Annotated in this window: 54 protein-coding genes (2 of these 54 only partly in view); 48 read left to right on the top strand and 6 right to left on the bottom strand. The window is 46.3% G+C overall.

Annotation, left to right across the window (positions count from 1 at the left end):
- Together H1D31_RS10390 and H1D31_RS10385 are read left to right on the top strand one after the other, a co-directional pair.
- A protein-coding gene (locus H1D31_RS10390) for a sensor histidine kinase (protein WP_261258349.1) crosses the window boundary here: on the top strand, positions 1-98 show its end. It extends 1,045 nt beyond the left edge of the window; the window shows 98 of its 1,143 coding nt (coding positions 1,046-1,143); its start codon lies beyond the left edge, outside the window; its stop codon occupies positions 96-98.
- Positions 91-741: a response regulator gene (locus H1D31_RS10385; protein WP_261258346.1), complete on the top strand. Its 651-nt coding sequence runs from the start codon at positions 91-93 to the stop codon at positions 739-741. The genes H1D31_RS10390 and H1D31_RS10385 overlap by 8 nt, the downstream gene beginning before the upstream one ends.
- A gap of 83 nt (positions 742-824) precedes the next feature.
- On the opposite strand, the gene galE is transcribed toward H1D31_RS10385, so the two are convergent.
- Positions 825-1,844, bottom strand: coding sequence for a UDP-glucose 4-epimerase GalE (gene galE, locus H1D31_RS10380; protein ID WP_261258344.1), 1,020 nt, complete (start codon positions 1,842-1,844; stop codon positions 825-827).
- A 30-nt stretch (positions 1,845-1,874) separates the two neighbouring features.
- Entirely contained in the window at positions 1,875-2,174 is a 300-nt protein-coding gene (locus tag H1D31_RS10375) for a YciI family protein (protein ID WP_008607961.1), read from the bottom strand.
- A gap of 167 nt (positions 2,175-2,341) precedes the next feature.
- Here H1D31_RS10375 and H1D31_RS10370 point away from each other — a divergent pair, with 167 nt between their 5' ends.
- Positions 2,342-3,754, top strand: a complete 1,413-nt coding sequence (locus H1D31_RS10370) for a sodium-dependent transporter (RefSeq protein ID WP_261258341.1) — start codon at positions 2,342-2,344, stop codon at positions 3,752-3,754.
- A 68-nt stretch (positions 3,755-3,822) separates the two neighbouring features.
- Here H1D31_RS10370 and H1D31_RS10365 read toward each other — a convergent pair whose 3' ends face one another.
- On the bottom strand, positions 3,823-5,862 hold the full coding sequence (locus H1D31_RS10365) for a flagellar hook-length control protein FliK (protein WP_261258339.1): 2,040 nt from the start codon (positions 5,860-5,862) through the stop codon (positions 3,823-3,825).
- A gap of 233 nt (positions 5,863-6,095) precedes the next feature.
- Here H1D31_RS10365 and ccmA point away from each other — a divergent pair, with 233 nt between their 5' ends.
- The 16 genes from ccmA to H1D31_RS10285 all read left to right on the top strand — a co-directional run bounded on the left by ccmA (position 6,096) and on the right by H1D31_RS10285 (position 21,540).
- Positions 6,096-6,755 carry a cytochrome c biogenesis heme-transporting ATPase CcmA gene (gene ccmA, locus H1D31_RS10360; protein WP_261258338.1) on the top strand — a complete coding sequence of 220 codons (660 nt, stop codon included), beginning with the start codon at positions 6,096-6,098 and terminating at the stop codon, positions 6,753-6,755.
- A complete protein-coding gene (gene ccmB / locus H1D31_RS10355; protein WP_261258336.1) occupies positions 6,749-7,414 on the top strand; it encodes a heme exporter protein CcmB in 666 nt (221 codons plus the stop codon). The genes ccmA and ccmB overlap by 7 nt, the downstream gene beginning before the upstream one ends.
- A gap of 1 nt (position 7,415) precedes the next feature.
- On the top strand, positions 7,416-8,153 hold the full coding sequence (locus tag H1D31_RS10350; RefSeq protein WP_008607977.1) for a heme ABC transporter permease: 738 nt from the start codon (positions 7,416-7,418) through the stop codon (positions 8,151-8,153).
- Complete coding sequence (gene ccmD, locus H1D31_RS10345) at positions 8,150-8,443, top strand: heme exporter protein CcmD (protein WP_008607979.1); 294 nt, start codon at positions 8,150-8,152, stop codon at positions 8,441-8,443. The genes H1D31_RS10350 and ccmD overlap by 4 nt, the downstream gene beginning before the upstream one ends.
- On the top strand, positions 8,443-8,973 hold the full coding sequence (ccmE, locus tag H1D31_RS10340) for a cytochrome c maturation protein CcmE (protein ID WP_008607980.1): 531 nt from the start codon (positions 8,443-8,445) through the stop codon (positions 8,971-8,973). Before ccmD ends, ccmE begins: the two co-directional genes overlap by 1 nt.
- A 3-nt stretch (positions 8,974-8,976) precedes the next feature.
- Positions 8,977-10,938, top strand: a complete 1,962-nt coding sequence (locus H1D31_RS10335) for a heme lyase CcmF/NrfE family subunit (RefSeq protein ID WP_261258332.1) — start codon at positions 8,977-8,979, stop codon at positions 10,936-10,938.
- Positions 10,931-11,509 carry a redoxin family protein gene (locus H1D31_RS10330; protein ID WP_261258330.1) on the top strand — a complete coding sequence of 193 codons (579 nt, stop codon included), beginning with the start codon at positions 10,931-10,933 and terminating at the stop codon, positions 11,507-11,509. The genes H1D31_RS10335 and H1D31_RS10330 overlap by 8 nt, the downstream gene beginning before the upstream one ends.
- Positions 11,506-12,009 (top strand): cytochrome c-type biogenesis protein CcmH, encoded by a 504-nt coding sequence (locus H1D31_RS10325; protein WP_039925226.1) that lies wholly within the window; start codon positions 11,506-11,508, stop codon positions 12,007-12,009. The genes H1D31_RS10330 and H1D31_RS10325 overlap by 4 nt, the downstream gene beginning before the upstream one ends.
- The gene (ccmI, locus tag H1D31_RS10320; protein WP_261258328.1) at positions 12,006-13,235 is read left to right on the top strand and encodes a c-type cytochrome biogenesis protein CcmI; all 1,230 of its coding nucleotides are present in this window, start codon (positions 12,006-12,008) and stop codon (positions 13,233-13,235) included. Before H1D31_RS10325 ends, ccmI begins: the two co-directional genes overlap by 4 nt.
- Before the next feature lies 1 nt (position 13,236).
- Positions 13,237-14,040 carry a VacJ family lipoprotein gene (locus tag H1D31_RS10315; protein WP_261258326.1) on the top strand — a complete coding sequence of 268 codons (804 nt, stop codon included), beginning with the start codon at positions 13,237-13,239 and terminating at the stop codon, positions 14,038-14,040.
- Positions 14,041-14,146: 106 nt separating this feature from the next.
- Positions 14,147-15,271 carry a non-hydrolyzing UDP-N-acetylglucosamine 2-epimerase gene (gene wecB / locus H1D31_RS10310; protein ID WP_008951769.1) on the top strand — a complete coding sequence of 375 codons (1,125 nt, stop codon included), beginning with the start codon at positions 14,147-14,149 and terminating at the stop codon, positions 15,269-15,271.
- A gap of 211 nt (positions 15,272-15,482) precedes the next feature.
- Entirely contained in the window at positions 15,483-16,391 is a 909-nt protein-coding gene (cysD, locus tag H1D31_RS10305; protein ID WP_008607987.1) for a sulfate adenylyltransferase subunit CysD, read from the top strand.
- Between the two features lie 17 nt (positions 16,392-16,408).
- Complete coding sequence (gene cysN, locus H1D31_RS10300; RefSeq protein WP_065956640.1) at positions 16,409-17,812, top strand: sulfate adenylyltransferase subunit CysN; 1,404 nt, start codon at positions 16,409-16,411, stop codon at positions 17,810-17,812.
- Between the two features lie 108 nt (positions 17,813-17,920).
- Positions 17,921-18,568 carry a transposase gene (locus H1D31_RS10295; protein WP_261258322.1) on the top strand — a complete coding sequence of 216 codons (648 nt, stop codon included), beginning with the start codon at positions 17,921-17,923 and terminating at the stop codon, positions 18,566-18,568.
- A gap of 82 nt (positions 18,569-18,650) precedes the next feature.
- A complete protein-coding gene (locus tag H1D31_RS10290; protein ID WP_261258319.1) occupies positions 18,651-20,063 on the top strand; it encodes a mannose-1-phosphate guanylyltransferase/mannose-6-phosphate isomerase in 1,413 nt (470 codons plus the stop codon).
- A 46-nt stretch (positions 20,064-20,109) separates the two neighbouring features.
- The gene (locus tag H1D31_RS10285; RefSeq protein WP_261258318.1) at positions 20,110-21,540 is read left to right on the top strand and encodes a phosphomannomutase; all 1,431 of its coding nucleotides are present in this window, start codon (positions 20,110-20,112) and stop codon (positions 21,538-21,540) included.
- Positions 21,541-21,576: 36 nt separating this feature from the next.
- Here H1D31_RS10285 and wecC read toward each other — a convergent pair whose 3' ends face one another.
- Entirely contained in the window at positions 21,577-22,824 is a 1,248-nt protein-coding gene (gene wecC, locus H1D31_RS10280) for a UDP-N-acetyl-D-mannosamine dehydrogenase (RefSeq protein WP_008607995.1), read from the bottom strand.
- 178 nt (positions 22,825-23,002) lie between these two features.
- Complete coding sequence (gene rfbB, locus H1D31_RS10275) at positions 23,003-24,031, bottom strand: dTDP-glucose 4,6-dehydratase (RefSeq protein WP_261258315.1); 1,029 nt, start codon at positions 24,029-24,031, stop codon at positions 23,003-23,005.
- 48 nt (positions 24,032-24,079) lie between these two features.
- On the opposite strand from rfbB, the gene rfbC reads away from it, so the two are divergent.
- From rfbC to H1D31_RS10170, 21 genes are all read left to right on the top strand, one after another.
- On the top strand, positions 24,080-24,628 hold the full coding sequence (gene rfbC / locus H1D31_RS10270; RefSeq protein WP_261258313.1) for a dTDP-4-dehydrorhamnose 3,5-epimerase: 549 nt from the start codon (positions 24,080-24,082) through the stop codon (positions 24,626-24,628).
- Positions 24,628-25,437, top strand: a complete 810-nt coding sequence (gene rfbD, locus H1D31_RS10265) for a dTDP-4-dehydrorhamnose reductase (protein ID WP_261258311.1) — start codon at positions 24,628-24,630, stop codon at positions 25,435-25,437. Before rfbC ends, rfbD begins: the two co-directional genes overlap by 1 nt.
- 102 nt (positions 25,438-25,539) lie before the next feature.
- Positions 25,540-26,886, top strand: a complete 1,347-nt coding sequence (locus H1D31_RS10260; RefSeq protein ID WP_261258309.1) for a capsule assembly Wzi family protein — start codon at positions 25,540-25,542, stop codon at positions 26,884-26,886.
- A gap of 102 nt (positions 26,887-26,988) precedes the next feature.
- Positions 26,989-27,483 (top strand): transcription/translation regulatory transformer protein RfaH, encoded by a 495-nt coding sequence (gene rfaH, locus H1D31_RS10255; protein WP_261258306.1) that lies wholly within the window; start codon positions 26,989-26,991, stop codon positions 27,481-27,483.
- 176 nt (positions 27,484-27,659) lie between these two features.
- Positions 27,660-30,413: an SLBB domain-containing protein gene (locus tag H1D31_RS10250; RefSeq protein WP_261258303.1), complete on the top strand. Its 2,754-nt coding sequence runs from the start codon at positions 27,660-27,662 to the stop codon at positions 30,411-30,413.
- A 71-nt stretch (positions 30,414-30,484) separates the two neighbouring features.
- On the top strand, positions 30,485-31,414 hold the full coding sequence (locus H1D31_RS10245; protein WP_261258301.1) for a Wzz/FepE/Etk N-terminal domain-containing protein: 930 nt from the start codon (positions 30,485-30,487) through the stop codon (positions 31,412-31,414).
- Positions 31,415-31,432: 18 nt separating this feature from the next.
- Positions 31,433-32,731: a nucleotide sugar dehydrogenase gene (locus tag H1D31_RS10240; RefSeq protein WP_261258298.1), complete on the top strand. Its 1,299-nt coding sequence runs from the start codon at positions 31,433-31,435 to the stop codon at positions 32,729-32,731.
- 18 nt (positions 32,732-32,749) lie between these two features.
- Positions 32,750-33,700, top strand: a complete 951-nt coding sequence (locus H1D31_RS10235) for a Gfo/Idh/MocA family protein (protein ID WP_261258294.1) — start codon at positions 32,750-32,752, stop codon at positions 33,698-33,700.
- Positions 33,697-34,275 carry a UDP-2-acetamido-3-amino-2,3-dideoxy-D-glucuronate N-acetyltransferase gene (gene wbpD, locus H1D31_RS10230; RefSeq protein ID WP_261258291.1) on the top strand — a complete coding sequence of 193 codons (579 nt, stop codon included), beginning with the start codon at positions 33,697-33,699 and terminating at the stop codon, positions 34,273-34,275. Before H1D31_RS10235 ends, wbpD begins: the two co-directional genes overlap by 4 nt.
- Before the next feature lies 1 nt (position 34,276).
- Positions 34,277-35,341 carry a DegT/DnrJ/EryC1/StrS family aminotransferase gene (locus tag H1D31_RS10225; RefSeq protein WP_261258289.1) on the top strand — a complete coding sequence of 355 codons (1,065 nt, stop codon included), beginning with the start codon at positions 34,277-34,279 and terminating at the stop codon, positions 35,339-35,341.
- Complete coding sequence (locus H1D31_RS10220) at positions 35,338-36,573, top strand: lipopolysaccharide biosynthesis protein (RefSeq protein ID WP_261258287.1); 1,236 nt, start codon at positions 35,338-35,340, stop codon at positions 36,571-36,573. Before H1D31_RS10225 ends, H1D31_RS10220 begins: the two co-directional genes overlap by 4 nt.
- A complete protein-coding gene (locus H1D31_RS17355; RefSeq protein WP_409976780.1) occupies positions 36,561-37,751 on the top strand; it encodes an O-antigen ligase family protein in 1,191 nt (396 codons plus the stop codon). The genes H1D31_RS10220 and H1D31_RS17355 overlap by 13 nt, the downstream gene beginning before the upstream one ends.
- On the top strand, positions 37,744-38,370 hold the full coding sequence (gene hisH / locus H1D31_RS10210) for an imidazole glycerol phosphate synthase subunit HisH (protein ID WP_261258283.1): 627 nt from the start codon (positions 37,744-37,746) through the stop codon (positions 38,368-38,370). The genes H1D31_RS17355 and hisH overlap by 8 nt, the downstream gene beginning before the upstream one ends.
- Positions 38,363-39,124, top strand: a complete 762-nt coding sequence (locus H1D31_RS10205) for an AglZ/HisF2 family acetamidino modification protein (RefSeq protein WP_261258280.1) — start codon at positions 38,363-38,365, stop codon at positions 39,122-39,124. The genes hisH and H1D31_RS10205 overlap by 8 nt, the downstream gene beginning before the upstream one ends.
- Positions 39,125-39,133: 9 nt before the next feature.
- Positions 39,134-40,279 (top strand): N-acetyl sugar amidotransferase, encoded by a 1,146-nt coding sequence (locus H1D31_RS10200; protein ID WP_261258278.1) that lies wholly within the window; start codon positions 39,134-39,136, stop codon positions 40,277-40,279.
- Positions 40,260-41,378: a glycosyltransferase family 4 protein gene (locus H1D31_RS10195; RefSeq protein WP_261258276.1), complete on the top strand. Its 1,119-nt coding sequence runs from the start codon at positions 40,260-40,262 to the stop codon at positions 41,376-41,378. The genes H1D31_RS10200 and H1D31_RS10195 overlap by 20 nt, the downstream gene beginning before the upstream one ends.
- Positions 41,379-41,405: 27 nt before the next feature.
- Positions 41,406-43,232, top strand: a complete 1,827-nt coding sequence (locus H1D31_RS10190; RefSeq protein WP_261258274.1) for a hypothetical protein — start codon at positions 41,406-41,408, stop codon at positions 43,230-43,232.
- Positions 43,233-43,248: 16 nt separating this feature from the next.
- Positions 43,249-44,481, top strand: coding sequence for a glycosyltransferase family 4 protein (locus tag H1D31_RS10185; protein WP_261258273.1), 1,233 nt, complete (start codon positions 43,249-43,251; stop codon positions 44,479-44,481).
- Complete coding sequence (locus H1D31_RS10180) at positions 44,474-45,073, top strand: sugar transferase (RefSeq protein ID WP_261258269.1); 600 nt, start codon at positions 44,474-44,476, stop codon at positions 45,071-45,073. The genes H1D31_RS10185 and H1D31_RS10180 overlap by 8 nt, the downstream gene beginning before the upstream one ends.
- The gene (locus H1D31_RS10175; RefSeq protein ID WP_261258267.1) at positions 45,070-45,693 is read left to right on the top strand and encodes an acetyltransferase; all 624 of its coding nucleotides are present in this window, start codon (positions 45,070-45,072) and stop codon (positions 45,691-45,693) included. Before H1D31_RS10180 ends, H1D31_RS10175 begins: the two co-directional genes overlap by 4 nt.
- Before the next feature lie 9 nt (positions 45,694-45,702).
- Positions 45,703-46,884, top strand: coding sequence for a DegT/DnrJ/EryC1/StrS family aminotransferase (locus tag H1D31_RS10170; protein ID WP_261258264.1), 1,182 nt, complete (start codon positions 45,703-45,705; stop codon positions 46,882-46,884).
- A gap of 76 nt (positions 46,885-46,960) precedes the next feature.
- On the opposite strand, the gene H1D31_RS10165 is transcribed toward H1D31_RS10170, so the two are convergent.
- The gene (locus H1D31_RS10165) at positions 46,961-48,694 is read right to left on the bottom strand and encodes a hypothetical protein (protein WP_261258262.1); all 1,734 of its coding nucleotides are present in this window, start codon (positions 48,692-48,694) and stop codon (positions 46,961-46,963) included.
- A 236-nt stretch (positions 48,695-48,930) separates the two neighbouring features.
- Between H1D31_RS10165 and H1D31_RS10160 the strand changes: the two genes are divergently transcribed.
- From H1D31_RS10160 to H1D31_RS10125, 8 genes are all read left to right on the top strand, one after another.
- Positions 48,931-50,334: an MBL fold metallo-hydrolase RNA specificity domain-containing protein gene (locus tag H1D31_RS10160; RefSeq protein WP_261258261.1), complete on the top strand. Its 1,404-nt coding sequence runs from the start codon at positions 48,931-48,933 to the stop codon at positions 50,332-50,334.
- A 19-nt stretch (positions 50,335-50,353) separates the two neighbouring features.
- The gene (locus H1D31_RS10155; protein ID WP_261258259.1) at positions 50,354-51,697 is read left to right on the top strand and encodes a UDP-glucose dehydrogenase family protein; all 1,344 of its coding nucleotides are present in this window, start codon (positions 50,354-50,356) and stop codon (positions 51,695-51,697) included.
- Positions 51,698-51,707: 10 nt separating this feature from the next.
- Complete coding sequence (locus H1D31_RS10150; protein ID WP_261258258.1) at positions 51,708-52,712, top strand: NAD-dependent epimerase; 1,005 nt, start codon at positions 51,708-51,710, stop codon at positions 52,710-52,712.
- Positions 52,713-52,763: 51 nt separating this feature from the next.
- Entirely contained in the window at positions 52,764-53,672 is a 909-nt protein-coding gene (galU, locus tag H1D31_RS10145; RefSeq protein ID WP_261258256.1) for a UTP--glucose-1-phosphate uridylyltransferase GalU, read from the top strand.
- An 84-nt stretch (positions 53,673-53,756) separates the two neighbouring features.
- Positions 53,757-55,742 carry a polysaccharide biosynthesis protein gene (locus tag H1D31_RS10140; RefSeq protein ID WP_261258255.1) on the top strand — a complete coding sequence of 662 codons (1,986 nt, stop codon included), beginning with the start codon at positions 53,757-53,759 and terminating at the stop codon, positions 55,740-55,742.
- An 86-nt stretch (positions 55,743-55,828) separates the two neighbouring features.
- Positions 55,829-56,212 (top strand): hypothetical protein, encoded by a 384-nt coding sequence (locus H1D31_RS10135; RefSeq protein WP_261258253.1) that lies wholly within the window; start codon positions 55,829-55,831, stop codon positions 56,210-56,212.
- Positions 56,213-56,289: 77 nt separating this feature from the next.
- The gene (locus H1D31_RS10130; RefSeq protein WP_261258251.1) at positions 56,290-56,979 is read left to right on the top strand and encodes a YjbF family lipoprotein; all 690 of its coding nucleotides are present in this window, start codon (positions 56,290-56,292) and stop codon (positions 56,977-56,979) included.
- Between the two features lie 3 nt (positions 56,980-56,982).
- Positions 56,983-57,671: the 5' portion of a capsule biosynthesis GfcC family protein gene (locus tag H1D31_RS10125; protein WP_261258250.1), read on the top strand. 43 nt of this gene lie beyond the right edge of the window; 689 of the gene's 732 nt are visible here — the first part of the coding sequence; its start codon is at positions 56,983-56,985; the stop codon falls past the right edge of the window.

The raw sequence follows: 57,671 nt of genomic DNA, 5'->3' as shown, positions 1-57,671 counted from the left end.
GCGTTGCCGAATGTGGCGGCAAGCTGCATCTTGCCGCTGATGCCGGAAGTCTGGCGTTACAAATCTGGTTACCTCAGGCAGGAGTGGCCGATGTTTAAAGTGTTATTAGTCGACGATCAGAAGCTAATCCGTGATGGCATTCGCAGCTTGCTGGCGATATCCGGTAAGGTCGAAGTGGTCGGCGAAGCCTGTGATGGCAGTGAAGTCGTAGCACTGTGGCAAAGCTGCCAACCCCAAGTTATCCTGATGGATCTGTCGATGCCGAAAATGGATGGCATCGCCGCCATTAAAGCCTTGAAAGCAGCCGGCAGCGATACGCCGGTGCTGGTATTGACCACCTTTGACGACCATGAGTTGGTACTGCAAAGCCTGCAAGCCGGCGCCCGTGGCTTTCTATTAAAGGATGTGTCGCTGGATACGCTAATCAAAGCCATCGAGAGCCTGGCGGCCGGGGGTAGCTGTTTTCAACCTACTATTACTGAGCGCTTATTGCAGCAATTACCCGGCAGTGCCGATACTCAGTACCGCAAGCCGGCGTTGCCAGAGCCGCTAACAGATAAAGAGTTGGAGATTTTGCGGCTAATGGCGGCTGGCTACAGTAATAAAGAAATTGCCAGCGCCCTGTTTAAATCTGAAGGCACAGTAAAAAACCAGTGCTCGACCATCTTAAGTAAGCTCGGGGTGCGGGATCGCACCCGAGCGGTATTACTGGCTTTGGAGCTGGGCCTTATCACCCCCTAAACTTATCCACAGCACTCCGGTACCGGTCTGGCCAGCTTATTCACACGGCTCCATTTTCTTTGGTAAGAGCAGGGTCGGACCTGCTAGTTGCGATAGCCGTTGGGGTTGTGTTTCTGCCAGCGCCAGGTATCGCGCACCATATCGTCCAGTGTCTTCTCTGTTTTCCAACCCAGTAAAGTCAGGGCTTTAGTTGGCTCAGCATAACAGACCGCAATATCACCGGGGCGACGCGGCGCAATCTGATACGGCACCGCCACCTGATTCACTTCGCTAAAGGCTTTAACCATATCCAGCACGCTGTAGCCAACGCCCGTACCCAGGTTAATCGCCTCAACACCTTTACTCTGTTCCAGATATTGCAGCGCCTTTAAATGACCATTGGCTAAATCCACGACATGAATATAATCGCGCACGCCGGTACCATCTTTGGTCGGATAATCGTTACCAAACACACTGAGTTGTTGGTGTTTGCCGACCGCGACCTGGGAAATAAACGGCATTAGATTATTCGGAATGCCATTAGGATCTTCGCCGATCTGGCCACTTTCATCGGCGCCGACCGGGTTAAAGTAGCGCAGCAGGACAATAGACCAGTCTGGTTCGGCCTTTACCAGGTCTTCCAGGATCAGCTCAATCATCAGCTTACTCTGGCCATAAGGGTTAGTGGCCGAGCGGGGCGAGGTTTCTTTGATCGGCACTTCCTTGGCATCACCATAAACGGTGGCCGAAGAGCTGAATACCAGCTTTTTGACATTAAAATGCCGCATCACCCGGCACAAGGTAACAGTACCCGAGACGTTATTGTCGTAATAATGCAGGGGCAGTTCGGTCGATTCACCTACCGCCTTTAAACCCGCGAAATGAACCACCGCGCTGATTTTATACTGGCTGAATACTGCCGTTAGCGCCGCCTGATCGCGAATATCACCGGTGATACTTAACAGCGTGCGCCCGGCAAGTTGTTCTACCCGCTTTAGCGACTCTGCCGAGCTGTTACTAAAATTATCAAAGCTAATCACGTTATAGCCGGCGCGCAGCAAACACAGTGCTGTGTGGCTACCGATGTAACCAGCACCGCCGGTCAGCAAAATATAAGAGCTCATAGGCAATCCTTTGGCTAAAAAACGAAACAGTTAAGGCAAGACTTTTTTATAGGGTTTAACAGTCGCCTTAACATAAACGCCTGCTGCCCAATACGGGTCAGCCGCGGCCCAGGCTTCTGCTTCTGCTAACGATGGGAATTCAGCCACCACCAGTGAGCCGGTAAAGCCGGCTGCGCCCGGATTGTCCGAATCAATGGCGGGCAGCGGGCCTGCCATTAGCAGCCGCCCCTCAGTTTTTAATTGCTCCAGGCGGGCTAAATGCGCCGGCCGGGCTTGTAACCGTTTTTCCAGACTATTGGCCGCATCTTCGGCATAAATCATATAGAACATGTTAAAACTCGCTACGCTAGAAATTCTGGCTGCACCTTAGCAGATTTGTGCTTTAAAACCAATTCAGGCCGGCAGGTCGGGCTAGGATTTCCCGCCACAGGCTGTTAGCATGAAGGCGCTTTTTCTAACAATAACTAAAAAAATCCATTCAGGGAGTCCACCCACGCATGAAACGTGAACAATTCAGTTCCAGCCTTGGCTTTATTCTGGCCGCGGCCGGCTCCGCAGTTGGTATCGGTAATCTGGTCGCCTTTCCGGTAATGGCCAGTAAAAATGGCGGCGCCGCCTTCCTTATCATGTACGCGATTTTCGTGTTCTTTATTTGTTTACCGGTGATGCTGGCCGAGATGAGCTTGGGGCGTCACACGCGGCAAAACCCACTTGGCGCTTACACCCAAATTGGCCAAAACCGGGCCTGGCGTACTGTGGGTTGGTTATCGGTGATTACGCCCTTTATGATTGGGGTGTTCTATCTGGTGATCACCGTCTGGATCGCCGGTTACCTCGGTAAGGCGCTGCTTGGTCAGCTTGATCAACTTGCTGACCCTGATGGCTTCGGCGCCTTTATCAATAGTAATGAGCTGTTCGTGTATATGGCCATCGTCGTGGGCTTAACCTTTCTGATCCTGCAAGGCGGTGTGAAAAAGGGCATTGAAAAAGCCACCACCATCTTGATGCCAACATTGTTTATTATGCTGATTTTGTTGGTTATTTACGTGCTAACTAAAGAAAATGCCATGCTGGGCGTTAAGTTTTTCCTGATCCCGGACTTCACCAAGCTCACCGGACAGGTATTAAATGGCGCGCTGGCGCAGGCATTCTTTTCCTTGTCGCTGGCAATGGGGATTCTGATCACCTATGGCTCTTATATCCAAAAACATGACAATATCGTCTCAGCCGGTAAAACGGTAGCCGGCTTATCCTTGCTGGTTGCGGCCTGCTCAGGTTTGCTGATCTTGCCTGCGGTGTTCTCGTTTAATCCGGACATTCAAATAGCCGAACTGTCAGAATCCAGCATTGGTATGATTTTTATGTTCCTGCCAAAAATCTTCCTGGCATTGCAGGCTGACATAGGCTATTTCGGTGCCTCCTTTATTGCTGCTTTTTTCTTCTTGCTGGTGTTTTTTGCCGCCATGACCTCGCTGGTGTCGATTATCGAGGTGCCGGTGGCCAGCGTGATGGATGGTAAGGGATTAAGCCGGCGCAAAGCGCTGTACTCATTGGGTGGTGCCATGGTGCTGCTGGCGGTAGTCTGTGCTTTGTCGTTTGGCCGTATTGATTGGCTGAGCAATATTCTAAGCTATGGCGGCAACAACAAGTCTTTCTTTGATTTGGTTTACGATATGTTTTACGAAACCATTCTGCCATTAAATGGCTTCCTGCTGTGTTTGTTTGTGGTTTATCGCTGGAAAGCACACAATCTGGATAAAGAAATCGCCGACGGAAATCCCGGTTTTGCCGGCACAGTGCTGCAGAAATACGTTAATTTCTCGTTGGGTACTTTTATCCCACTGATCCTGTTAATTATTTTTGTGAATACCGTATCGACCATTTATTTTGGTAAAAACTTACTGTTCTAACTGGTCAGACCGGTACCGGAGTGCTGTGGATAAACTGGTCGGAGTGGTACCGGAGTGCTGTGGATAAATCAGGCCTGAGTGGCGATCAGGCTGGTACGGCGGCTGCCAAGGGTGTCGGGAATTTTCCCAAGCTGGCAAGCCGCCTGACTAAGATTAAGCCCCTGCGCCTGACAACGCTCAGTCAGCAGCGGTAAAAATTTTTCTGCTTGTTGTAGTGCGGCGGGCTGGTCAGTATAAAACTGTAACTGCAGATCCTGCGCCGCCAGCTTAGCCACTACCAGTAATTGGCCATAGTGCCCCAAATCAAACTTCATCGTCAGTTGCCAGTGTTTTTGTTTGCCAGCGCCGTTCTTCTCTTTCGCTTCCCGTTGTTCCAGTAAGATCTCGCTGATCCGGCTTTCCTGCTGTTGCTGCAATGCCAGTGGAATAAACCACTGTTGTTGCAGCTGTGGCAGATCGGCATTTTGTAACTGCGATAACTGCAGCAAGCTACTGTGACTGCCCAGTGCCCGCAGCAGCTGACTGGCTTGCTGACTATCCAGCTGACTGATCTGCTGCGCCATAGTCTGAGTGGCACTATTGCTGCGGGATGCTTGCGCTGACGGTTGTCGCAACAAATGCCCCAGCAATAGCTGAATGGCAATAGCCAGGGTGCCGGCGCCGGTACTGGTGTTGGGCTGCAATTGCAGCGGTTGAAATTGCAGCACCGCCTGTAACTGCTGCTGCACTTCCGCGACAGTTAAAACGCGTTGCCCATCCGGTTGTGCTTGCCTGATCTGTTGTAGCAGGGCAACGACAGCCGGTGGCATCTCCGGCAGTGCTGCCAGCCGCGCCGGGCTGCTGCTAAGTAAAGGTAACAGTTGCCGCCAACCCTGCTCGGCAACGCTGGTGCTGTTATTCAGATTTACCGCTGCCGGACGCTCCGTGGCAGAGGTTTGCCATGGCAAAGGCTTTAGCAAATCTTTCTGACTTAACTGCAGTTGCTGCTCGGCAGCAATCGGCAGAATACTCAGGCTGCCGGCCGGGCTTTTGCTCGCGGCAGTATTATTGGTTAACTGGTTTAACAGTTGCAGTGTGACAGTCTGCGGCGTAGTCGTGATGCCTGCTGGTAATTTAAAGGGCTCGCCGGCCAGTTGTGGCGGTGCTTCACCACGACTAAGTTGCTGTTGCAACAACGCCAGCTGTTTTGGGTCCTGTAACAGGCGCAGCTGTGCGCTGCTAAGCGGTACCTCTGTTGCGACACCTGCCAGCACTTTAACCTGCAGCTGCACCCCTCCATCGGCCAGCGGTTGCATTTGCAGCAGTAACGGAACCCCGCTGGGGATAGCCGGCAGTTGTTGCAGTGGCAGACGCACAGGGCCTTGCGCAGTTTGGATCAATAATTCCGGCCCTTGCTTGGCGTTTAACTGTAAGCGGGCGAAATAATCGGCGCCAGCCTGCAGTTTGGCGCTGCTTAACTCAACTTTTACGCCACTTAGTTGTTGCAGGGCCTGATCCAGGTTCAGGGGTTTCATCGTGCTCTCCTGACTCGTCGCTGCCGACCATTGTTTCATTAGCGGCAGTTTCTCTGCAACTAAGCTTTGTAGCAAGGCCGGCTCTTTTAGCACACTGAGTGGTAAAGTTAAGCTTTTAGCGGGTTGTTCGGGTTGAATGCTTAGCTCCCCGCTGGCATTCAGGTTCAGCTGCAACGGAATTTTTGCCGCCAGCAGCGTACTGAGGGCGGATGTCATAACCGGGCTACCGGCCAGGTTGGGTGTTTCGCCGCGGTTAAGTTGTTGGGTAAGCAGGGCCAGCGCCTTGGGATCTTGTAACGCAGCAACTTGCGCCGGGGTAAGTGGCACCGTCACGCTGGCTGTTGGCAGGCTCAGATTTAGCTGTAGCGATGTTCCCTGGCTTAAGCTGACACTAACTGTCAGGGGCTGAGCCAGCGGCAGAGCTGGTAAATGATGTAGTGGCAAGCGCAGTTCACGCCCGCCAACTTGCAGGCGTAGCACGGGGTCAGCATCTTGCAGCAATTGCGCCGGGTAGGGCGTATTCAGTGACAGTTGGGTTTTTTGTTGCGGTAACGCTGACAGCACACCACCAGATAAAGGCAATAGAGGATCCATTAACGGATAACCCGATATCGCTGGATGTAGCAACAGTCTGAAAGCTCAAGTCGGTGCGAGGCTCTGCACAACAGTGCGCTGGTTAAGCTGGTCAGACCGGTACCGGAGTGCTGTGGATAAGTTGCGTGGAAGATGCTGATCTGGATCATGGCTAAGTACCGGTTCTGATTCGTTTTCGCCGCCTGTTATGCTACTATGCGCGCAATTTTTTGCAGAGTCGATAGTTAAGGCCAGTGGATCTTACTCAGTCAACTTTAAATCACACCCCAGCCGCGCTGCTCAGCGCCAGCGGGCTTAGCTGCGTCAAGCAGGACAGGGTGCTATTCGAGCAATTATCGCTCAGTGTCAGCGCCGGGCAGTTATTACAAATCAAAGGCAAAAATGGCGCCGGCAAAAGTAGCTTATTACGTATTCTGGCCGGCTTGGCGAGGCCGGAAGAAGGCGAGCTGTATTATCAGGGGCGCCCGCTATCTGACGTTAGTGCCGATTACGCGGCTAACCTGTGCTTTATTGGTCATCAAAGTGGTATTCACGAGCAACTAACTGCACTGGAAAATTTACGCTTCTGGCGTGCGGCAACTGATCTGAAGCCGGCCGATGATCTGGCGTTGCTGGCGAGTTTAGGGCTGGCAGGCTTAGAGGATATTCCGTGCCGGATGTTATCGGCCGGACAGCAGCGCCGGGTATCACTTGCCCGGCTTTGGGCCAGCCGGGCAGAGCTGTGGATCCTGGATGAGCCTTTCACCGCGCTGGATCAAACGGCTATCGGCACCTTGCAACAGCACTTTATCGCCCATTTAGAGCAGGGCGGCGCCATTATTCTGACCACCCATCAGCCGCTTAGCCTGCAGTATGCCGGGCTCTTTGCCCTGGAGATCCACTACCGATGGTAAGCTACGGTGTCTTTTTACAACGCGAACTGCGGCTGCTGGCCCGGCAAAAGTCCGACTGGCTCAATCCGGTACTGTTTTTTATCATAGTGCTGACCCTGTTCCCAATTGGCGTTGGCCCGGAGCCCAATATGCTGCGTATAATGGCACCGGGTATTGTCTGGATCGCGGCACTGCTTAGCGTGTTACTCGCTGCCGAGCGGCTGTTTAAGGATGACTACCGTAACGGGGTGATAGAGCAACTGGTGGCTGCCCGGCACGCGCTGTTGCCTTTTGTGCTGGCGAAAATCAGCGCTAACTGGTTAAGCACCGGTTTGCCGCTGGTATTGTTATCACCGCTGGTGGCACTGTTGTTTAATCTGGAGCTGCCGGCATTGCAAGCGATGGCGTTAACTCTGCTGCTTGGCACCCCGGTGCTGAGTTTATTGAGCGTGTTAGGCGCGGCTATTACGGTTTCCGCCGATAAGGGTGGGATTTTACTGGCACTGCTGATTCTGCCGCTGTATATTCCGCTGCTAATTTTTGCCAGTGCGGCGATCGAAGCTGCCAGCATGGGATTAGCATATCAGGGACAGTTGGCAATTTTACTGGCAATCGTATTGTTTGCGCTGGCACTGGTGCCGATGGCAGTGTGCAGTGCGCTTAAGATAAATGTGAGCTGATATGTTTAAGTGGTTACATCCGCTGGCCAAGCCAGAAACCCTTTATCATTTTTGCGGTAAACTTTCGCCCTGGTTAATGGCTGCCGCACTCTTTACGCTGCTGCTTGGTAATATCTGGGGCCTTGGCTTTACGCCAACCGATTACCAGCAAGGTGACAGCTACCGTATTATCCATATCCATGTGCCGTCGGCCATTATGTCGATGGGTGCCTATATGGCCATGGCGATCGCTGCTTTTACTGCTCTGGTTTGGCAAATTAAAACCGCACAATGGGCGGTGCTGGCAATTGCACCTATCGGCGCGGTATACACCGCCATTGCTCTGCTGACCGGTATGGCCTGGGGTGAGCCGATGTGGGGCGCCTGGTGGGTATGGGATGCACGCTTAACATCACAGCTCATCCTGTTATTTTTATATTTTGGAGTAATGGCATTACATGGTGCCTTCTCTGACCGGCAAACCGGGGCTAAGGTAGCCAGTTTACTGGCTGTAATTGGTACCATTAATCTGCCCATTATTCACTTTTCAGTTGAATGGTGGAATACGTTGCATCAGGGTGCAACCATTACCAAATTTGCCAAGCCGTCGATTGATCCCAGTATGTTATGGCCATTATTAATGAGTTTACTGGCCTTTAAGCTAGTGATGTTATGGTTAACCTGTGTAAGGTTGCGTACTGCCATTCTGGAAAACGAGCAGCACAGGCCCTGGGTAAAACAACTGGTGGGTAAAGTATGATGCACAGTCTTGTTGAATTCGCACTGGTTTTTAGTGCCGCTGCAGAGATCCCGCAGAAACTTTTTGGTCTTTTTCCGTTCTATTTCGCCAGCTTTAGCGATTTTCTACAAATGGCGAGCAATGGTGTCAGTTATGCCTTTTATGTTTGGCTGGCCTATGCCTTAACCTATCTTTTGCTAATTGGGTTAATCATCTGGAGTTATTTTAATCATCGGCAATTTAAACAGCAGCTCGAAGCAAAATTGGCACGCGAGCAACGTGTTAAGCAGTATCAGGAGCAACAGACCTAATGCAATCAAGACGTCAGAAACGCCTGTTTTCCATCATCCTGGTGATTGGCCTGATGGCCGGTGCCGTTGGCGCCATGCTATATGCGCTGAGTCAGAATATTAATTTGTTCTATACCCCGGGCCAGTTGGTTAGTGGCACAGGCCCAAATAAAGTGAAGCCCGAGGTAGGGCAAAGGTTGCGTCTGGGTGGCATGGTAGTGCCGGGCACGGTACAGCGTGATGAAACCAGTTTGCGGGTACGTTTTGATTTAACCGATGATAGCGGTGAAATCGCGACCATTGAGTATGACGGTATTCTGCCGGATCTGTTTCGCGAAGGGCAGGGCATAGTCGCACAGGGCATCTTAAAAGCCCCAACGCTACTGGTCGCCTCAGAAGTATTAGCTAAGCATGACGAAGAATATATGCCGCCGGAAGTGGCCGAAGCGGTAAAAGGCATCCGCCATGTGCCACCTAGCCAGTGGCAGCAGAATCCACCGCAAAACCCGCAGCAAAATAATAGTAGCAGTACTGGCAACTACGGAGGCTAGGCGATGATCCCTGAATTTGGTCAGCTTACGCTGACATTCGCCTTTGCGCTGTCGGTACTGCTGGGTGTTATTCCACTGATTGGCAGCTATACCGCCAATGAGCGTGCGCTGCTGGTGGCAAAGCCGCTTTCAGTTGGCATGTTTGTATTTACGCTGTTGGCCTTTCTGGCGTTAAGCTGGGCCTTCTACCACGATGATTTTACCGTTATTAATGTCGCTTCCAACTCCAGCTCAATTTTGCCCTGGTATTTTAAGCTAACGGCAACCTGGGGTTCGCACGAAGGCTCGATGCTGCTATGGGTGATGATCCTGGCCGCCTGGACCGCTTTGGTGGCGCAGTATTCCAAAGGTCTGCCATTGCTGATGCAAGGACGGATCCTCGGCATTATGGGACTGATCAACATTGGTTTTATCGCCTTCTCGTTGTTTATGTCCAACCCCTTTGAGCGCAGCCTGCCGTTTTATCCGGTTGAGGGCAGCGATCTTAACCCCTTGCTGCAAGACTACGGCATGATTATTCATCCGCCGTTGCTGTATATGGGCTATGTTGGATTTGCGGTGTCCTTTGCTTTTGCCATTGCGGCGCTGCTCGGTGGCAAGTTCGACAGCACCTGGGCACGCTGGGCAAGGCCCTGGACCCTGGCAGCCTGGTTATTTTTAACCCTAGGCATCATGCTGGGGAGCTGGTGGGCTTATAAAGAGCTGGGCTGGGGCGGTTGGTGGTTCTGGGATCCGGTTGAAAATGCCTCCTTTATGCCCTGGCTCGTCGGTACCGCCCTCATTCACAGTCTGGCGGTAACCGAAAAGCGCGGCACCTTTAAATCCTGGACCGTACTTTTAGCACTGGGTGCCTTCTCGCTAAGTTTAATGGGTGCCTTTTTAGTCCGCTCCGGTGTTTTGGTGTCGGTACATTCCTTTGCTGCCGATCCGGAGCGTGGCGTGTTTTTACTGATTTTCCTGCTACTGGTGATTGGCGGCTCGCTGCTGCTATACGCCAGCCGTATGCATTCAGTGCGCAGCCAGGCCCGTTATGAGCTGTTCTCGCGCGAAGTCATGCTGTGGGGAAATAACGTCTTTCTGCTCACCGCTACCCTGGTGGTGTTGCTGGGTACCCTGTTTCCGCTGGTACATAAAGAGCTGGGCCTGGGCTCAATTTCGATTGGTGAGCCGTTCTTTAACCAGATGTTTTACTACCTGAATATTCCTTTTGCACTGTTACTGGGTATAGGCCCCTGGGTGCGCTGGAAGCAACAAAAAGCGGCGCCGCTGTTAAAGCCGTTGTCACTGGTGGCTATTTTTGCGCTGATACTGGCGCTGGGTACTATGGCCGCCACCCAAAGCATCGCCGCTAATCTGGCGTTACTTGGTTTGTTGCTCGGTGCCTGGGTTGGTGTATCAGCGTTGTTTGAAATTTATCAGCGTTTACAACAGTTTGGCTCAGTGACTGCTGGTGTCGCCAGATTACAGGCATCGCATTACGGCATGACAGTCGCGCATATTGGTTTTGCGGTAATGATCGTCGGTATCGCCATGACGCTGACTTACAGCGAAGAGCGCGATGTGCGGATGGCGATTGGCGATCGGGTAGTGCTGGCCGGCTATGAATTTGAATTACAGGATGTGTATAAGCTAAATGGCCCTAACTACGGTGGCGAAGCGGCCGAGCTGGATGTCCGCACTGTTGATGGTCGCTATGTTACCCACTTACATGCCGAGAAGCGCGAGTACAACATTCAGCGCATGGTGATGACCGAAGCGGCTATTCATGCCCGCTTGAGCCGCGATCTTTATGTGTCGCTGGGCGAAGCGCTACCGGGTAATGCCTGGGCGATTCGGGTCTACGTAAAACCCTTCGTGCGCTGGATCTGGCTTGGCGGCCTGTTAATGGCTATCGGCGCCCTGATTTCGTTACTGGATAAACGCTACCGCCGTACCGGCACCCAAGCGGGAGCCCAGCATGCGTAAAGTCCTGTTTTATATTCCGTTACTGGCGTTTCTGGGCTTGTCCCTATTTTTACTAAGTGGCTTGTTTTCTGATCCGCGCGAACGCGACTCTGCCATTATTGGCAAGCCGCTGCCGCAATTTGCCCTACCGGACTTGATGAGCCCGGAGCAAATCTGGACGCCAGAGAACCTGAAAGGCGAGGCTTACCTGCTGAATGTTTGGGGGATCTGGTGCCCAACCTGTAATGCTGAGCTCGGTTATATGAGCCAGCTGCGCAACGAGCAGGGAGTGCGGATTATCGGCTTGTACTATGTATTGCCGGAAGATCCGATGTTCGGTGAGGTGTTCGACTTAACCAAACTGCAAGCCGATGTGCAAAGCCGCCTGCAGGCCTTTGGTGATCCCTATCAGTTTAATATTCTGGATCGTCAGCGTCGCTTGTCGATGGATTTGGGCGTCAGTGGTGCACCTGAGCATTTTATTGTTGATGCCGACGGCATAGTGCGGGCGCATCATATCGGCGATATCAACCCGCAGGTGTGGCGCAGTAAGCTGGCACCAATTTATCAGCAATGGGCGGCCAAACCATGATAAGACTCGTAATGGTGTTATGCCTGCTGGCCGCAGCACAGCTGCACGCCAGCACCAGTCAGGAGCTGTTGCAGTTTGAGTCTGAGCAGCAACGGCGTCTGTATGCGCAGTTAACGGCCGAGCTACGTTGCCCGCAATGTCAGAATCAGAATATCGCCGACTCCAATGCCGTGGTCGCGGTCGATATGCGCGAAAAAACCCATGAACTGGTGTTACAGGGCTATAGCCGGCAGCAGGTACTGGATTTTATGATCGACCGCTATGGCAACTTTGTGCATTATCAGCCGCCGGTCAATTCGATCACCATTTGGTTGTGGCTATTACCTGTACTGGTGCTGGTTAGCTTGTTGCTGTTTCAACTGCGCCGCCGTGCGCTACAACGCAATATGCAGGGCGCTGAACAGCCCTGCGAGGAGACAGCGCCAGCAAGCCAGCAACAGGCCGCGCTGGATCAGCAACTGGACCAAATTATTGAACGCTACCGGAGTACCAAACCATGATGTGGCAGCTATTCGCCGGCGCACTCGCCATGTTGGCGTTAAGTGCCATTTTTATTTGCTGGCCCCGCCGTGCCAGCGCTCAGAATAATCAGACTCCGGCGCAGTTATTCGAAGAACGCCTGCAATTATTGGCCTTGGCCCGGGATGCCGGTGAGCTGGCAGAGCAGGATTTCAGCACCGCTGCGGCCGAGTTAAAACAGCAGTTTTTGGAGCAGGAACAGCAGGCGATACGCTATCAGCAGCCGCGGCATAAGGCCATGTTTCATCTGACGCTGGTGCTGTTAACGGCTGTAATTGTCGGGCTGACCTATAGTCAGAATGGCCACTACCGCCAGCTTGGCGACTGGGAATATGCACAGCAAAATTTACCGGCCTTTGGTCAGCGCGCGTTGCTGGGGGAGGGCGAACCTATGGGTGAGCGTGATATGCAGTTATTCTCGCTGGCGCTGCGCACCAAGCTGGCAAAAGAGGGGGATGATGCCATTGCCTGGATGCTGCTGGGTCGGGTGTGGATGACACTTGGCATGCTGGAGGAAGCGGTAGAGTCGTTTGAGCGCTCGTTAAAGCTGATGCCGGAGCGTACGCCGGTGTTGATTAGTTACAGTCAGGCCCTGATTATGCTGGGTGGCGATTTGAATCTGGCCAAAGCCGGCCAGAGTGTCGCCAAGGTATTAATGCGCGAGCCGGAAAACATCGATGCTATTTCGCTGATGGCGTTAATCGCCTATGAGCGCGGTGACAACGAACAAGCGACCGCCGCCTGGCAGTTATTGGCAGACAGGTTAGAGCAGGATGATCCGCGGTTAGTGGTGGTGCAGGAACGTTTGAACGAATTAAAAGCTGCAGCGTCTGAGACATTGGTCAACAGCTCTGCTACACAGACCGCTGGCCGTTCCGTTAGCTTGACGTTACAAGTCAGTAATGAGCTTGCCGCCGCGCATCCGGACGCCGTACTGTTGGTCTTTGTCAGAGCCGCAGGCGGACCGGCCGTGCCTTTGGCCGTGAAGCGTTTACCGATGCAGGCGGGAGTGCTGAATGTTACCCTGACGGTCGACGATGCAATGCAGCCGGGTTGGGATCTGAATCAGGCTGAACTTATTGAAGTGGTAGCGCGTATGGCAGTGTCAGGTACAGTGGAGCGCACTGCTCAGGATGTTGAAGTGGTATCAGCGCCGCTGGAATTTACAGCAACTGATCTTCGTTTAGCCTTAACTCTGGAAGAGTAATATGTTATCTCCGATAAAAAGTGTCGCGCTGTTGTTAACGGCGGTATTGCTAACTGGCTGTGCCAGCTCAAAACAAGCAGAGCAGCAAGCCGCGACAGCGGGAACAGCCGCGCAACAAGCGCCGAGGACTGTCGTGTATGACGATCCGCGTGATCCCTGGGAGCGGGTGAACCGGCCATTATTTGACTTTAACCTCGATGTGCTGGACGAGTATCTTCTGCGCCCGGCAACGGTAGGCTATATGACGATAGTGCCCAAGCCTGCGCGCAAAGGCCTAAAGAATGTGGTCGACAATCTCGGTGAGCCGGCGAGTTTTCTAAACAGTGTGTTACAAGCCAAGCCGGAAAAAGCCGCCGTAAGCGCAGGCCGTTTTCTGGTAAACAGCACTGTGGGCATCGTCGGCTTATTTGATGTTGCCAGAAAGATGGGTCTGGAACCGGCCGATGAAGACTTTAACCAGACTCTGGCCGTCTGGGGTGTTGGTGATGGCCCTTATTTAATGGTGCCGGCGCGCGGGCCAACGACAATCCGCGGTACCGCGGGCGGTATTGTTGATAACCTGTATTTCCCGCTGGGCTTGTTAAATACCCCGCTAACCCTGACCCGCGCGGCGATTATGGCGCTGGATGCCCGCGAAGAGCTGATGCAGGTGGAAGACATGCTGAACAACTCGCTTGATCCGTATTCGTTTGTGAAAGAAGCCTACTTCCAGCGCCAACGCTTTAAGATCTACGACGGCAACCCACCGCCACCGGAAGAAACCCTGGATGACGACACCCTCGATTTCCTCGACGAAATCGAATAACTTATCCACAGCACTCCGGTACCGGTCTGACCAGTTTATCCACAGCACTCCGGTACCGATCTGACCAGATGACAGATTCAACCAGGTTAAGAAACAGAGGGACACAATGATTAAAGTACTAAGCGTATTCGGTACCCGGCCAGAAGCCATCAAGATGGCGCCGCTGGTTAATCAGTTAAAGCAGGATGCTGCCTTTGATAGCCGGGTCTGCGTCACCGGCCAGCACCGGGAAATGTTGGATCAGGTATTAAAACTCTTTGAGATTAAGCCTGAATACGATCTCGCTATCATGAAGCCTGGTCAGGACCTGTATGATGTTACGACCAGTATTCTGTTAAATATCAAACCGGTACTGCGTGAGTTCCAGCCGGATATCGTCTTGGTACACGGTGATACCAGTACGACCTTTGCCGCTGCGCTGGCCTGTTATTATGAAAAGATTGCCGTGGGCCACGTTGAGGCAGGCTTGCGTACCGGCAATATCTATAGTCCCTGGCCGGAAGAGGCAAACCGCAAATTGACTGGTGCCTTAACCCGGCTGCATTTTGCGCCAACCCAAACATCTGCAGATAACTTGCTGGCCGAGCGGGTTGCACCTGAGCATATCGTGATCACCGGGAATACCGTTATCGATGCTTTGCTGCAAGTGGTGGCAAAGATTGAAGGCAATGCGGAATTAAATCAGCAATTCGCTGCGCAGTTTCCCTTTGTCCAGCCTGAGCGGCGGATGATTCTGGTTACGGGCCATCGGCGCGAAAGTTTCGGTGGTGGCTTTGAGCAGATCTGTGCTGCCCTGGCTGACATCGCGAAAAGCTTCCCGGACTGCGACATCGTGTACCCGGTGCATTTGAATCCTAATGTAAAGGAGCCGGTCTATCGGCTGCTGAGCGGCGTGTCAAATGTGCATCTGATCCCACCACAGGATTATCTGCCATTCGTTTACCTGATGAACCGCAGCTATCTGGTATTAACCGACTCGGGTGGTATTCAGGAAGAGGCACCGTCTTTAGGTAAGCCAGTGCTGGTAATGCGCGATACCACAGAGCGGCCGGAAGCTGTTGCCGCCGGTACGGTTAAACTGGTTGGTACCGACAAGGCAAAAATTGTCAGCGAAGTGACGAGGTTACTCACCGATAGCAGCTACTACGAGAGTATGAGCTTTGCCCATAACCCCTATGGTGATGGCAACGCCTGCAGCCGCATTTTAGCCAGCCTGAAAACGCTCCGCTAACCCGCCTTCATACCTACAGCACTCCCTTTTGGGAAAACTGTTATCCACAGCACTCCGGTACCGGTAAGACCTCAGAGGTCAGGCCGGTACCGGAGTGCTGTGGATAAGTTACAGACATCTGGATGGAAATAAGTTATTCCAAAACACGATAATTGCCGCGCTAGCGTTCTGGTAAGCTGCCGCCATTACTTATCCTGATGTTGGAGTTGTTATGGCCACACCTAGCTTGAGCCATCTAAAAGCCCTCGAGAACGAGTCTATTCAAATTTTCCGTGAAGTGGTTGCCGAGTTCGAGAATCCGGTGATGCTGTATTCGGTAGGGAAAGACTCCTCTGTACTACTGCATTTGGCGCGCAAAGCCTTTTACCCCGGTAAAATTCCGTTCCCGCTGTTGCATGTCGATACCACCTGGAAATTCAAAGAGATGATTGCCTTTCGTGACCAGATGGCGAAACAACATGGTTTTGAGCTGCTGGTGCACATCAATCCGGATGGCCTGGCACTGAATGTCGGACCTTTTAGCCATGGCAGTGCCAAACATACCGATATTATGAAAACCCAGAGCCTGAAACAGGCTCTGGATAAGTATAAGTTCGATGCAGCCTTTGGCGGCGCTCGGCGTGATGAAGAAAAATCCCGTGCTAAAGAGCGGGTGTACTCATTCCGTGATCGCAACCATCGCTGGGACCCGAAAAATCAGCGCCCGGAGCTGTGGAACATCTACAATGGCCGGGTCGATAAAGGCGAAAGTATCCGCGTGTTTCCGCTCTCCAACTGGACCGAGCTGGATATTTGGCAATACATCTATCTGGAAAATATCGAAATTCCTAAGTTGTATTTTGCCAAGGAGCGGCCGGTAGTAGAGCGCGACGGCACCTTGATTATGGTGGATGACGAGCGCATGCCGCTTAAGGATGGCGAAGTGCCGCAGCTTAAACAAGTGCGTTTCAGAACCCTGGGCTGTTATCCGCTGACGGGGGCAGTAGAGTCTGCTGCTGCAACGCTGCCGGAGATTATCCAGGAAATGCTACTGACCAAAACCTCTGAACGGCAGGGGCGGGTGATCGATCACGATAGCAGTGGCTCGATGGAAAAGAAAAAAATTGAAGGTTACTTTTAAGGTCAGAGGTTATCGTTATGAGTCATGCATCACCATTAATTGAACAAGATATTCTGGCCTACCTAAAACAACACGAAAACAAGCAGTTACTGCGGTTTATTACCTGTGGCAGTGTTGATGATGGTAAAAGTACCCTGATCGGCCGGCTGTTACACGACAGCAAAATGATCTTTGAAGATCAGCTGGCGGCTATTACCGAAGACAGTAAAAAAGTCGGCACTCAGGGCAATAAGGTTGACCTGGCACTTTTGGTCGACGGTCTGCAATCTGAGCGCGAGCAGGGCATTACCATCGATGTGGCGTACCGCTATTTCTCGACCGATAAGCGCAAATTTATTATTGCTGATACGCCGGGCCACGAGCAGTATACCCGTAATATGGCTACTGGTGCCTCGACCTGTGATCTGGCGATCATCCTGATTGATGCGCGTAAAGGCGTACAAACCCAAACCCGGCGACATAGCTTTATTTGCTCATTGCTGGGCATCAAGCATGTGATCGTAGCCATTAACAAAATGGATCTGGTGGACTATTCGCAAAGTCGCTACAAGGAAATTCAGGATGATTATTTGCAACTGGCTGGGGCGTTAGATATTCCGGATATCCGCTTTGTGCCGATCTCGGCGCTGGAAGGCGATAATGTGGTGAACACCAGTGAAAAGCTAAGCTGGTTCCGTGGTTCAACCTTGATGCAGTATCTGGAAAACATCGACATCAGTCCGGTCGCCAATGAGGATTTCCGCTTCCCGGTGCAACTGGTAAGCCGGCCAAACTCCGAGTTTCGTGGCTTTCAGGGTACCATTACCTCAGGCAGTATCGCAGTAGGTGACGCGGTGCGGGTGCTGCCATCAGGTACAGTCTCTACCGTCAAAGAGATCGTTACTTTCGATGGTAACCTGGTTTCAGCCCACTCTGGCCAGGCTGTCACGCTGACCCTGAATGATGAAGTGGATATTAGCCGCGGCAATATGTTGGTGAAAAAGGATGCGTTGCCGCATGTGTCATCACGCCTGCGCGCCAAACTGATTTGGATGCATGAAAATGCGATGAAGCCAGAGCGGCAATACTACATTAAATTCGCTTGCAAGACCACATCCGGTGAAGTTGAGAAGTTGCATTATCGTATTGATGTTAACACCCTGGCTGAGAAAACGGCAGAAGTCTTGGCAATGAATGAAATTGGCCTGGTCGATCTGAAGCTGGCCGAGCCAATGCCATTTGATGCGTACAGCAAAAACAAACAAACCGGCGCCTTTATTATCATCGACAGGCTGAGCAACCTGACAGTAGGCGCGGGGATGATTGAAGCCGCGCTGGTGAATCAGCAGCCAACTCAAGCTCCTATCGAGGGATTGTCTGCCTTTGAATATGAGTTAATCCAGTTACTGCGTAAACACTTCCCTCAACTACAAAACCAGTAGTTATCCACAGCACTCCGGTACCGGTCAGACCTCTGACCGGTATTGTCCGGGTTTGCCGGTCGCCAACTTATCTTCTATTTTAAAAAATATTTAATAGGAGGTTAATTTATGGCCAGGAAACCGCGATTTTTTGTCAGTGGTATGCCGTACCATCTGGTTAACCGTGGGCATAACCGCATGCCCTGTTTTGGTGGTGAAGCAGACAAAGGAACCTTTTTCAGCATGTTGTGCGACAAGCTCGAGGCATTCTCAATAAAGCTACATGCCTTTGTGCTAATGTCCAATCATTATCATCTGCTCGTGACACCGGATGACGGCGCAGAACTGCCTCATTTTATGCAATGTTTGGGGCGTAAATACGCCGGTTATTTTAATACAAACCGGCAACGTACCGGGACAGTCTGGGATAGTAAGTACTTCGCCAGCAGCATAGAAAGCGACTATTATCTGTTGGCCTGTTATCGTTATATTGAGCTTAACCCGGTGCGGGCAGGTCTGTCGGCTACGCCGGCTGGCTATCATTGGTCGAGTTTCCACACCAATGCCTGTGGGATGAAATCTGCTATTATTCAGCCACATAAAACTTATCTTGCGCTGGGAGACTGTCAGTTCAGCCGCCTTAAAGCCTATCGGGAATTATTCAATACTGAGATGAGTGCAGAGGAGTTAAAACAGATACGTCTGGCATTGACTAAAAATTGGGTTAACCGGCAGCAGCCAGAAGTGGTCAGACCGGTACCGGAGTGCTGTGGATAAGTTGCGGAGCGAGCGGCAAAAGTTGCTTATTTTGGCTGATGATTTAAAGTAGCGGGTAACATTCTATTTTCAGGGATCGAGTATGTTACTACCCGTTATTATGGCCGGTGGCAGCGGCAGCCGTTTGTGGCCCCTGTCACGCGAGCTGATGCCAAAGCAATTTCTTAAACTTTGTGGCGACGCCACCATGCTACAAGCAACACTTGCCAGGTTATCTGGTATGGCAGCTGAGCTACCCTTGGTGATTTGTAACGAAGAGCACCGTTTTATTGCCGCCGAGCAGTTAAGACAGTTATCACAGCTTAACCACAATATCATTCTTGAACCAGCTGGTCGGAATACCGCGCCGGCTATCGCTTTAGCTGCACTTTCCGCCAGACGCAATGGTGATGACCCCTTACTACTGGTGCTAGCTGCCGATCACGTCATTCAGGATGTGCAGGCGTTTCAAGCGTCAGTGCAGCGTGCTACGAAGCTGGCGGAAGCGGATCAACTGGTCACTTTTGGGATAGTCGCCACAGCGCCAGAAACCGGTTACGGCTATATTCGTCGCGGAGCTGTGTCGGCAGTATCTGATGCGGCATTCAGCGTTGCCGAGTTTGTTGAAAAACCAAACCGGGCTGTTGCCGAGCAATACCTGGCCAGCGGCGAGTACTACTGGAATAGCGGTATGTTCCTGTTTAAAGCCAGTGTTTTTCTTGCTGAATTAGCGAAATTCCGCCCTGATATTATGACTGCCTGTGAACAGGCAATGACGCAAACCGAACCTGATTTGGACTTTATCCGGGTAAACAAGCAGGCATTCGCTGCTTGTCCGTCAGAATCAATTGATTATGCGGTAATGGAAAAAACCGACCAGGCGGTAGTGGTGCCAATGGATGCCGGTTGGAGTGATGTCGGTTCCTGGTCATCCCTCTGGGAAATTAGTCATAAAGATCAGGCCGGGAATGTGCAGCTTGGCGATGTGCTTCAGCATGGTTCCAGCGATAATTATATCTTTGCAGAAACAGGCGTTGTTGCGACCGTTGGTTTGCATAATACCGTTGTGATTCAAACTAAGGATGCGGTGCTGGTTGCGGCTAAAGATCAGGTGCAGGACGTCAAGCATATCGTGCAGCAACTCAAGCAGGCAGGGCGTAGCGAACATTATATTCACCGTGAGGTATACCGGCCCTGGGGTAAGTACGACAGTATCGACAATGGCAATCGCTATCAGGTGAAACGGATCACGGTAAAACCAGGTGAAAAACTGTCGATCCAAATGCATCATCACCGGGCTGAGCATTGGATAGTGGTGCATGGCACTGCGAAGGTCACTATTGATCAGCAGCAGCAACTGTTAACAGAGAATCAGTCGGTTTATATCCCGATTGGCGCCGTTCACTCGCTGGAGAATCCGGGCAAAATCCCATTAGAACTGATCGAAGTGCAATCCGGTGCCTACCTTGGCGAAGATGATATTGTGCGTTTTTCTGACCTTTATGGCCGCGTTTAACTGGTCAGACCGGTACCGGAGTGCTGTGGATAAGTTGAGGTGAATAATGGCCGTTAGCCTGCAACAGATAATAAGCGAGAGTGGCATTGCCTTTGGCACCAGTGGTGCCCGGGGTCTGGTTAGCCAATTTACACCCCAGGTGTGTGCAGCCTTTACGCAGAGTTTTCTGCAGGAAATGCAGCGGCACTACCCGTTTTCTGCATTAGCAATAGCCATTGATAACAGACCCAGCAGCCTGGCAATGGCGCAAAGCTGCGCCGGTATGGCGGCCGCTATGGGCTTAAAGGTAAAGTACTACGGTATTTTGCCAACGCCAGCTTTGGCATTACAAGCTATGGCTGATCAGGTACCTGCAATTATGATTACCGGTAGCCATATTCCGTTTGACCGCAATGGCCTGAAGTTCTACCGGCCCGATGGCGAAATCAGCAAAGCAGATGAATTGGCGATTAGTCAGAATACCACTGAGTTACTTGCCTCGGATATTGCAGAGCTTAGCATCATCGCCAGCGAAGCGGCAGAGCGATATCTGCAGCGCTATCTTACTATCTGCCCTGCACAATGTTTGAGCGGCATGCACATTGGTGTTTACGAACATTCCAGTGCCGGTCGCGATCTGTATCATCACTTGTTAAGCGCATTAGGTGCAAGGGTAACCCGGCTGGAGCGAACCGAGCACTTTGTGCCGATTGATACCGAAGCAGTATCTGATGCTGACCAAGCCAAAGCCCGGCAATGGGCAGAGCAGTATCAGCTGGATGCTATTTTCTCCACCGATGGGGATGGTGACAGGCCCCTGATTGCTGATGAAAAGGGACACTGGCTGCGCGGCGATACGGTTGGCTTGCTAACGGCAAAGGCACTTGGCATCGAGGCACTGTCAGTGCCGGTGAATGCCAACAGCGCAATAGATTTGTGTGGTAGCTTTTCCAAGGTGCTGCGCACCCGGATTGGCTCTCCCTACGTTATCGCGGGGATGGAAACGTTGTTACCGGATTTTCAGCGGGTTGCAGGTTTTGAAGCAAATGGAGGCTTCTTACTGGCGAGTGCGCTAAATATCAACAGTAACCCACTTACTGCACTACCAACGCGCGATGCCTTGTTACCCTTTATTGCGATCCTGTTGCTCGCGAATAAGCAGCCAATCTCAGAGCTGGTGGCGGCCTTACCGCAGCGTTTTACCGCCAGCGAGCGGGTGCAGAATTTCAGCGCGGAGAACAGCCGTACTTTACTGGCAGCTGCTGCGGCTGAACCCCTGGCGTGTCTGCAACAGCTGGGTATTACAGATAAAACTGTGCAAAACGTTGATCTCACCGACGGTGTAAGAATAACGCTGAGTGATACCAGTATCATTCATCTCAGAGCATCAGGTAATGCGCCGGAACTACGAATCTACACTGAGGCCGGCTTTGCATTGCAGGCAAACGAACTCGCCCAAAACTTATCCACACGTCTCCGGTACCGGTCAGACATCTGACCTCAGACCGGTACCGGAGTGCTGTGGATAAGTGCGTTAGCCGAAGATGCCGCGGGTATCAATAACCACCTTAGCGGCTACGTCATTGACATGCAGGGCTTTGAATTGACGGTGATCTACTAATACTACTAACACATTGGCGCGTTCCAGCGCTTTGGGTAGGGTGGTCAGTTTATCATTGTGTTGGCTTAACCGTTTTGGCAGCGCCTTAATATTCGGCTCTACCAGCAACACTTCACCGACATTGTCGTTGATCAGATGCTCGGCGATATCTAAAGCCGGGCTTTCACGTAGATCGTCGATATCTGCTTTAAAAGCTAAACCCAAACAGGCAATAACCGGCCGTTTGAACTGATCCGCGGCTTCTTTCACCTTGTTGATCACATAATGTGGCTTACCGTCGTTGATCTCCCGCGCTGTGCGAATCATCCGGGCCAGCGCTGGCGCCGAGTCAACAATAAACCACGGATCTACCGCGATACAGTGGCCACCGACACCGGGGCCCGGGCTTAAAATATTAACCCGGGGATGGCGGTTAGCCAGTTTGATCAGTTCCCATACGTTGATTTTCAGCTCGTCACAAATCAGCGATAGCTCATTGGCAAAAGCGATATTTACATCACGGAAAGCGTTCTCTGTTAATTTTGCCATCTCAGCTGTACGGGCGTTGGTACGTAAACATTCGCCGCGCACAAATAACTGATACAGCGCAGTAGCCTGATCGGCACAGCGCTCGGTGATGCCGCCGATAATACGGTCATTACTTACCAGTTCCTGCAATACGCGACCAGGTAATACCCGCTCCGGGCAGTGTGCGATAAACACATCGGCATTATCAGACGGATCCAGTGGTACCCTCAGATCCGGACGCAGTTCAGTCAGCCACTTAGCGATTTGCTCAGTAGTGCCCACCGGTGAAGTAGACTCCAGTACGATTAAGTTGCCTTTCTCGATTACCGGCGCGATATTTTCCAGCGCGGCACGGATATAACTCAGGTCGGGCGCCTTATCCTCTTTAAAGGGGGTGGGCACGGCAATCATAAAGGCCTGTGCCGGCTCCGGAGTTAACGAAGCTCGCAATTTGCCCGTAGTCACGGCCGCCTGTACCAACATGTCCAGATCCGGCTCGATAATATGAATTTTGCCCTGATTAATGGTATTAACCGCATGCTCCGATACGTCAACCCCGACAACTTCAACGCCACGTGAGGCAATAACAGCCGCTGTGGGTAAACCGATATAACCCAGGCCAATAACAGAAACTTTTGAATATGAAGACAGCATTATGCATTCCTTATAACGCTATAGAAGTGATGCCGTCATCATAAAGCCGCGAATATGAATATACAATTTATCGCCCAAAAAATAACTTATCCACAGCACTCCGGTACCGGTCTGAGGTCTGAGCTCCGGCCGGTACCGGAGTGCTGTGGATAGAGTGCTGTGGATAAACGGGGTTGACTTAACGAATCGTAGTAAGGCTCTCGTACACTGCGGTTATCGTCCTTGCTAAGCCTTCTTCAAAGCGCACTTGCGGAACCCAGCTAATTTCTGTCTTTATCTTATTGTTATTTAATGCGTATCGTCGATCATGCCCAGGACGGTCAGCTACATGAGTTATTAAGCTCTCCAGCTGGTCAGACCGGTACCGGAGTGCTGTGGGTAAGTTTAGAGTGGGGATTAAGTTGCATATCGCATGTGCAACTGCAAGATTCGTCAGCGGCTGATCTCCGGCAATGTTGTAAAACTCGCCGGGCTTACCACGCTGAAAAACTTGTAATAGTGCATGCACGTGATCGTCAACATACAACCAATCTCTGATTTGCAGGCCATCTCCATATATCGGTAACGGCTCCAGTTTCAGCGCACGTTGAACGAGTAACGGGATCAGTTTTTCGGGGTATTGATGGGGTCCGTAATTGTTGGTGCAATGCGTTATGATCGCAGGCAGACCATAGGTTCTTGCCCAGGCTTGCACCAGATGATCACTTGCAGCTTTACTGGCTGAGTAAGGGCTGCTGGGATGATAAGGTGCACCTTCTGCTGCAGCGGGAGCAGAAATTGGCAGATCGCCGTATACCTCATCAGTAGAAACATGAACAAATTTAAAGGCCTTTTTACAGCTAGCCGTTAGCCCGGCAAAGTAATTGCGGCAACTCTCAAGCAAATTGAAAGTACCAACAATATTACTTTGAATAAAAGGGGATGCACTCTGAATAGACCGGTCTACATGACTCTCTGCAGCAAGATGAAATACGCCCACCGGGCGATATGTAGCGAACAATTTGGTAATAGCGTCGAGATCATTAATATCTAGCTGATAAAATCGATAGCGGCTATTCTTGCTCGCGACGGCCAGCGCTTCTGGGGCGGCAGCGTATGTCAATTTGTCGATATTGACGATCTGATAATCCGTGCTATTTAGCAAATGCCTGATTAAAGCAGAGCCAATAAAGCCCGAACCACCGGTAACAAATAACACTTCCGACATTGAATACCACCAAAATACGTTATAATCGGCAAAAAAGTGAAGCAAACTATGACCATAACAGAAACATCACTCGCCGGTTGTCTGCTGCTTGAACAGCAACACTTTCAAGATAGCCGTGGTTTTTTTACTGAACTCTATGTTCAGCAACGCTACCAGCGAGCGGGAATCACTCTGCCATTAGTTCAGGATAACCTATCGCAGTCAAAGCGCGGTGTGATTAGAGGCATGCATTTTCAGCGCAACAAGCCTCAAGGTAAACTGATATCTGTGCTTAAAGGTGAAATTTACGATGTGATGGTGGATATCAGACCCAACTCCAATACCTTTGGCCAGTGGCAAGGTATCTATTTGAGTGCTGAACAACCCCGGCAGCTCTGGCTTCCACCTGGCTTTGCGCATGGTTTTCAGGCATTAGCTGATGACACCCTGGTATTTTACAAAACCAGTAGCTATTACGATGCGAACGACGAGGGTGCTGTTAACGTATTCGATACGGATCTGGCCATTACCTGGCCTTTGCAAGCTGCAATCCTCTCGGCCAAAGATCAACAAGCGCCAAGTTTCGCTTCAATTTGCCGCACCTTAGCTGAACACTAATGCGTATTTTAATCACCGGTGCCGCCGGTCAGCTCGGACAGCATATCAGCGCGGCACTGCTGGCACGCGGAATGCAGTTTATCGCGTGCGATCGGCAACAGTTAGACATCAGTAATAGCAAACAGTTAATTCAAAAACTAACAGAGCTTAAACCTGACATCATCATCAATTGTGCTGCATATAATCTGGTTGACCTTGCTGAAAGTAACCAACATGCCTGTACTGCGATCAATGAAATCGCCGCAAAGCATTTGGCAGACTATTGTCAGGCTCAACGGAGCCTGTTAATTCATTTTTCAACCGACTATGTGTTTGATGGTCAAAAAAATACCCCTTATACAGAACAAGATAGCCCGAATCCGATAAACTACTACGGCGCCAGTAAAAGAGCAGGGGAACTTGCTATCCAGCAAAGTCAGTGCCCGCACTACATCCTGCGAACCAGCTGGCTTTATAGCAGTGTTGGCCGAAACTTCTATACCACTATGCAGCGGTTAAGCCAGCAAACTGCGCCGGTTAAGGTTGTCGCCGACCAAACAGGTACACCAACACACGCCAAAGATCTCGCCGCAATAGTGGTAAGGCTTATTTTGCAGCAGGAATTGCCGCACGGGATTTATCACTATGCCGGTTCACAGGTGATGAGCTGGTACCAGTTTGCGCAGCGTATCTTTCAGGAACAAGGAAGCAACACACCGCTCCTTGCTATCAGTAGCGCCGAATATCCGAGCATTGCACAGCGCCCGCGCTACAGTGCCCTCAACAGCCAGCACTTATCCACAGCACTCCGGTACCGGTCTGACCTCTGACCGGTACCGGAGTGCTGTGGATAAGTTGGGGTTGTGTCGGGGGGAGGGCTTTGGTAGCATTGCCGCGTAAAATCTACTTGTACAGGACGTCAGAGTATTACTATGCGGTTTGTTTATACAGTTGTTCTGGCCTCTGCCACACTCGCATTTTCCCCACTGTTGCAAGCTGCACCCTGGGTAAAAACAGAAGATCAATTTCTGCAACAAAGCATTCAGTTGCTCGCTAATGCTGGCCTGATTAAAACACCGGTTAATACCTGGCCTTTAATGTGGCAGCCCATTCTGCAAGATCTGGCGCAAATTGACACCCAAGGCCTTACCGATGCGCAACTGCACGCCTATTTGCGCATAAAGTCAGCTGCGGGTTTTGCACAACAGGATCGGATTAACAGCCTTACGCTCTCTGGCAGCAATGAAGCCCTCGGGCCACGTGGTGCCGGTAATCAGTACCAGCAAGAGGCCATGCTAAGCCTTGGCGCCGAACTAAAAGACAATAACTGGACGGCTGCGGTATACAAGCAATTCCGGCGCGACGCATACGACGCCAACAGCTTTTCTGACAACGATACCCATTGGGACGGTAGCTACGGTGCTTACACCGCAGGCAACTGGGTTATGCTGGCAGCCATTCATCAGCAATGGTGGGGGCCGGCAATTCATAGCAGCTTTAATTTTAACAACCAGCAACGGCCGGCAAAAAGCTTACAAATAAGCCGTCTTAATCCGAATTTACCACTGCACCAAAGCCTTAGCGCACTTGGCGCCGTGCAGTTTAATCTGCAATATGGTGAATTTGCCGGCACAGCGCCAACCCGCCATGCCACCTATCTGGCCAGCCGGATTGGCTTAAAGCCATTCACAGCGCTAGAAGTGGGCTTAAGTGGTCGCAAATTACAGCCAAAGCCTGAGCAGCAGGCAATTAGCGAACCTTTTTACCAGCAATTACCGCAGCAGGATATCACTACCCTTGGCCTGGACCTGCGCTATCACCTGAACAACCAAACCGCGTTATACGCCGAGTACTCCAGCCAGCGCAGTGGTGAAACGGCTAGCGGTTGGCTTGTCGGTGGCCAATACCATTTAGGTAATGAGTTTGTGTTGTTGCGCTTTTTTAGCGAGTACCAACATATTGCAACCGACTACAACCAATGGTTGTTTATTCAGCCGGGCCAGATTCAGGCTGCGATTAAAAATGAATGGGTAGCAGGGGTGCAAATTACTACTCCCTCGGGTGAAAGCGGTTATCTCAAATTTAGTAAAACCAGCTCACAGCTAAACCCGTCTCAACCCGAGTTGTTAGTTGATCCTGCCGCTATTCACGCCGGATACCAGCGACCTTTGTTAAGCGGTTTAGTCAGTATCGACTACCAGCTGCAGCGCGCCAAACAATATGTTGATACCACCGAACTTAACCATGCGGTCGGCGTACGCTGGGAATGGCGTTGGTAATGGCGATAAAAGCAGCAGCTGTGCACTTTAGCCGATGAAAGAATTGACGCCCGATACTGTTCAGCCTTACCATCCGTGCCAGCAATAAGGACGCAGTAATCTATGGACAGTTGGTATCTCATTTATAGCAAATCGCGGCAAGAACAGCGAGCGCAACAACACCTTGCCAACCAAGGCTTTGAAAGCTTTGCCCCCCAGATCACTGTAAAAAAAATCCGTGCCGGCAAAACCGTACAGCTAACTGAGCCGCTGTTCCCGCGTTATATTTTTTTAAAATGCCCACAAACTCTTAACTTATCTACCATTCGAAGCACCCGCGGCGTCGCCGGGCTAGTCCGTTTTGGTGATACGCTGGCAACTGTACCCAGCTCCCTGATTCATTGCCTGTTAAAGAATCAACTGGTATTACAGCAGCAACTGCCAGCGCAGCCGTTTCAACCCGGCGATAAGTTAGAAATTCTAAATGGGCCCTTTGCCAGTTTAAACGCGGTATTTCAGCAAGCTGACGGCGAACAGCGCAGTATTATTTTGCTGAATTTTTTAGGCCAGCAACTGCAACTTAGTTTGGAAAATAAAGACTTAAGCAAGCCTGGCTGATACCAGCTGCCAACGCGGCTAAATCAGGTATTAAAACAGTAAAAACGGCAGGGCAGATAAGTTATACTCCCGCTGTTAAAAAGTATGACATTCAGTTCTGGGGCGCCTAACTCAGGGGCGGTAGCGTGCCTGAAGGCTGGAAAATGCATAATCAACTACAAAACGGAAGCAAGTTAATGAGGTTGTCTAAAAGTTTTTTTCGCAAACTGGTTGTGAGCACCGCAGCGCTGTTGATGGCTGCCAGTGTCATGGCACAGCAACCCAGCGCAGCGCAAATCGAACAGTTCAAACGTTTACCCAAGGCCCAGCAAGAGGCCCTGGCTAAACAGTACGGTTTTGATTTATCCATGATTTCCGGCACATCCAGTGCCAACCGCCTGCAAAGTCAGGATGTGGAAAAGTTGATGCCGCAGGCCGATCGCGACTCAATGCTGTTAATGCAGGCAATGGCCGACCTGGAAGACAAACGCAAAACCCGCGAACCGGATGAAAAAGAACAATTAAAGCGTTTTGGTGAAAACCTGTTCGACGCCAACATCAGCACCTTTGCCCCGGTAGCTAATGCGCCGGTCCCGGATAATTATCGTCTAGGACCAGACGACACCCTGTTATTACAAGTTTATGGTAAACAAAGCAGCGACTACGAGCTGGTAGTTAACCGCGAGGGTAGCGTCAATTTACCTGATCTTGGCCCGGTTAATGTGGCAGGTTTAACTTTTAGCCAGGCCAGCAGCCTTATTCGCAACCGTATCGCCGAAGCCAATATCGGTTTACAGGCAGCAGTCACCATGGGGCAGCTGCGTACTATCAACGTATTTATCGCCGGTGAAGCCCGTAATCCGGGTATGTACGCGGTATCGGCGCTGACTTCTGTTACTCAGGCGTTGTTTGTATCTGGCGGTGTGTCTGAAATTGGCAGCTTGCGCGATATCCGGGTAACCCGCAGTGGCCAAACTGTTGCCCGCTTCGATTTATACGACCTGCTATTAAAAGGCAATAACGCCAACGATATTACCCTGCAGCATGGTGATGTGGTGTTTGTCGCGCCAGCCGGCGCTGTAGTCGCCATCGAAGGTGAAGTGCGTCGCCCGGCCTATTATGAATTGGCCACGGGTGAAACCCTTGGCCAGTTGTTAACTATGGCCGGCGGTTTACAGGCTTCTGCTCACGTTAATGCCGTCTCATTACAACGCTCTGGCCCCAATGGCCGTGAGCTGGTTAACCTAAACCTGACTGAGCCCTCAGCACAAAGTTTTGCTTTACGCTCTGGTGATAAATTAGTTGTACCGGTGCTCTCACAGCGCGTACGTGACCAGGTTACTATCGCCGGTGCCGTATCGCGCCCGGGCACCTATGCTTGGCGCAGTGGTATGCAACTGCATCACCTGTTGGGTAATGTTTGGTCAGATTTACTGCATAGCACTGATACAGACTACGCTCTGATTGTGCGCCGCATCAATAACCGCGGCGATGTCGAAGTATTGCAAATTAACCTGTTGGATGCAGTAGACAGCAGCCAGCCTGGCGGTTTTACCCCGGTTAACTTACAGCCACAAGATATCGTTTTAGTATTCCATCAGGTAAACCTGGCTTACGAGCGCGAACAGTTAAATACTTTTATTCGCAAAGCTGTGCATAACAAGCTAAGCCACTTTACTGAAAATGCCTTACTCTCTGGCGATATTACCGGTAACTTCTTTAAACAAATTGAGAGTAACTCCGCACTAATCGCCAGTACCCAGTTTAAGTTTGACGACAAAGAGTTGTCAGAGCAGGCGCTAATTGAAAGCTTTGTTGGCACTATGCTGCAGCAGTTATATGTTAACCCTGAATATCTGGCGTTATCCAAGCATTTTACCCGCCGCGAGCTGCTATTCCCGCTGTTGCAAACCTTACGTAAGCAAAGCACCGATCAACGTATCATCCCTATCGTATCGGTAAGTGGCGACGTAAAAGTGCCAGGCGAATACCCATTGGCACAGGGTGGTAATGTGGCGATGTTGCTGCAGGCCGCCGGTGGCTTAAATGCCTCTGCCTATTTACCACGGGCTGAACTTAGCCGCTTTCTGGCACAGCAAATTGAGCGTAACGGTGTTGAACAGCAAAATATTAATATCGACTTAGGTGCAATCCTAAGTGGTCAGCAGCAGGATCTGCAACTTACCAGCCGTGACCGCATTAATGTGTTCTCAACGCCAGACTGGTCGCAGGTACGCTTGGTTAATATTAAAGGTGAAGTACGCTTCCCTGGTACCTATCAGGTATTAAAGGGCGAAAAGCTATCCGATGTAATTAAACGTGCCGGTGGCTTTACCCGTGATGCTTATCCATACGGCGCAGTTTTTACCCGCGAGGCAATTAAACTGCGTGAAGCCGAGCAGGCCGAAAAACTGTTATCACAGTTAAAGTCGGATGTGACCAGCCGTATTCTAACCTCTGGTCAGCCAATGACTGCACCGGCACCATTACAAATGCTGGAAGAGCTGCAAACCTTAGAGCCGGTAGGCCGCATGGTAATTGATTTGGAGCAGATTATGCTGGGGCGTGCCGACTTTGATATCGAAGTAGAGCACCAGGACAGCCTCACTATCCCTCGTACCCAAACCTCGGTAACGGTAATGGGCGAAGTACAACATCCCGGCTCACATCGTCACCGCGCAGGTTTAAGTGTACGTGACTACCTGGCATTAGCCGGCGGTGCCCGTAAGCGCGCCGACGAAAAACGGGTTTTTGTGATCCGTGCCGACGGCTCAGTAATGATCCCAACCCAAAACCGCTGGTTTAGTGCAGCTAATGACGAGTTACGCCCGGGCGATACCGTTATTATGCCGCTGGATACCGAATATAAAGATGGCCTGAGTATGTGGGCGCAAGTCACCCAAATTTTCTATCAAACAGCCGTTGCTTTGGCAGCGCTGAATTCATTCTAAAAAACCAGGCTTAACAATGGCATTCGGTATGCTACGCGAACCGAATGCCTAAAATGCTAACAAGGAACCTTATGTCTGACCAAGTTCAACAACCCGTGCCGCAGGTTGCAGACGACGAAATCGATTTACGCGAGCTCTTTAGTGCGCTTTGGCAAGGTAAGTGGATAATTATCGTAACAACCTTCCTATTTAGCGTAGCTTCGGTGTTTTATGCCTTAAGCTTACCCGATATCTATAAAAGCGAAGTGACACTGGCCCCGGTATCAGAAGATTCAGGCCTTAAAATCCCCGGCCAATTGGGTGGTTTAGCTGCTCTCGCTGGAGTAAACCTGGGTGGTATGGGCGGAGGCGATAAAACCGGCTTGGCATTAGAAATTCTAAAATCGCGGGATTTTATTGGCCGTTTTATCGAGCAAAACGACTTATATCTCCCCATTATGGCTGCTGAAGGCTGGAATCGTGCAGACAACAAGCTGCTGTGGGACCGCAAGGTTTTTGATGAGCAAACCCAGCTTTGGGTCCGCAAAGTTAAATCTCCGTTTCAACCCAAACCCAGTACACTGGAAACCGTTGAAGAGTTTAAAAAACTATTTTCAGTAAGTCAGGATAAAACGTCAGGTATGGTAAAGCTAAGTGTAGAACACTTCTCGCCATACTTAGCAAAAAGTTGGGCCGATAGCTTAGTTAAAGCAATTAATGAAGAAATGCGTACCCGTGAACTTACCGAGGCAGAGAGAAGCATTGCTTACCTTAATCAACAGATTGCCCAGACAAATTTGGCAGACGTTCGCACCATGTTGTTCTCTTTAATTGAGGAACAAACTAAAACTCTTATGCTTGCTAATGTGCGCGACGAATATGTATTTAAAACGGTTGATCCTGCAGTAGTCGCTGAGAAGAAAGTAAAGCCTGCAAGAGCGATAATAGTTTTCCTTATATCGCTGATGGGCGTGACGCTTTCTTCACTGGTCGTTTTAATAAGATACTTTAAACGTAAATAATTAATTCAGGAAAATATAATGTTTAGCTTAAAAGATACAAATATCGCCATTATCGGACTTGGGTATGTAGGTTTACCCTTGGCCGTTGAGTTTGGTAAGAAAATTCCTACCGTCGGTTTCGATATAAATAATAAGCGTGTTATTGAGCTTAAACAGCATAATGACGTTACTCTTGAATGTAGCACTGAGGAACTTAAAAAATCTGAATTTCTAAGTTTCACTACTGATTTGGAACACATTAAAAATTGTAATGTTTTTATAGTAACAGTACCTACACCTGTCGATAAGGTAAATCGTCCTGATCTCACACCGCTCAGAAAAGCGAGTGAAACTGTAGGGAAAGCACTGAAAAAGGGGGATATAGTTATTTTTGAGTCAACAGTTTACCCCGGTGCGACAGAGGAAGTTTGCGTACCAGTGCTAGAGCACTTTTCTGGTTTAACCTTCAATGTAGATTTCTACGCAGGTTATAGCCCTGAACGAATTAATCCTGGCGACAAAGTAAATACTCTCACAAAAATTAAGAAGATAACAAGTGGTAGCACACCAGAGATTGCTGACGTAGTCGATGCACTTTATGCGTCTATTATTACGGCAGGAACACACAAAGCAACTTCAATAAAAGTTGCAGAGGCAGCGAAGGTCATTGAAAATACGCAACGTGATTTAAATATTGCCTTAGTGAATGAGCTTTCCGTCATCTTCGAAAGAATCGGTATTGATACGCTCGATGTTCTGGAGGCTGCAGGTAGTAAGTGGAATTTCCTTCCGTTTCGTCCCGGATTAGTTGGTGGTCACTGCATTGGTGTAGATCCGTATTACCTTACGCACAAAGCTGAGGAAGTTGGTTACCACCCTCAAGTTATTCTAGCTGGTCGGAGAATCAACGACAACATGTCGCGATATGTGGCAGGCAACACAATAAAACTGATGTTACAAAATGGAATAGACGTAGCAAGAGCAACTGTTTGTATATTGGGAATTACCTTTAAAGAAAATTGCCCTGATATTAGAAATAGTAAAGTTGCTGATATGATCAATGAATTCAAAGATTGGGGTACTAATGTATTGGTTGTTGACCCTTGGGCTAGCGATGTTGAAGTGAAGCATGAATATGATTTAGAGCTTACCAATTTAGATAGTATTAGCGAAGTAGATTCAATCGTTGTTGCGGTAGGGCATGACGAATTCAGAGCTCTTACGCCTAGAAAGTTAAAAAGTTTTGTTCGAGGAGAACGCCCCGTATTTACTGATGTAAAAAGTATCTTTAACAGGAATGATGTTTCAGCTGAAGGTTTTACAGTTTTCCGTCTATAACTTATCTTGGTCGAATATATGAAAAAGAACTTTGCTCTTATCGGTGCTGCAGGCTACATTGCACCTCGTCATCTGAAAGCGATAAAAGAAACGGGTAACAATCTTACTGTTGCAATGGATGTAAATGATTCAGTTGGTATCATGGATAGCCACTTCCCTGATGCTGAGTTTTTTACGGAGTTTGAACAGTTTGAAGCGTATGTTGAGGATCAAAAACTACAAGGCAACAAGCTTGACTATGTTGCTATTTGTTCTCCAAACTATCTACATGCGCCTCACATGAAATATGCCTTGAAGAATGGTATAGACGTCATTTGCGAAAAACCTCTAGTTTTAAACACTAAAGATTTGGACATGTTAAAGCAATATGAATCGCAATTTGGTGCTAAGGTTAATTCTATTCTGCAACTCCGCTTACACCCTTCAATTATTGCACTTCGTGAAAAAGTTCAGAACTCGCCAAAAGATAAAATATTTGATGTAGATCTAACTTACATGACCTCTCGCGGTAAGTGGTACTTAAAATCTTGGAAAGGAGTAGATGAAAAGTCTGGAGGAGTAGCAACAAACATCGGCGTACATTTTTACGACATGTTGCATTTTATTTTCGGTCGTGTAGTGAAGAATGAAGTGCATTACCGCGACGAGAAAACATCAGCTGGTTATCTGGAGTATGAAAAGGCAAGAGTACGTTGGTTTTTATCTATAGATGCAGCTAATTTGCCAGAAAATGCCGTTCAAGGTGAAAAGTTAACCTATCGTAGTATTCGCATAGGCGAAGAAGAGCTGGAGTTTTCAGGTGGATTTACTGATCTACACACCCAAAGTTACCAAAGAATACTTGCTGGACAAGGTTATGGCGTTGAGGAAAACCGTGCTGCAATTGAAACTGTAGAGGTCATCCGTACCACACCAATAACAATAAATCCTCAAGCTTCTCACCCATTGCTAGCGAAGGTATTAAAATGACTTATAGCAAGCACGATACTGCAATTGTAGATGATGGAGCTGAAATCGGTGAAGGCTCTCGTGTTTGGCACTTTGTTCATGTCTGCGGTGGTGCCAAGATAGGTAAAGGCGTATCACTTGGCCAAAATGTTTTTGTCGGTAATAAGGTCACCATTGGCGATAGATGTAAAATTCAAAATAACGTGTCAATTTATGACAATGTGCACCTAGAAGAAGGTGTATTTTGCGGCCCAAGTATGGTTTTTACCAATGTGTATAATCCGCGGTCGTTGATTGAACGAAAAGATCAATATTTGGACACTATCGTAAAACGTGGAGCAACTCTGGGTGCTAACTGCACTATTGTTTGTGGTGTAACAATAGGTGAATTTGCTTTTGTTGGCGCTGGCGCTGTTATCAACAAAGACGTGCCTGCTTATGCGCTGATGGTTGGCGTTCCTGCAAAGCAGATTGGTTGGATGAGTGAGTTTGGTGAGCGTTTAGACATACCTCTAACAGGTCAAGCTGAAACAATATGTGAACATACTGAAAACCGCTATATATTAAACGGCGATATTTTGAGCAAGGTAAGTTGAAATGCACTTTATTGATTTAGAAGCGCAGTACAAACATTTAAAACAAAAAATTGATAAACGTATTCAAGCTGTTCTGGATCATGGTAACTATATAATGGGCCCTGAGGTTGAAGAGCTGGAGCAAAAACTAGCAGAGTATGTTGGTGTAAAGCATTGTATAAGCTGTGCAAATGGCACCGATGCTCTACAATTAGCAATGATGGTCCTAGATATTAAACCAGGTGATGCAGTCTTTTGCCCTACATTTACATTTTTTGCAACTGCAGAAGTGGTTGCTTATGCCGGTGCTACACCTGTCTTTGTAGATTCTGATGAGAGAACATTTAATATATGTCCGAAAGATCTCGAGAAAAGGATCGAGAAAGTAATATCAGAAGGTAAGCTCGTTCCAAAAGCTATTATTGCAGTTGATCTCTTCGGATTACCAGCTAACTATCCTGAATTAGAAAAGTTAGCAAACAAGTACAATATGAAATTGATTGAAGACGCCGCACAAGGATTTGGTGGCGAAATTAATGGCCAGCGAGCTGGTAGTTTTGGTGATATTGCAACAACCAGTTTTTTCCCCGCTAAGCCACTAGGTTGTTACGGTGATGGTGGTGCAATATTCACTAATAACGACGAATATGCAGCACTTTTTCGTTCTTATCGTGTACATGGAAAAGGCAAAGATAAATATGACAATGTAAGGATTGGCATAAATAGTCGTTTGGATACTATTCAAGCAGCAATTTTACTTGAAAAATTAGCAGAGTTTCCTACTGAGCTTATCGCTCGAAATAAAGCTGCTGCAAGTTACAATCAATCATTGAATGGTAAATACATTACGCCGTTTGTGCCAGAAGGTTACCTGAGTTCATGGGCGCAGTACACGGTTATCAGTGAAAATCGTGAAGAAGAAATGGCTCGATATAAAGCTGAGGGTGTACCTACCATGATTTATTATGGAACTTGCATGCATCAGCAAACGGCATTTAATCACCTATCTTACACAGATATAGATTTACCTGTAGCGTCAAGATTAGCTAAGCAAGTGTTTAGTTTGCCTATGCATGGTTATCTATGACATTGTTCTACCGAAATATTTTCACTGTCCTCACCGGTACAGGGATTGCACAACTGATCCCTGTACTTGGTAGCTTGATTATTGTTAGGATCTTTTCACCTGATATATTTGGTGAATATGCTCTATGGTTTTCATTAACTATTATTTTAACTGTCATTATCTCGGGTAGGTTTGAAACCTGCATCGCTGTAAAGTCACCTGGTGAAGAACGAAATAAGGCAGTATATTACACACTGATCACTATTTTAATTGGCACTACATTTTTTATATTTTTAGCGATACCGATTTATCTAGTATTTTCAGAATACATTAAGTTAAAGCAGCCAATTGTTCTTTTGCTCACACCAATTAGTGCTGCATTGACGGCTTCAATTCAATTAATTATTTCTTATTATGCCTCTGAAGGACTATTTAAAAGGCTATCAATAGTCAGAATAATACAGTCTGCTGCGATTTTAATTTTGCAAGTTGTCGCTGGTTTATTATTTGACAATAATGTTTATGCACTGGTGTTGACTCATACATTTGCTTTATTTTTAACTATTTTATTTATTTTTAGTCTTTTGAAATTAAGATTTAACTTTAATAATTTTAAACCACATTGTGTTATTGAATTTTGGAAGAATAACAAAAAGTATCTTCTGTACTCATTACCGGCAGACACTATTAATAGTGTTTCTGCTGAATTGCCTATCATTATGGTTGTTGCTAAGTTTGGTTCAGAAGCAGGTGGCATTTTAGCATTGACACTAAGAGTTCTTGGAGCTCCAATTGGATTAATTGCAAAAGCTGTTCTCGATGTATTTAAGAAATTTGCATCAGATGAATTTAGAGAAAAAGGAAACTGTTCGGCCATATTTACTAAAACATTTAAAATTTTAGCTTTATTGTCTCTGGTGTTTTTTACATTTTCATACTTTCTGATTGAAGATTTATTTTTAATTGCTTTTGGAAGTGAATGGTCAACAGCTGGTGAGGCCGCAAAAATTTTACTTCTTCTTTTCTCCTTAAGATTTATAGCTAGCCCACTGAGTTATGTAGTGTATATTACTGAAAATCAAGAGGTTGATCTTTATTGGCAATTTTTACTGTTGATAACAACAGTTTCCTCATTTCATTTTCTGTCAAGTCTCAATGGAGCACTTTATGTCTATAATATAGGATATTCAATGCTTTATGTTTTGTATTTAGTACTTTGTTATCGAATGACCAAAAAACAATGTACTTATTAAATTACAAGAAATTAAGCATAATATTTTCCATATTGGCTGTATTATTGCCAGCACATCCATCATTACAGGAAATATTTGCTATATACGGAATTCCATCCGTTATCGTTTCCGCAGGTTTTTTTTCATTGTCATTTTTAATATTCGGATTTTTTAAAGTCAATAAAACATTTCTCTTAGTTACGATAGTTTACATGATATTCTCTATTTTTATAATATTGGGTTTATTGAGGTCACCAGAATTTGGTAGTGCCTCTTGGGTTCAAGTTTTTGTATCTATTTTTGTAGTAACACCAATGGTAATGATTTGTGCTTTTATAGCATCGAATAATGAAAAATTAGCATGCAAGATTATTTTTACTCTATCTGGTGTAGTCCTTGTGCATGTTTTATATAAAATTTATAGTGTGGAAAGTTTTTCTGGTTTTATATCACTTAATAGTGATATTGAGAATCCCAATTACCAAGCCACTTCATTTTATTTAGGTTTATTTTCAATTAGCTTAATCAGTGCTATGGCATCGTTAAGACGTGCTAAGTTATTTTTAGTTACAATAATCTTTCTTATTTCATGCATATCAATGAGTCTTGTAGGCGCAAGGTCTGTTTTCGTTGCCCTGACTGTTGTTTTTTTGTTCTCGTTTTTTATGTTGGATAGAACTCGGTTATTCATAATCACTTGTGTTTCGATTTTAACATTCTTTACATTGACTTTTATATATCCTGACTTAGTTGAAAATATATTAATAATCCAAAGATTCGCTGCGCTAAGTGGCGATGACTCGTCTTCTAGAGTGTTTCTATTCACTTCAGCTATTGAGCTATGGTTACTAAATGCCAAAACATTTTTATTTGGTAGTGGAATAAGCTCCTTCCCTTTATTTATCGGTGCAAACGAACCTGGTTGGTATCCACACAATTTCATTTTAGAAATTCTTGCTGAGATTGGATTGTTTGGAATGATTCCGATTTTCATGATACTCATATTAATTTTTTGGAATTTCAAATCAGTTTTCCGGAATTATTCAGAACCTAAAATAATCATTTTTAGCTATGCATTGTATGCATTAATCAGTTACCAATTTATGGGTGGCGTTAATTCATTGTGGATTCCAATGTTTTTCTTTCTTTTAGCGATATTTTCATCAATTAGAATCAGGCGGAAGGATTGCAGTGATTAGTATAATAGATTACGGGATGGGAAATTGTGGTTCTATACAAAATATGCTTCGCTATCTTGGCGTCGAGTGTAGATTAATTAAAAATCCTGGTGAGTTGGACTTGGTTGACGCAATTATTTTGCCTGGTGTGGGTTCATTTGATAATGGTATGAGAAAGTTATCACCATTTAAAAATATACTCACAGAATTAGTTAATGAAAGAAAAGTACCTTTTCTGGGAATTTGTCTCGGAATGCAGCTTATTTTTGAAAAAAGTGAAGAAGGTGTACTACCTGGCTTAGGATGGTTAAAAGGCGATGTTGTAAAATTCGACTTTTCAGGTCAGGATCTACATAATAATTTAAAAGTACCACATATGGGCTGGAATCTTGTAAATCCTATTGCTGATGATAAAGCTCAGTTGTTCTTCCCTGGCGAAGCTCGTTACTATTTTGTACATTCTTATCACGTTAGATGTGAGAATGAGTCTGATCGATTTGCTAGCTCAACATACGGCTACGATTTCACATGTGCGGTACGAAAAAATAATATTTGGGGGGCGCAGTTCCATCCTGAAAAAAGTCATAAGTTTGGTTTTCACTTTTTTAAAAGTTTTTTGCAGGAATTGAACAATGCTTAGGACAAGAGTTATACCTGTACTTCTACTTATGGATGGGGGCTTAGTAAAAGGTCAAGAATTTAAAAAACACCGTTACGTTGGTGACCCAATAAACGCTGTAAGAATATTTAATGAGAAACAAGTTGATGAATTAATGTTTCTTGATATTTCTGCCACCATTGAAAACAGAGAGCCTGATTTCGATCTTTTAACCGATATTGCTAGTGAGACCTTCATGCCTTTTGGCTACGGGGGGGGCATAAAAAATATTGCTACAATTGAGAGACTTTTTTCCCTTGGTGTTGAGAAAGTTGTAATTAATACGGAAGCATTTTACACCCCAAATCTTATTTCCGAGGCAGCAATTGTAGCAGGATCGCAAAGCGTAGTGGTTTCTATCGATGTACGAAAGACGCTATTTGGTGGTTATGAGGTTTATGTAAAAAATGGTACAGTTCGCACCCGAATTGATCCTGTAACTTACGCGAAGAAAATGCAAGAGTTAGGAGCGGGTGAAATTGTTCTGTGCTCAATAGATAGAGAAGGCACTGGCAGAGGATATGATTTGGAACTTATCAATCGCGTAACTGATTCTGTTAATATACCTGTTGTCTGCTTAGGCGGTGCAGGAAGTGTTCACGATCTCGCCGAAGCTAAACGTTCTAGTAATGTATCTGGCTTGGCGGCTGGCAATTTATTTGTTTTTCATGGAAGACATAAAGCCGTTCTTATTACCTATCCAGATTACATAGAGCTTGAAAAAATATTAAATTAGGAAATATATATGTTTCAGAAAGATTATCGCGTTTGCTCCAGGTGTGTTATGGATACTTCAGATCCTTTAATAGAATTTGATAGCAATGGAGTATGTAATCACTGTCACAAATTTGATGATGTTACCTCAAAAAATTGGCATCCCAACGAATTTGGTAAACAGGAATTAGCAAAGATTGTCGAACAAATAAAAAAGGATGGCAAAAACAACGAGTACGATTGCATTATTGGTTTATCGGGTGGTGTAGATAGTTCATATCTTGCCTTGGTAATTAAAGATTTTGGTTTGCGTCCGTTAGTCGTTCATGTTGATGCAGGTTGGAACAGTGAACTTGCTGTGCATAATATTGAAAGAGTAGTTAAACACTGCGGATATGATCTTCACACGCACGTAATGGATTGGCGAGAGATCAAAGATCTACAGTTAGCTTATCTTAAAGCCGGTGTTGCCAACCAGGATGTAATTCAGGATCATGCTTTCTTTTCGTCTCTTTATCACTATGCAGTCAAGAACAAAATTAAATATGTCATAAGTGGTGGGAATATAGCCACAGAGTCGGTTTTTCCTGATGCTTGGCATCATTCTGCTATGGATGCGAAGAACTTAAAAGCAATACATAAAAAATTTGGCCAAAAAGAATTGGTTCATTATAAAACAATAAGTTTTTTTGAATATTATTTCTACTATCCTTTCATAAAAGGGCTGACTGTGATCAGGCCACTTAACTTTATGAAATATAATAAGGCTGAGGCTCTTCAAACTTTAATGAATGAAGTTGGTTACAAAGATTACGGTCGTAAACATGGTGAATCCAGATTTACAAAGTTTTTTCAAAACTTCTATTTACCAGAGAAATTTAACATTGATAAACGTAGACCCCATTTATCAAGTCAGATTCTATCTGGGGAATTAACCAGAGAACAGGCATTGGAGTTATTAAATAAAACGTTATATGAAGAAGCTGAATTAAGGGAAGATAAGTTATATATAGCGAAAAAGCTTGGTATAACGCTCGAGCAATTGGATCAGTTGATAACAAGTCCTGGACATAGTTATGCTGATTATCCAAATTGGGATAAGTATTATAACCTGATGCGTAATATCAAGGTTCTCCTCAAGAAGGTTCTTGGACGAAATGTCAGTTCTTATTCATAAAGTTTGTCATTTGACATCAGCACACCCACGTGATGATGTCCGAATATTTCACAAGCAATGTCGTTCACTACTTAAAGCAGGTTATAACGTAAGTTTAATTGTTGCTGACGGTAAAGGGGACAGCCTTAACGACGGTGTTTCGGTTATTGACGCTGGAGCATCTTCTTCCAGATTTGGTCGAATTGTCGGAGCACCAAAAAAGGTTTACAAAAAAGCAGTTGAAATAGATGCAGACATTTACCATCTTCATGATCCAGAACTTATCCCTATTGGATTAAAACTAAGAAAGCTTGGCAAAGTTGTTTTATTCGATGCTCATGAAGATTTTCCGAAACAAATCTTAACAAAAACTTATATTAATAAGTTTGTTAGAGTACTTCTTTCAAAAATTGTCAGTTTATACGAGCGATGGGCATGTTCAAAGCTTAACGGTGTTGTTGCCGCCACTCCCTTTATTCGTGATAAATTTTTGTCATACGGTATTAAAAGTGTTGATATTAATAATTTTCCGCTTCTAGAGGAATTTCATTTTATTGAACACCGTGCAAGTGTTGATACATTTTCTGTTTGTTATGTTGGAGGGATTGCGCGGGTAAGGGGAGCTTTAGAAATTGTCAGAGCAATGTCATTAACTAGAAACTCGGTCAACCTTTTATTAGCAGGTGAATTCTATGAAACAGATCTTGAACAAGACGTAAAACAAGAAAAAGGTTGGTTAAAAACAGAATATCTTGGTTGGCTAAGTAGAAAAGACATTTTGCATGTATTTAATGGGTCATTAGCTGGATTAGTAACTTTGCATCCAACCCAAAGTTATCGAGACGCACTACCAGTGAAGATGTTTGAGTACATGGCTGCAGGTTTACCAGTCATTTGTTCTAACTTTCCGCTATGGAAGGAGATAATCGAAGGTAGTAAATGCGGACTTTGCGTTGATCCATTAATACCAGATGAGATTGCAAAAGCAATTGATTACCTTGCAATGCATCCTGAAGAAGTTGATAAAATGTCTAAGAACGGTCAGCAAGCAATAAAGAATAAATTTAATTGGACTATAGAAGAATCAAAGTTACTGAAACTCTATGAATCGTTTGAGTAAGAAATTAAATTAGGATGATAACTAAGTATGTGTGGAATTTTTGGTATTGTATCGCCGCAAAAAATTGCGAGTTCTGATTTAAAGTTACTCGCTGAGCATGCAAGACAAAGAGGGCGAGATTCAAGCGGATTAGTGCTAGCTAGAAATGAATCAGAGTATCGCATTTTTCGTGCTGATTACGATGTTAGAAAATTGCTAGGCAAAACTCAGCTATCTAATTGTACTCTTGCTCTGGGTCATAGCCGTTTAATTACAAATGGATTAGCAGATAATCAACCAGTTGTTCGCGGTGATGTTTTTGTAATTCACAACGGGATTATCGTGAATCACGAAGATCTTTGGGAAGAATTACAATTAGTCCGCAAGCAGGAAATTGATACTGAAATCATTGCTGCTATTACTGAAAAGCATTTGTTGGATACGGGCTGTTTAACAGGTGTTTCTGAAAAAGTACTATCTGTCTGTAAAGGTGTTGTTGCAACTGCTGTAGGTGTGCCATCAATTGGCAAGATGGTTGTTTTTTCAAACAACGGTAGTTTATATACAGGTCGGAAGGGTGGCAATTTCTACTTTTCTTCTGAAAAATATCCACTAGTTCAATTACAGTGCACTAAGATCACGCAAATTCTAAATGAGGAAGTTGTTGTTGATATCCCCAAAATTAAAACGATGAATGTTACGGATTTCAAAGACAGAAAAACTAACTTAATTCCTAAGTTTACTAGAATACAGGCTGAGATTGATCTTCTGCAATATCCAAAACCAGTTTTAAAGCGTTGCACCCGTTGTATCCTGCCTGAAACAATGCCTTATATCCATTTCGATGAACATGGGGTGTGTAACTACTGTCATCATTATAAGCCGAGAAACGTTCCTAGACCTAAAGAGGAACTTTTTGAACTGGTTAAGCCTTATCGCAGATCTAATGAATTAGACTGTATTGTTCCTTTCTCTGGCGGTCGTGATAGTTGTTATGGTCTACATTTGATCGTTAAAGAATTAGGTATGAAACCGGTCACCTATACTTATGATTGGGGAATGGTAACTGATTTAGGTCGTCGTAATATTAGTAGAATGTGTGCTGAATTGGGCGTTGAGAATATCATCATTGCCGATGATATTGCCAAGAAGCGAGAAAATATTCGGAAGAATCTGGTTGCTTGGTTAAAGGCTCCTAATTTGGGGATGATTAGTATCTTAACAGCTGGTGATAAACATTTCTTTCGCTACGTCGAAGAGGTAAAGAAGCAAACGAGAATTAACCTGAATTTGTGGGGCGTTAATCCGCTTGAGGTCACTCATTTTAAAGCTGGTTTCTTAGGTGTACCGCCAGATTTTGAAGAGAAACGCGTTTATTCGCACGGTTGGCAAAAGCAGCTAGAGTATCAAAAACTACGTTTCAAGGCGATGCTGAAAAGTCCCGGCTACTTTAATACCTCTCTTTGGGATACTCTTTCTGGGGAGTACTATAGAAGCTTTACTGAAAAGAAGGATTACTACCATATCTTTGATTACTGGCGTTGGGATGAGAAGCTTATCGATGATACATTAATTAACGAATATGACTGGGAAACGGCAATAGATACGAACACTACATGGCGAATCGGCGATGGGACAGCAGCATTTTATAATTATATTTATTATCTTGTAGCTGGCTTTACTGAACATGATACGTTTAGAAGTAATCAAATCAGAGAAGGGCAAATGAATAGAGATGAGGCATTAAGGCTTGTTGAGGACGAAAATCAACCTCGTTATGAGAACATCAAATGGTATCTTGATGCAGTGGGTCTTGATTTCTCTGAAGTGATTAATGTCGTTAATAAAATTCCAAGATTGTACTCGCAGTCTTAAGGGGGCAACAATCTGAATGAAAAAGACGGTCTGGTACATTTCGAAGTATTTTGCACCAAAAACTGAAACCGCGCCCGGTGGGCGCGGTTGGTTTTTGATGAAAGGCTTAGTAGATTTAGGATTTAATCCAATTGTTATTACTTCTGATTCAAATGCATTGATAGACCCTGTCTATCTTGAAAGTAAAGTCAAGCAGGAAGAAATAGAAGGTGTAAGGTTAGTCTGGTTAAAAACTATTAAATATAAAATCGCTAAGTCACCTCAACGTATTCTTAGCTGGTTTCATTTCGAGTGGCGACTTTTCTGTTTGGACAAAAATACTCTTGATAAACCTGATGCTATAGTAGTTTCTAGTCTTTCATTGTTAACTGTTTTGAATGGGCTTGTTCTAAAACGAAAGTTTAGATGTCGCCTTATATTTGAAGTGAGAGATATTTGGCCTTTAACAATAACGGAAGAGGGAGGATTCAGCAAATATAACCCCTTTGTTATGTTTTTATCTCTTGTTGAGAAACTCGGATATAAAAAAAGTGATGCAATAGTCGGAACTATGCCAAATTTAAAGTCTCACATTGAGCAGGTATGTAGCACAAAGTCTCCAGTTTATTGCATACCTATGGGAGTTTCGGAGGATCAAATTACTGATGTTCACTCCCTTGATGAAAGCTATATTAAGAAGTACCTATCTTCTTCTAAGATGAAAGTTGTTCATGCAGGAACTGTAGGTATAACTAATGCTTTGGAAGTTTTCTTTCTTTCTGCAGAATCACTGGTTGATAATTCAGATATTGAATTTATCTTGGTCGGCGATGGTCCACTAAAAGCTGAGTATCAAAAGCGTTTTGGGCATTTGGGGAATTTAATATTTGCACCCAAAGTAAATAAGCATCAAGTTCAGTCGCTTCTTTCATATTGCGATATTGTTTATTTTTCTGTATTTCAATCAAAAGTCTGGGAGTATGGTCAGTCACTTAATAAAGTTGTAGATTATCTGCTCTCAGGTAAAACTGTAGTTGCATCTTATTATGGTTATCCATCAATGATTAATGAAGCAAATTGCGGTTTTTTTGTTCCTGCTGGTGACGTGGATTCGTTAACTAACAAACTTGTCGAGCTATCAAAGCTGAATAAAAATGAAAGAGACATGCTTGGTGCTAACGGTAGGGAATGGCTTTTAGAGAACCGAAACTATAAAAAACTTTCTCAAGATTTTGCGTTAATCCTATTCCCAGAGATTAATTATGACTAAAAGGTTTTTTGATATATTTATCTCGCTCACAGCACTGTTAGTGTTATCACCTATAATTGTGATAACTGCTATTTTTGTTTCTTTCAAGTTAGGACGTCCTTTTTTATTTTGTCAAGTGCGTCCTGGCTACAAGGCAAGGCCCTTTAAAATGCTTAAATTTAGGAGCATGTTAGATGCTAAAGATACATCAGGTAATCCCTTACCAGATGAGGCTCGTCTAACAGGTTTTGGTAAGTTTCTACGTTCAACCAGTTTAGATGAACTGCCTGGGCTAATTAACGTGCTAAAAGGTGATATGAGCCTGGTGGGGCCAAGGCCTTTATTAATGGAGTATTTGCCATTATATTCTGCCGAGCAGGCCAGACGACATGAAGTGCGCCCCGGTATCACCGGTTGGGCACAGGTAAATGGCCGTAATGCCATTAGCTGGGAAGATAAATTTAAGCTAGATGTTTGGTATGTAGATAACCGCAGTATTTGGCTGGATATCAAAATATTGTTCCTCACTGTAAAGAAGGTGTTCGTTCGTGAGGGTATTTCGGCTGCGGGTGAAGCCACCATGTCAAAATTTACCGGCAGTAGAAATAGATGAAAACCTTGGCAATAGTTGGCGCCAGTGGCCACGGCAAGGTGGTTGCCGATGCTGCATTGAGTACTGGTTTGTGGGATAGCGTTGTTTTCTATGATGATGCCTGGCCAGCCAAAACTAAAAACGGCAGTTCTGCTGTAGTAGGTAACACGCAAAGCCTGTTTGATTTGCAGCAGAAGCCAGAGGTTATTGTTGCTATTGGTAATAATAAAATCCGGCTGGCAAAACAGCGGGAGCTGGTAAATGCCGGTTTTACGCTTGCTACAGTCGCGCACTTAACGGCCGTAGTGTCGCGTTCAGCCATTATTCAAGCGGGTACCGTTGTTATGGCTGGTGCAGTTATTAATGCTGATGCTGTTATTGGTGCTGCCTGCATTGTTAACTCAAATGCGGTGGTAGAGCATGACTGTATTTTGGCTGATGCTGTACATATTAGCCCCGGTGCTGGTTTAGCGGGGGGCGTGGTGGTTGGTGAAAGCAGTTGGGTAGGAATAGGCGCAACTGTTATTCAATTAAAGCATATTGGTAAGAATGTAATGGTTGGTGCAGGCGCTGCGGTAGTTAACGATCTACCTGATAATGTAACTGCGGTAGGCGTACCAGCAAAAATTATTAAGTCGTGATGGAGCGATATGTTAAACACTAAATTTTCTCCTTGGCCTAGTTTTACCGAAGAAGAGGCCAATGCTGTTCGTGATGTGGTGTTGTCGAATAAGGTTAATTACTGGACGGGCCAAGAATGTCGTGAGTTTGAAAAAGAATTTGCTGCTTGGGCTGGTACTAAATATGCGGTGGCGTTGAGTAACGGTACGCTAGCTTTAGATGTAGCACTTAAAGCTGTCGGTGTTTGTGTTGGTCACGATGTAATTGTTACCCCCCGCACTTTTTTAGCGTCCGCTTCAACAGTCGTTACTGCTGGTGCTAACCCGGTGTTTGCTGACGTTGATCTTAATAGCCAGAATATTACTTCAGAAAGTATTGAGAAAGTATTAACGCCAAATACCAAAGCGGTAATAGTAGTGCATTTAGCCGGTATGCCCGCTGATATGGACCCCATTATGGCGTTGGCTGAAAAGCATGGTTTTGCCGTTATTGAAGACTGTGCCCAGGCTCATGGTGCTAAATATAAAGGGCGTTCTGTTGGCTCTATTGGCCATATCGGAGCCTGGAGCTTCTGTCAGGATAAAATTATGACTACCGGCGGTGAAGGCGGTATGGTAACCACAAATGATAAAACGCTGTGGTCGCGTATGTGGTCGTACAAAGATCATGGTAAGAGTTTTGAAGCGGTGTACGAACGTGAGCATCCGCCAGGCTTTCGCTGGGTGCATGAAAGCTTTGGTACTAACTGGCGCATGTTAGAGGTACAAGCCGTTATCGGTCGTATTCAATTGCGCAGAATGGCCGATTGGACAAAGGCGCGCCAAGCTAATGCTGCTAAACTTGATGTGATAGCGTCTAAATACCCTATTCTTCGTTTGATTAATGTACCTTCAGATTGTGAGCATGCCGAATATAAACATTATTTCTTTGTTAACCCAGAAAAATTAGCTTATGGCTGGAGTCGGGATCGCATAATTGATGAAATTGTTGCTCGTGGAGTGCCTTGCTACCAGGGTAGTTGTTCAGAGGTTTACTTAGAAAAAGCATTTGATAATACACCATGGCGCCCCGAAGTTCGGTTGCCTAATGCTGTTAAATTGGGTGAAACGAGCATAATGATGTTAGTACACCCCACTCTGACTGAAAAAGAAATCGAAAAAAGTTGTACAGTTTTAGATGAAATTCTAAGTTTAGCTACTAAATCACTATGAAATTGTAATAGGGCGCTTTAAAGCGCCCTATTTTTATGAGAAAAAAATATCATTCAAGGTATTTTCAGTTGAAAATCTATTGAGTCTGCAACAGGGTTGCGATAATTGAGAACGCTTCCCGAAATTCTGATGCATGAGAGGTAGTGTAATTAACGCGGAGGCATTCTTGGACGTTTTCCTGAGTGGGCCAAAGATAAAAAGGTAATTTGCATTCATATATAAGTTGTCTTACCCTATCAGATGCTAGGGTTACATCGGCGTTTGTGCTTACTTTTTCAAGCGCAAGTATTGCTTCTGCGTCTATTGCAAGATAAGACTTGTTAGCTATAGATGAATTACCTAAATAGCTTGGTGTGTTCAAACTAACATTGTCTTCAGAAGTCCAGCCAGTTTTTCCTAGGCCCCACCAGTAATGCCAAGATCCTTTAAATATTGAAAATTCGTTTTTCAATAGTGGCGTTAAAAGTTCCTCTGCAAAAAGGTAATCATTATAAGCTTTAGCTTGTGACAAAAGGCCAATAACTATTGCCGATGTAAAATTATAAGGCGCATTTACACCGTCAGCCCAGAAATCGCTGCCTTTTTTTATAAAAACAGTATTTATTGTTGTGTTATTAAAAAAAATCTCTTTAAAATTCTCTATAGTAAGCTCGGTTTCAATAAGTTTTTCTATTAATCTCGAGCTGGGATCTGTATCAGATAGTCTCAGTTTGGAGATGAGATCTATAAATAAATGATTATGAATTAGGAAGTATGCGCTTTCTCCGCTTAGGCTGTATCGTTTAGATGCCATGAATTCAATGCTGGACATCTTTTCTTCTAGGTATTTTATCTCTGCTTCCACCAAGTCCTTTGTTTTAAGATATGTTTCTTTTTGCTCAAAGCTCTGAAAGTACTCTTCGCTTGTTATGGTTATTAGGCTAGGTAGATAGTCTTTCTGTTCCCAAATTATTCTGCCGTCGTTGTTTGTAATTGCTATGTTTCTTATCTGGACATTATTTATTTTCTTTAGCTCGTTATTTAAAAGAGAAAGTATAGAATTTCTTGAGTTCTTATCTAAGCATGAATACTCTGCTTTGCCATCAGTGACTTTCAGACCAAAAGGGACGAAGCAATTAATAGGTATTTCGTATTCGGTAATATTTTTACCATCAAACTCACTTAAATTATAGGAGTTCGTTTTTTCGTTTTTTAATATAGAGAAAACTTTACCTTGGCTGATTTTAGATTCTGTTATTCTCTCACTGCCTGATTGATCTGTGGTTATAAAGAAGTAATCGATATTGTCTTGTGAAATAATTGCGCATTTATTGACTGAGCAGATATACTCCTTTGAGTTGTGATTGTAGCTGTAGAAATATGAGTCAAACTCTTGGAGTTGTATCTTATCTTTAATTATAGATAATTTATCTTTATCTTTATCGTAACTAAAAAGTGTGACGCCTCGTCTTAACTCTATTGGTAAGTGATAGTCGCCAAGGTAGAAGATGAAATTGATTCGGTTGCTTGTTGAGTTATATGTTAGTAAGCGTTGGTTATTTCCGCTATCGAATCCTATGGCGCTTTCTATTTTGCAATTTGGGAGTAAATAGTAGGTCTCTTCATTTGTTTTCTTTGCAAGGCAAAAATCAGCATGGTAATCCGCTCCTAGAGGGATTATGGCATATGATGAGCTTTCTATAACTTTTTTATCAAAATACTTGTTTTTATTTAAATTTTGTAGTGGCTTATCTACGTTCAAATCTTTTTCTTTGCATGCGGATATTAATGCCAAGGCTGTAATTAAAAGCAGTCTATATAAAATAAACATATTGAAACCTTTTGTCTTTTTGGGGCTTCTCGGAAATGGATTTTAGCAATTGTGATGCCGTCTGTTTCTGAGTAACAGATTTTGGAGCACTGGACTAAATATAGCACAACAGTTTGTGCTGTTCTCGTAAAAGAAATTTAAAAGCAAACGCTGGTAGACTCTGATCTTGAGTGTATGTTAAAAATTGAAATAGATTAGATTGAGTGGATTCGGTATTTTTAGAGGTGTTAAAGTACATGGACTGTTTTTATACCACTCCTTGGATTTCCCACCACGGTGCCGTTGACGGTGTCACCGGCTCTTGTCATGAATATCAGTTAGCCCCTGGTTATGCAGTACTAATTGATTGTGGCCTGTTTCAGGGGGACGAGCAGGGCAGTGGTAGCAAAGCCAACCTTGCTATCAATTTCCCGCTTAACCATATTCAGGCACTTATCGTTACTCATGTCCATATTGATCACGTAGGACGAATTCCTTATTTGCTGGCGGCTGGTTTTACCGGCCCTATTTTTTGCTCTGAAGCCTCAGCTCATCTGTTACCTTTAGTGTTGGAAGATGCACTTAAAGTTGGGGTAACGCGCGACGAGCAGCTGATTAACGGCTTTTTGCGTGCCATGGCCCGCCAGATTGTGCCCTGTAAGTTTAACGCCTGGCTTGAATTACCTGCCTTTAACGGTATCAACGCGCACTTCCGGCTACAAAAGGCCGGCCATATTCTTGGTTCGGCCTATGTTGAAATTAAACATTTGCTCAACAAAAGACCCTTTATCACGGTGTTTTCCGGTGACTTAGGCGCGCCTTACTCTCCGTTGTTACCTGCCCCTAAACCACCTTACGCTGCCGACGTTGTTGTTATTGAAAGCACTTATGGCGATAAACTGCATGAGAACCGGCGCAGTCGTATTAAGCGCCTAGAGCAGGTGTTGCTGCATTCATTACAGGACAACGGCACTGTGTTATTCCCGGCTTTTAGCATTGGCCGCACTCAGGAACTGCTCTACGAGCTTGAAACCTTAATCCATCGCCTGCGCAATAAAAAAATCCATCAGCATTTGCGCTGGCAAGAGTTAACAGTCATTGTAGATTCACCTTTAGCGGCTAAATTTAATGTTGCTTATCAGCAGTTGGCTGCCTGTTGGGATAACGAAGCTAAAAAGCGTTTACTGCAGGGGCGGCACCCGCTTAGCTTTGCGCAGTTACATACGATCGATAGCCATGCGCAGCACCTTGCCGCGGTAAATTTGCTGGCCAGCACCCGAAAACCAGCCATTGTTATCGCTGCTAGCGGTATGTGTGAGGGTGGCAGGGTAGTGAATTATTTAAAAGCGATGCTGGGCGATCCTGTGCATCAGGTGGTTTTTGTCGGTTATCAGGCGCGAGGTACACTTGGGGCGGCGATCCAGCAATATGGTCCGCAACAAGGTTATGTTACTATTGATGGCCAGCGTATTGATATTAAGGCAGAAGTGTTAACATTAAGCGGCTATTCTGCCCATGCTGATCAGCAGGGTTTGGTTAATTTTATAAAAGGCATGCGGCGAAGGCCAAAACAAGTGCGAATTGTACACGGCGATCTGCCAGCAAAGCAGGCATTACAGGCCGCGTTAGTTAAATATGCTAACCAGGTTGTCGTTGCCTGATGTTGAGTAAAGGGATGATATGAAAGTCACAGTTTTTGGTATTGGTTATGTCGGTCTGGTGCAGGCCGCGGTATTAGCTGAGGTTGGCCATCAGGTTCTCTGTGTCGACGTAAATGCCGAGCGGGTAGAAAACCTGAAAAAAGGTATTATCCCGATTTATGAACCTGGCTTAACACCGCTGGTAGAAAAGCACTTTGCCAGCGGTTATCTCAATTTTACTACCGACGCTCAGGCTGGTGTGTTGCATGGCGACGTGCAATTTATCGCTGTGGGCACGCCACCCGATGAAGATGGGTCTGCCGATTTACAGTATGTGTTGGCGGTGGCGAAAACTATCGCTACTTATATGCAGTCACCTAAGGTGGTTATCGATAAATCTACGGTACCTGTTGGTACCGCAGATAAAGTCAAGGCCGCTATTGCCTCGGTATTGGCAGAGCGTGGCCAACAACTTGATTTCGATGTGGTGTCAAACCCCGAGTTTTTAAAAGAGGGCGCCGCAGTTAATGACTGTATGCGACCCGATCGCATTATTGTTGGTACCTACGATGAGCGCCCTAAAGATCTGATGCGGGAGCTGTATGAGCCGTTTAACCGTAATCATGACAAAATGATTTTTATGGATGTGCGCTCTGCTGAGCTCACTAAGTATGCAGCTAACTGTATGCTTGCTACTAAAATTTCATTTATGAATGAAATGGCCAATTTAGCTGAGCTTCTGGGTGCCGATATCGAAGCAGTGCGCAAAGGTATTGGCTCTGATCCCCGTATTGGTTACCACTTTATATATCCAGGCTGTGGTTATGGTGGCTCTTGCTTCCCTAAAGATGTGCAGGCTTTGATTCGTTCGTCAGAGCAAATGGGCTATAGCCCTAAAGTGTTGCAAGCTGTCGAGGCGGTCAACAATAAGCAAAAATATAAACTGCCCGAGCTGATTAAACAGCATTTTGGTACTGCGCTGGCAGGCAAAACCATTGCGCTTTGGGGCTTAAGCTTTAAACCCAACACCGATGATATGCGTGAAGCCAGTAGCCGGGTTTTAATGGAGCAGTTATGGGCTGCAGGGGTAAAAGTGCAAGCCTATGATCCTGAAGCGATGGAGGAAACTCAACGTATTTATGGTGTGCGCGATGACTTAACCCTGGTGGGGACCAAAGAAGCGGCCTTAAAAGGTGCTGATGCCTTGGTTATTTGTACCGAGTGGCAACAGTTCCGCGCGCCTGATTTTGATTTAATCAAATCGCAGTTACGTCAGGCTGTGATTTTTGATGGCCGTAACTTGTACGATCCGCGCCGCTTAGCCCAGCGAGGCTTTATCTATTATGCCATTGGCCGCGGTGAAACCGTGCGCAAATCAAGCTGATGGAGCGAGTATGAAATTTCTGGTTACCGGCGCCGCAGGCTTTATTGGTTTTTATGTGTGTCAGCGTTTGATACAGCAAGGGCACCAGGTGGTGGGCCTGGATAATCTTAATGCCTATTACCCGGTACAGTTAAAACGTGATCGTTTGGCACAGTTGCTAGGGCAACCCGGTTTTAGGTTTGAACAGCTCGATTTAGCGGATCGAGCCGGTATTGCCAATCTTTTTGCCAAAGAAGGCTTTCAGCGGGTTATTCACCTTGGCGCTCAGGCGGGGGTACGGTACTCACTGCAAAATCCGATGGCCTATGCCGATAGTAACCTTAGCGGTACTCTTACCATTCTGGAGGGCTGCCGCCAGCACCGGGTTGAGCACCTGGTTTATGCTTCATCCAGCTCCGTCTACGGCATGAATAGCAAAATGCCGTTTAGTACGCACGATAGAGTGGACCATCCGGTATCACTCTATGCGGCTACAAAAAAAGCTAACGAATTAATGGCCCATTCATATAGCCATTTGTATGGTATTCCCACTACGGGGTTAAGGTTCTTTACTGTTTACGGGCCTTGGGGGCGGCCAGATATGGCACCGTTTTTATTTACTAAGGCCATTTTAGCCGGAGAGCCTATCAAAGTATTTAACCATGGCGAGATGTTGCGTGACTTTACCTATATTGATGATATCGTTGAAGGTATAGTACGTATCCAGCAGCAGCCACCCAAGCCAGCGCCGGGCTGGGACGGTAGCGACGCCAGTAGCAGCTTTGCGCCGTATAAAATTTTTAATATTGGCAATAATCAGCCGGTAAAACTGATGACCTTTATCGAAGCCATTGAGCAGGCTACCGGTAAAACGGCAATTAAAGAGTATTTGCCGATGCAGGCTGGTGATGTGCCGGCGACTTTTGCCGATATTGATGATTTACAGGCCGCGGTAGGTTTTAAACCATCTACACCTATTACACTGGGTATGCGGCGTTTTGTAGACTGGTATCGCAGCTATTACAATGTTGAGTAGCTAGCAAGACGGTGAGCACACTACTAAAAAATAAAATGGATAATGGAATAAATGCAAACAAATATTGTGCGTAAAGCGGTGATCCCTGTTGCGGGCCTCGGTACCCGAATGTTACCGGCTACTAAAGCTATTCCTAAAGAGATGCTACCGGTAGTTGACAAGCCGCTTATTCAGTATGTGGTGCAGGAGTGTATCGCTGCCGGTATTAAAGAGATTGTCTTAGTTACGCACTCATCGAAAAACAGTATTGAAAACCACTTTGATAAAAGTTTTGAGCTGGAATCGATGCTGGAAAAACGGGTTAAACGCCAGCTGTTAGATGAAGTGCAAAATATCTGCCCGAAAGACGTAACTATTATGCATGTTAGGCAGGGGGAAGCTAAAGGATTAGGCCATGCAGTGCTTTGCGCACTACCTTTAGTCGGTGATGCGCCCTTTGCTGTGTTGTTGCCTGACGTTATTGTTGATAGCTACGACTGTGATTTGATGCATGATAACCTGGCAGAGATGGTTAAGCTTTTTATGCAAACCCAAGTTAGTCAGGTAATGGTAGAGCCAGTGCCGCGGCAGAATGTTAGCAGTTATGGTATAGCTGATGTTGCTGGTGTTGAATTATCGGCTGGTGAGTCCGTAAAAATAACAGAAATTGTCGAGAAGCCTAGTGTAGAGCAAGCGCCGTCAAACCTGGCGGTGGTCGGGCGTTATGTTTTTAGTAAGGATATCTGGCCTTGCCTTAAGCGTACACCAATAGGTGCCGGTGACGAAATTCAATTAACAGATGCTATCGCCATGTTACTTGAGCAGCAGCCAGTTAACGCTTATCAAATTAAAGGCCGCAGCCATGATTGCGGTAATAAGCTTGGCTATATGCAAGCCTTTGTTGAGTTTGGCTTGCGGGATAAAAACCTTGGGCCGGGTTTTCAAGCCTGGTTACAGCAGTTGTTGCGTGACTATCGTTAATAAATGCTAGTTTTAGTGCTATACTTGAGCCAATTTTTGCTGTTTAAGTGCCGGTTACTGAAGCCGGCACAATGGAGTTAAAACATGCTTGCATGGTTGCTGGCGCTGCCTCGTTCGGCTAAGCGTATGATTTCAGTAGCAATAGATACCGTATTTTTATCGCTCTCAATTTATTTAGCTTTTGTGCTTACCCAAAATGGGAATGCGCGCCAGCTATCCGATATAACGCTGGCTTTTGTAATTACGCTGCCGCTTACCTTGCTTATATTTACCAAGCTAGGCTTATACCGGGCGGTAATTCGTTATGTTGGTCAACACGCGCTGGGCGCTGTGCTATTCGGTATTTTAGGTAGTGCTGCCTTATTGGCTGCACTATTTATGTTTTTTGACGTAGAGCATCGAACCAATCTGGTTATAGTTTATGCCTTAATCGCTTTGGTTACCTCAGGCGGCGTTCGTTTATTAGCCCGCATGCTTTTAGAGCAGCGTAATAACGGCCATAAAACCAGAGTATTGATCTATGGAGCTGGTTCTTCCGGGCGTCAGTTAGCACAAGCCTTGATGAATGGTGACCAATATCACCCGGTCGCCTTTGTCGATGACGACAACACGCTGCAACGTTCAACCATTCTCGGTATTCCTGTTTCCAGCCCTAATAATATTCCTGGCTTAATTAAACAAAAAAATATTGGTCGTATTTTATTGGCCATGCCGTCAGCCAGTCGCGGCCGTCGCCGCGAGGTGTTGGATAAATTGGAGGCCTTGCCGATACCGGTCTTATCAATACCGGGTATGAGTGATTTAGTTAACGGCAGTATGCGTATTGATGAGCTGCAGGATGTAAAAATAGAAGATCTGCTGGGGCGAGACCCCGTAGCACCGAAAAAGAAATTATTACATGCCAATATTAAAGGTAAGGTCGTCATGGTTACCGGTGCTGGCGGCTCTATTGGCTCTGAGCTATGCCGGCAAATTATTCGCTGTGAGCCGCTAACGCTGGTGTTATTCGAACTGTCTGAATATGCCCTTTATGCTATCGAGCAGGAGCTAAAAGCCTTAATTTGTAATGAGGCGCTGGAAATTAACCTAGTGCCGGTTATGGGGACGGTGCAGCGGCAAAGCCGGCTTGAAAGCGTTATGCGCGCTTTTGGCGTACATACGGTTTATCATGCCGCTGCCTATAAGCATGTACCCTTGGTGGAATATAATGTCGTTGAGGGCGTGCGCAATAATGTGTTCGGTACCTGGTATGCTGCTGAGGCGGCGATCAAAGCCGGGGTGGAAACCTTTGTCCTTATCTCTACCGATAAAGCCGTTCGGCCAACCAATGTAATGGGCGCGTCTAAACGGCTGGCAGAGTTGGTGCTACAGGCATTGGCTCAGTATCAAACTAAAACCCGTTTTTGTATGGTGCGCTTTGGTAATGTTTTAGGCTCATCCGGCTCAGTGGTGCCACTGTTCCGCGAACAAATTCGTAAAGGCGGCCCCGTTACCGTGACCCATAAAGATATTATCCGTTATTTTATGACCATTCCGGAAGCTGCTCAGCTGGTGCTGCAAGCTGGTGCCATGGGCAAAGGCGGTGATGTGTTTGTATTAGATATGGGCGAACCTGTGCGTATTTCTGAGCTCGCCCGCCGTATGATCCACTTAATGGGTCTGGAAGTTCGGGACGAAGATCACCCACACGGCGATATTGAAATTAAATATACTGGCTTGCGCCCCGGCGAAAAGCTGTATGAAGAATTATTAATCGGCAATAATGTGCGGAAAACTGAGCATAGCCGTATTATGGCAGCAGATGAAGTATGCCTGAGCTGGCCTGAAATGGAGCACTTATTGGCGCGCTTAGATGCCGCCTGTAATCGCTTTGCCGTGGAAGATATTATTGCACTTATTCGCAGTGCACCTACCGAGTTTAATTACAGTAACGCTACCAGTGATTTGGTTGTAAATGCGGCATGTCCGGTGGATACCCGTAAGCAATTAGAGGTATTAGCTGCTGCCGACACCTCCAGGCCGCTGGTAACTGTACTTAAACAAACGGAGAGTAAACAACAAATTGCTTAGTTTTAAATTTAAGCATTGTGTTAACTTTAAACTTGGTTTAAGCTGCTCCGTAATCGGAATTCGGTTTAACCATTGAGGGATATTTTATGAAAAAAACTTTAGTAGCAATTTCTGCTGCTCTGGCTTTAGCCAGTGCGGGTGCTGTTGCTCAATCATCTGACAGCGCCGGCGGCACTGCTGCTTCTGGTGCTACTGTTGGTGGTGTTGCTGTTGGTACTATCGTAGCCGGAGCCGTTGCTGCTGGTGTATTAGCAGCTATTGTTTCTAATAGCTCAGGCGTTACACTGCCACCAGTACCACCACCGCCACAACCACAACCAAGCTGTGAAGGTACTGATCCTTTAGTTGGCGGTGCATGTGTTGGTACTACCGTTACTAACACTGTTACATTAACAGGTACAGGTACTGCTACAGGTACAACTACTGCAACTGCCACAACCACTTTTACTTACGCACCAACACTGCGTTAAAAGTAAGTGAACTCAAAAAGCCGCCTTTAGGCGGCTTTTTTATTCAATAATTTCTTAAGTTGCCAGGATAGCAAACAATGAAAAACGCTATTTATGCGCTATGCACTACGGTAATTTGTAGCCTCGGTCTGGTTGGCTGTTCAGGTACTTACCAGGCGTATCGTGATACTCTTAGTTATGCTTTTAAACCACCGGCAGATATCGAGCTTGCTACCGAGCAGGTAATTGCCTCACCTGCAGATTTACTCTATTTCCGCTATGGTGAGCAGCGGCAGGTTGTGTTGGCCTTGGCCTTTATGGAGCATAGTCAGCAAAAATGGATTTCTGCAGATAACGCTGTTGTGGTATTACAACATGGTCGAATAGTCCGTACCGCTGGCTTGCCACATAATTTACTTTTTGTAACCGCCAGTACTGAAGATCCTTTAACCCGCGGTGTAACGTCCTTAGCTGGCAGTAGCTGGCAAAGTCTTACTGACTGGCAGCAGGATGAATATGGCTATTTAGTACAAAGTCAGTTTAGCCAACCTAAGCCGGAAACATTGGTAATACTTGAGCATAGCTTTAACGTATTAAAAGTAACCGAAACTTTAAGCTATAAAACCCGGCCGCAGTTTTGGCGCTTTGATCAGCAGTGGCAAAATGAATACTGGTTTGAACAATCCTCGGGCCAGTTATTAAAAACGCGCCAGCAATATGCACCTTTTCAGCCACCGACCGAAATGGTTTTTATCAGCCGGGCGGCTCGTTTAGCTAAGGCAGGATAAACTATGCGTTTACTAAAGAATCTAACTTTGCTGGCCGCAGTGCTGGTAACCTTGCCAGTGTCGGCTCAGGTGGTAGTGCATAGCGCTGGCCAGTCGATAACCTTTGAGCAGCCCGTGCGGCTGGATGCCGTAATGGCCCCGCTAGTGCGCTCTGCTGAGATTTATTGGCCAGCTGCTGCCTTGTATGACACTAACGCCCCCGAGGCAGAGCAACTGCGCCGCCAAACACTAAATCTGCTGCAGGAGCTGCAACAAAGTGCTAAACCAGAGGTGCAGCAGGTCTTGCTGCAGTTAGCAAGCCGTATCGGTGACTGGCGTTTAGCTAAACGCTTACCCTTTGCCATTGATTATGACTTGGCCCGTATTAATCTTGCAGCCAACCCGCTATTGCCAACTGGCGACTATATTTTACAGCTTCCCCGTCGGCCCGATTCTGTAGTACTAATAGGTGCTATTAGCGGTGGTGTTGTTACCCAGGCGCATACGCCTGCGACTGCTGTAAATGACTACTTGCAGCGTGCTAAGTTACAGTTCGCAGATACCAACAACATTCGGCTATTGCAGGCCGATGGTCGCTTATTTCAGGTGCCGTTATCCGGCGCCTCCGCGGTATATCAGGAAGCACAACCCGGTGCAGCTTTATATGTGCCTTTTCGTAGTTCGTTGTTTAGCCGTGATTATCAGCGTCTAAA

Origin of the sequence: Alishewanella sp. BS5-314, assembly GCF_025377695.1 — a bacterium.
GTDB lineage: Bacteria > Pseudomonadota > Gammaproteobacteria > Enterobacterales > Alteromonadaceae > Alishewanella > Alishewanella aestuarii.
This window is presented reverse-complemented; position numbering and strand designations above follow the sequence as displayed.

Coding starts and splice junctions, on each gene's coding strand:
- H1D31_RS10160 (WP_261258261.1), top strand. CDS start 48,931: ATGGACTGTTTTTATACCACTCCTTGGATTTCCCACCACGGTGCCGTT.
- H1D31_RS10335 (WP_261258332.1), top strand. CDS start 8,977: ATGATCCCTGAATTTGGTCAGCTTACGCTGACATTCGCCTTTGCGCTG.
- H1D31_RS10250 (WP_261258303.1), top strand. CDS start 27,660: ATGAGGTTGTCTAAAAGTTTTTTTCGCAAACTGGTTGTGAGCACCGCA.
- H1D31_RS10195 (WP_261258276.1), top strand. CDS start 40,260: ATGTCAGTTCTTATTCATAAAGTTTGTCATTTGACATCAGCACACCCA.
- H1D31_RS10295 (WP_261258322.1), top strand. CDS start 17,921: ATGGCCAGGAAACCGCGATTTTTTGTCAGTGGTATGCCGTACCATCTG.
- cysN (WP_065956640.1), top strand. CDS start 16,409: ATGAGTCATGCATCACCATTAATTGAACAAGATATTCTGGCCTACCTA.
- H1D31_RS10185 (WP_261258273.1), top strand. CDS start 43,249: ATGAAAAAGACGGTCTGGTACATTTCGAAGTATTTTGCACCAAAAACT.
- rfbD (WP_261258311.1), top strand. CDS start 24,628: ATGCGTATTTTAATCACCGGTGCCGCCGGTCAGCTCGGACAGCATATC.
- rfbC (WP_261258313.1), top strand. CDS start 24,080: ATGACCATAACAGAAACATCACTCGCCGGTTGTCTGCTGCTTGAACAG.
- galE (WP_261258344.1), bottom strand. CDS start 1,844: ATGAGCTCTTATATTTTGCTGACCGGCGGTGCTGGTTACATCGGTAGC.
- H1D31_RS10290 (WP_261258319.1), top strand. CDS start 18,651: ATGTTACTACCCGTTATTATGGCCGGTGGCAGCGGCAGCCGTTTGTGG.
- H1D31_RS10315 (WP_261258326.1), top strand. CDS start 13,237: ATGTTATCTCCGATAAAAAGTGTCGCGCTGTTGTTAACGGCGGTATTG.
- H1D31_RS10170 (WP_261258264.1), top strand. CDS start 45,703: ATGTTAAACACTAAATTTTCTCCTTGGCCTAGTTTTACCGAAGAAGAG.
- ccmB (WP_261258336.1), top strand. CDS start 6,749: ATGGTAAGCTACGGTGTCTTTTTACAACGCGAACTGCGGCTGCTGGCC.
- H1D31_RS10155 (WP_261258259.1), top strand. CDS start 50,354: ATGAAAGTCACAGTTTTTGGTATTGGTTATGTCGGTCTGGTGCAGGCC.
- H1D31_RS10375 (WP_008607961.1), bottom strand. CDS start 2,174: ATGTTCTATATGATTTATGCCGAAGATGCGGCCAATAGTCTGGAAAAA.
- ccmI (WP_261258328.1), top strand. CDS start 12,006: ATGATGTGGCAGCTATTCGCCGGCGCACTCGCCATGTTGGCGTTAAGT.
- H1D31_RS10235 (WP_261258294.1), top strand. CDS start 32,750: ATGAAAAAGAACTTTGCTCTTATCGGTGCTGCAGGCTACATTGCACCT.
- H1D31_RS10200 (WP_261258278.1), top strand. CDS start 39,134: ATGTTTCAGAAAGATTATCGCGTTTGCTCCAGGTGTGTTATGGATACT.
- H1D31_RS10150 (WP_261258258.1), top strand. CDS start 51,708: ATGAAATTTCTGGTTACCGGCGCCGCAGGCTTTATTGGTTTTTATGTG.
- H1D31_RS10260 (WP_261258309.1), top strand. CDS start 25,540: ATGCGGTTTGTTTATACAGTTGTTCTGGCCTCTGCCACACTCGCATTT.
- ccmE (WP_008607980.1), top strand. CDS start 8,443: ATGCAATCAAGACGTCAGAAACGCCTGTTTTCCATCATCCTGGTGATT.
- H1D31_RS17355 (WP_409976780.1), top strand. CDS start 36,561: ATGTACTTATTAAATTACAAGAAATTAAGCATAATATTTTCCATATTG.
- ccmD (WP_008607979.1), top strand. CDS start 8,150: ATGATGCACAGTCTTGTTGAATTCGCACTGGTTTTTAGTGCCGCTGCA.
- H1D31_RS10325 (WP_039925226.1), top strand. CDS start 11,506: ATGATAAGACTCGTAATGGTGTTATGCCTGCTGGCCGCAGCACAGCTG.
- H1D31_RS10285 (WP_261258318.1), top strand. CDS start 20,110: ATGGCCGTTAGCCTGCAACAGATAATAAGCGAGAGTGGCATTGCCTTT.
- wbpD (WP_261258291.1), top strand. CDS start 33,697: ATGACTTATAGCAAGCACGATACTGCAATTGTAGATGATGGAGCTGAA.
- rfaH (WP_261258306.1), top strand. CDS start 26,989: ATGGACAGTTGGTATCTCATTTATAGCAAATCGCGGCAAGAACAGCGA.
- H1D31_RS10385 (WP_261258346.1), top strand. CDS start 91: ATGTTTAAAGTGTTATTAGTCGACGATCAGAAGCTAATCCGTGATGGC.
- cysD (WP_008607987.1), top strand. CDS start 15,483: ATGGCCACACCTAGCTTGAGCCATCTAAAAGCCCTCGAGAACGAGTCT.
- rfbB (WP_261258315.1), bottom strand. CDS start 24,031: ATGTCGGAAGTGTTATTTGTTACCGGTGGTTCGGGCTTTATTGGCTCT.
- H1D31_RS10365 (WP_261258339.1), bottom strand. CDS start 5,862: ATGGATCCTCTATTGCCTTTATCTGGTGGTGTGCTGTCAGCGTTACCG.
- H1D31_RS10245 (WP_261258301.1), top strand. CDS start 30,485: ATGTCTGACCAAGTTCAACAACCCGTGCCGCAGGTTGCAGACGACGAA.
- H1D31_RS10175 (WP_261258267.1), top strand. CDS start 45,070: ATGAAAACCTTGGCAATAGTTGGCGCCAGTGGCCACGGCAAGGTGGTT.
- wecC (WP_008607995.1), bottom strand. CDS start 22,824: ATGCTGTCTTCATATTCAAAAGTTTCTGTTATTGGCCTGGGTTATATC.
- H1D31_RS10330 (WP_261258330.1), top strand. CDS start 10,931: ATGCGTAAAGTCCTGTTTTATATTCCGTTACTGGCGTTTCTGGGCTTG.
- H1D31_RS10190 (WP_261258274.1), top strand. CDS start 41,406: ATGTGTGGAATTTTTGGTATTGTATCGCCGCAAAAAATTGCGAGTTCT.
- H1D31_RS10180 (WP_261258269.1), top strand. CDS start 44,474: ATGACTAAAAGGTTTTTTGATATATTTATCTCGCTCACAGCACTGTTA.
- H1D31_RS10205 (WP_261258280.1), top strand. CDS start 38,363: ATGCTTAGGACAAGAGTTATACCTGTACTTCTACTTATGGATGGGGGC.
- wecB (WP_008951769.1), top strand. CDS start 14,147: ATGATTAAAGTACTAAGCGTATTCGGTACCCGGCCAGAAGCCATCAAG.
- galU (WP_261258256.1), top strand. CDS start 52,764: ATGCAAACAAATATTGTGCGTAAAGCGGTGATCCCTGTTGCGGGCCTC.
- H1D31_RS10135 (WP_261258253.1), top strand. CDS start 55,829: ATGAAAAAAACTTTAGTAGCAATTTCTGCTGCTCTGGCTTTAGCCAGT.
- H1D31_RS10130 (WP_261258251.1), top strand. CDS start 56,290: ATGAAAAACGCTATTTATGCGCTATGCACTACGGTAATTTGTAGCCTC.
- H1D31_RS10165 (WP_261258262.1), bottom strand. CDS start 48,694: ATGTTTATTTTATATAGACTGCTTTTAATTACAGCCTTGGCATTAATA.
- H1D31_RS10240 (WP_261258298.1), top strand. CDS start 31,433: ATGTTTAGCTTAAAAGATACAAATATCGCCATTATCGGACTTGGGTAT.
- H1D31_RS10140 (WP_261258255.1), top strand. CDS start 53,757: ATGCTTGCATGGTTGCTGGCGCTGCCTCGTTCGGCTAAGCGTATGATT.
- H1D31_RS10350 (WP_008607977.1), top strand. CDS start 7,416: ATGTTTAAGTGGTTACATCCGCTGGCCAAGCCAGAAACCCTTTATCAT.
- H1D31_RS10220 (WP_261258287.1), top strand. CDS start 35,338: ATGACATTGTTCTACCGAAATATTTTCACTGTCCTCACCGGTACAGGG.
- H1D31_RS10370 (WP_261258341.1), top strand. CDS start 2,342: ATGAAACGTGAACAATTCAGTTCCAGCCTTGGCTTTATTCTGGCCGCG.
- H1D31_RS10225 (WP_261258289.1), top strand. CDS start 34,277: ATGCACTTTATTGATTTAGAAGCGCAGTACAAACATTTAAAACAAAAA.